Origin of the sequence: Psychromonas hadalis ATCC BAA-638 (genome assembly GCF_000420245.1) — a bacterium.
GTDB lineage: Bacteria > Pseudomonadota > Gammaproteobacteria > Enterobacterales > Psychromonadaceae > Psychromonas > Psychromonas hadalis.
Genome location: NZ_ATUO01000007.1, coordinates 1 through 44,141 on the forward strand (window position 1 = coordinate 1; position 44,141 = coordinate 44,141).

62 protein-coding genes, 1 other RNA gene and 1 pseudogene are annotated in these 44,141 nt (G+C 40.1%); 46 read left to right on the plus strand and 18 right to left on the minus strand.

All coding sequences use genetic code 11. From position 1 onward, the window contains the following. The 6 genes and pseudogenes from G322_RS25005 to G322_RS0101665 all read right to left on the minus strand — a co-directional run. The coding region (locus G322_RS25005) for a transposase (protein WP_483826387.1) at window positions 1–129 on the minus strand (129 nt) is incomplete at its 3' end. 11 nt (window positions 130–140) lie between these two features. Beyond that, window positions 141–461, minus strand: a complete 321-nt coding sequence (locus G322_RS0101645; RefSeq protein ID WP_022940070.1) for a hypothetical protein — start codon at window positions 459–461, stop codon at window positions 141–143. A 75-nt stretch (window positions 462–536) separates the two neighbouring features. After that, window positions 537–740 carry a hypothetical protein gene (locus G322_RS0101650; protein ID WP_022940071.1) on the minus strand — a complete coding sequence of 68 codons (204 nt, stop codon included), beginning with the start codon at window positions 738–740 and terminating at the stop codon, window positions 537–539. Window positions 741–952: 212 nt separating this feature from the next. Next, entirely contained in the window at window positions 953–1,444 is a 492-nt protein-coding gene (locus tag G322_RS0101655) for a vWA domain-containing protein (protein WP_022940072.1), read from the minus strand. A 490-nt stretch (window positions 1,445–1,934) separates the two neighbouring features. Then, window positions 1,935–3,190: pseudogene (locus tag G322_RS21605) on the minus strand (integrase domain-containing protein). Between the two features lie 296 nt (window positions 3,191–3,486). Then, window positions 3,487–4,470, minus strand: coding sequence for a phage integrase (locus G322_RS0101665; RefSeq protein WP_022940073.1), 984 nt, complete (start codon window positions 4,468–4,470; stop codon window positions 3,487–3,489). 181 nt (window positions 4,471–4,651) lie between these two features. On the opposite strand from G322_RS0101665, the gene G322_RS23645 reads away from it, so the two are divergent. Both G322_RS23645 and G322_RS23195 read left to right on the plus strand, forming a co-directional pair. Beyond that, on the plus strand, window positions 4,652–4,825 hold the full coding sequence (locus G322_RS23645) for a hypothetical protein (RefSeq protein ID WP_022940074.1): 174 nt from the start codon (window positions 4,652–4,654) through the stop codon (window positions 4,823–4,825). A gap of 385 nt (window positions 4,826–5,210) precedes the next feature. Beyond that, window positions 5,211–5,378: a hypothetical protein gene (locus G322_RS23195; protein WP_022940076.1), complete on the plus strand. Its 168-nt coding sequence runs from the start codon at window positions 5,211–5,213 to the stop codon at window positions 5,376–5,378. A gap of 205 nt (window positions 5,379–5,583) precedes the next feature. Here G322_RS23195 and G322_RS0101690 read toward each other — a convergent pair whose 3' ends face one another. The 7 genes from G322_RS0101690 to G322_RS0101720 are packed head-to-tail and all read right to left on the minus strand — an operon-like array spanning window position 5,584 to window position 9,105. Continuing rightward, window positions 5,584–5,937 (minus strand): hypothetical protein, encoded by a 354-nt coding sequence (locus tag G322_RS0101690; protein ID WP_022940077.1) that lies wholly within the window; start codon window positions 5,935–5,937, stop codon window positions 5,584–5,586. Next, window positions 5,937–6,182, minus strand: a complete 246-nt coding sequence (locus G322_RS0101695; protein WP_022940078.1) for a hypothetical protein — start codon at window positions 6,180–6,182, stop codon at window positions 5,937–5,939. Before G322_RS0101695 ends, G322_RS0101690 begins: the two co-directional genes overlap by 1 nt. 1 nt (window position 6,183) lies before the next feature. Further along, on the minus strand, window positions 6,184–7,083 hold the full coding sequence (locus G322_RS19690) for an LAPAL motif-containing putative phage structural protein (protein ID WP_022940079.1): 900 nt from the start codon (window positions 7,081–7,083) through the stop codon (window positions 6,184–6,186). 22 nt (window positions 7,084–7,105) lie between these two features. Beyond that, on the minus strand, window positions 7,106–7,555 hold the full coding sequence (locus G322_RS0101705) for a hypothetical protein (RefSeq protein WP_022940080.1): 450 nt from the start codon (window positions 7,553–7,555) through the stop codon (window positions 7,106–7,108). Window positions 7,556–7,611: 56 nt separating this feature from the next. Beyond that, complete coding sequence (locus G322_RS24475; protein WP_022940081.1) at window positions 7,612–7,734, minus strand: hypothetical protein; 123 nt, start codon at window positions 7,732–7,734, stop codon at window positions 7,612–7,614. After that, window positions 7,731–8,462: an endonuclease gene (locus G322_RS0101715; protein WP_022940082.1), complete on the minus strand. Its 732-nt coding sequence runs from the start codon at window positions 8,460–8,462 to the stop codon at window positions 7,731–7,733. Before G322_RS0101715 ends, G322_RS24475 begins: the two co-directional genes overlap by 4 nt. A 1-nt stretch (window position 8,463) precedes the next feature. Next, window positions 8,464–9,105 carry a LexA family protein gene (locus G322_RS0101720; RefSeq protein WP_022940083.1) on the minus strand — a complete coding sequence of 214 codons (642 nt, stop codon included), beginning with the start codon at window positions 9,103–9,105 and terminating at the stop codon, window positions 8,464–8,466. Between the two features lie 124 nt (window positions 9,106–9,229). On the opposite strand from G322_RS0101720, the gene G322_RS0101725 reads away from it, so the two are divergent. The 28 genes from G322_RS0101725 (at window position 9,230) to G322_RS0101865 (ending at window position 28,061) form a co-directional block, all read left to right on the plus strand. Beyond that, entirely contained in the window at window positions 9,230–9,436 is a 207-nt protein-coding gene (locus G322_RS0101725) for a Cro/CI family transcriptional regulator (RefSeq protein WP_022940084.1), read from the plus strand. Window positions 9,437–9,438: 2 nt separating this feature from the next. Continuing rightward, window positions 9,439–9,648: a hypothetical protein gene (locus G322_RS0101730; protein WP_022940085.1), complete on the plus strand. Its 210-nt coding sequence runs from the start codon at window positions 9,439–9,441 to the stop codon at window positions 9,646–9,648. Between the two features lie 93 nt (window positions 9,649–9,741). After that, complete coding sequence (locus G322_RS0101735) at window positions 9,742–10,272, plus strand: phage regulatory CII family protein (RefSeq protein ID WP_022940086.1); 531 nt, start codon at window positions 9,742–9,744, stop codon at window positions 10,270–10,272. 164 nt (window positions 10,273–10,436) lie between these two features. After that, complete coding sequence (locus G322_RS23650) at window positions 10,437–10,583, plus strand: hypothetical protein (RefSeq protein ID WP_022940088.1); 147 nt, start codon at window positions 10,437–10,439, stop codon at window positions 10,581–10,583. 65 nt (window positions 10,584–10,648) lie between these two features. Next, window positions 10,649–10,804, plus strand: coding sequence for a hypothetical protein (locus G322_RS23655; protein WP_022940089.1), 156 nt, complete (start codon window positions 10,649–10,651; stop codon window positions 10,802–10,804). 2 nt (window positions 10,805–10,806) lie between these two features. Further along, the gene (locus tag G322_RS0101755; RefSeq protein WP_022940090.1) at window positions 10,807–11,193 is read left to right on the plus strand and encodes a hypothetical protein; all 387 of its coding nucleotides are present in this window, start codon (window positions 10,807–10,809) and stop codon (window positions 11,191–11,193) included. Then, a complete protein-coding gene (locus tag G322_RS0101760; protein WP_022940091.1) occupies window positions 11,190–11,492 on the plus strand; it encodes a hypothetical protein in 303 nt (100 codons plus the stop codon). The genes G322_RS0101755 and G322_RS0101760 overlap by 4 nt, the downstream gene beginning before the upstream one ends. Continuing rightward, entirely contained in the window at window positions 11,492–12,022 is a 531-nt protein-coding gene (locus G322_RS0101765; protein ID WP_022940092.1) for a DNA methyltransferase, read from the plus strand. The genes G322_RS0101760 and G322_RS0101765 overlap by 1 nt, the downstream gene beginning before the upstream one ends. Window position 12,023: 1 nt before the next feature. Further along, a complete protein-coding gene (locus G322_RS0101770) occupies window positions 12,024–12,524 on the plus strand; it encodes a hypothetical protein (RefSeq protein WP_033421963.1) in 501 nt (166 codons plus the stop codon). Window positions 12,525–12,535: 11 nt separating this feature from the next. After that, a complete protein-coding gene (locus G322_RS19695) occupies window positions 12,536–15,010 on the plus strand; it encodes a replication endonuclease (RefSeq protein ID WP_169337455.1) in 2,475 nt (824 codons plus the stop codon). Next, window positions 15,007–15,234 (plus strand): hypothetical protein, encoded by a 228-nt coding sequence (locus tag G322_RS0101780; RefSeq protein ID WP_022940095.1) that lies wholly within the window; start codon window positions 15,007–15,009, stop codon window positions 15,232–15,234. The genes G322_RS19695 and G322_RS0101780 overlap by 4 nt, the downstream gene beginning before the upstream one ends. Window positions 15,235–15,610: 376 nt before the next feature. Then, window positions 15,611–16,159, plus strand: a complete 549-nt coding sequence (locus G322_RS22110) for a BRO-N domain-containing protein (RefSeq protein ID WP_022940097.1) — start codon at window positions 15,611–15,613, stop codon at window positions 16,157–16,159. A 104-nt stretch (window positions 16,160–16,263) separates the two neighbouring features. Continuing rightward, a complete protein-coding gene (locus G322_RS0101790; protein WP_022940098.1) occupies window positions 16,264–18,063 on the plus strand; it encodes an ATP-dependent nuclease in 1,800 nt (599 codons plus the stop codon). A 500-nt stretch (window positions 18,064–18,563) separates the two neighbouring features. Then, window positions 18,564–19,610, plus strand: a complete 1,047-nt coding sequence (locus tag G322_RS0101795; protein WP_022940100.1) for a DNA-methyltransferase — start codon at window positions 18,564–18,566, stop codon at window positions 19,608–19,610. 236 nt (window positions 19,611–19,846) lie between these two features. Beyond that, a complete protein-coding gene (locus G322_RS24715) occupies window positions 19,847–20,110 on the plus strand; it encodes an ogr/Delta-like zinc finger family protein (protein WP_022940101.1) in 264 nt (87 codons plus the stop codon). Between the two features lie 137 nt (window positions 20,111–20,247). Next, entirely contained in the window at window positions 20,248–21,402 is a 1,155-nt protein-coding gene (locus tag G322_RS0101805; RefSeq protein WP_022940102.1) for a DNA circularization N-terminal domain-containing protein, read from the plus strand. After that, window positions 21,395–22,327: a tail protein gene (locus tag G322_RS0101810; protein ID WP_022940103.1), complete on the plus strand. Its 933-nt coding sequence runs from the start codon at window positions 21,395–21,397 to the stop codon at window positions 22,325–22,327. The genes G322_RS0101805 and G322_RS0101810 overlap by 8 nt, the downstream gene beginning before the upstream one ends. After that, window positions 22,324–22,953, plus strand: coding sequence for a phage baseplate assembly protein V (locus G322_RS19705; protein ID WP_084683666.1), 630 nt, complete (start codon window positions 22,324–22,326; stop codon window positions 22,951–22,953). The genes G322_RS0101810 and G322_RS19705 overlap by 4 nt, the downstream gene beginning before the upstream one ends. Then, complete coding sequence (locus G322_RS0101820) at window positions 22,950–23,330, plus strand: phage GP46 family protein (RefSeq protein ID WP_022940105.1); 381 nt, start codon at window positions 22,950–22,952, stop codon at window positions 23,328–23,330. The genes G322_RS19705 and G322_RS0101820 overlap by 4 nt, the downstream gene beginning before the upstream one ends. Next, window positions 23,327–24,340: a baseplate J/gp47 family protein gene (locus tag G322_RS19710; RefSeq protein WP_022940106.1), complete on the plus strand. Its 1,014-nt coding sequence runs from the start codon at window positions 23,327–23,329 to the stop codon at window positions 24,338–24,340. The genes G322_RS0101820 and G322_RS19710 overlap by 4 nt, the downstream gene beginning before the upstream one ends. After that, entirely contained in the window at window positions 24,334–24,792 is a 459-nt protein-coding gene (locus G322_RS22115) for a hypothetical protein (protein ID WP_022940107.1), read from the plus strand. Before G322_RS19710 ends, G322_RS22115 begins: the two co-directional genes overlap by 7 nt. Beyond that, a complete protein-coding gene (locus G322_RS19720) occupies window positions 24,792–25,304 on the plus strand; it encodes a phage tail-collar fiber domain-containing protein (RefSeq protein WP_022940108.1) in 513 nt (170 codons plus the stop codon). The genes G322_RS22115 and G322_RS19720 overlap by 1 nt, the downstream gene beginning before the upstream one ends. Window positions 25,305–25,315: 11 nt before the next feature. Continuing rightward, complete coding sequence (locus G322_RS22120; protein ID WP_022940109.1) at window positions 25,316–26,341, plus strand: phage major tropism determinant; 1,026 nt, start codon at window positions 25,316–25,318, stop codon at window positions 26,339–26,341. A 9-nt stretch (window positions 26,342–26,350) separates the two neighbouring features. After that, the gene (locus G322_RS0101845) at window positions 26,351–26,587 is read left to right on the plus strand and encodes a hypothetical protein (RefSeq protein ID WP_022940110.1); all 237 of its coding nucleotides are present in this window, start codon (window positions 26,351–26,353) and stop codon (window positions 26,585–26,587) included. 149 nt (window positions 26,588–26,736) lie between these two features. After that, window positions 26,737–27,012 carry a hypothetical protein gene (locus G322_RS0101850; RefSeq protein WP_022940111.1) on the plus strand — a complete coding sequence of 92 codons (276 nt, stop codon included), beginning with the start codon at window positions 26,737–26,739 and terminating at the stop codon, window positions 27,010–27,012. Next, the gene (locus G322_RS0101855; protein ID WP_022940112.1) at window positions 27,012–27,404 is read left to right on the plus strand and encodes a M15 family metallopeptidase domain-containing protein; all 393 of its coding nucleotides are present in this window, start codon (window positions 27,012–27,014) and stop codon (window positions 27,402–27,404) included. The genes G322_RS0101850 and G322_RS0101855 overlap by 1 nt, the downstream gene beginning before the upstream one ends. Window positions 27,405–27,469: 65 nt before the next feature. Then, on the plus strand, window positions 27,470–27,628 hold the full coding sequence (locus G322_RS19730) for a hypothetical protein (protein WP_211217120.1): 159 nt from the start codon (window positions 27,470–27,472) through the stop codon (window positions 27,626–27,628). After that, on the plus strand, window positions 27,606–28,061 hold the full coding sequence (locus tag G322_RS0101865) for a hypothetical protein (RefSeq protein WP_022940114.1): 456 nt from the start codon (window positions 27,606–27,608) through the stop codon (window positions 28,059–28,061). Before G322_RS19730 ends, G322_RS0101865 begins: the two co-directional genes overlap by 23 nt. Window positions 28,062–28,216: 155 nt before the next feature. On the opposite strand, the gene G322_RS0101870 is transcribed toward G322_RS0101865, so the two are convergent. Both G322_RS0101870 and G322_RS0101875 read right to left on the minus strand, forming a co-directional pair. Then, window positions 28,217–29,179, minus strand: a complete 963-nt coding sequence (locus G322_RS0101870) for a phage portal protein (RefSeq protein ID WP_022940115.1) — start codon at window positions 29,177–29,179, stop codon at window positions 28,217–28,219. A gap of 5 nt (window positions 29,180–29,184) precedes the next feature. Next, on the minus strand, window positions 29,185–30,924 hold the full coding sequence (locus G322_RS0101875) for a terminase large subunit domain-containing protein (RefSeq protein ID WP_051143717.1): 1,740 nt from the start codon (window positions 30,922–30,924) through the stop codon (window positions 29,185–29,187). A 152-nt stretch (window positions 30,925–31,076) separates the two neighbouring features. Between G322_RS0101875 and G322_RS0101880 the strand changes: the two genes are divergently transcribed. The 11 genes from G322_RS0101880 to G322_RS24720 all read left to right on the plus strand — a co-directional run bounded on the left by G322_RS0101880 (window position 31,077) and on the right by G322_RS24720 (window position 37,394). Then, window positions 31,077–31,880, plus strand: coding sequence for a GPO family capsid scaffolding protein (locus tag G322_RS0101880; RefSeq protein WP_022940117.1), 804 nt, complete (start codon window positions 31,077–31,079; stop codon window positions 31,878–31,880). A gap of 42 nt (window positions 31,881–31,922) precedes the next feature. After that, a complete protein-coding gene (locus G322_RS0101885) occupies window positions 31,923–32,957 on the plus strand; it encodes a phage major capsid protein, P2 family (RefSeq protein WP_022940118.1) in 1,035 nt (344 codons plus the stop codon). A gap of 123 nt (window positions 32,958–33,080) precedes the next feature. Continuing rightward, on the plus strand, window positions 33,081–33,533 hold the full coding sequence (locus tag G322_RS0101890; protein WP_022940119.1) for a head completion/stabilization protein: 453 nt from the start codon (window positions 33,081–33,083) through the stop codon (window positions 33,531–33,533). Next, complete coding sequence (locus G322_RS19735) at window positions 33,533–34,006, plus strand: phage tail protein (RefSeq protein WP_022940120.1); 474 nt, start codon at window positions 33,533–33,535, stop codon at window positions 34,004–34,006. The genes G322_RS0101890 and G322_RS19735 overlap by 1 nt, the downstream gene beginning before the upstream one ends. Next, window positions 34,006–34,518, plus strand: coding sequence for a phage virion morphogenesis family protein (locus G322_RS0101900; RefSeq protein ID WP_022940121.1), 513 nt, complete (start codon window positions 34,006–34,008; stop codon window positions 34,516–34,518). Before G322_RS19735 ends, G322_RS0101900 begins: the two co-directional genes overlap by 1 nt. A gap of 2 nt (window positions 34,519–34,520) precedes the next feature. Beyond that, on the plus strand, window positions 34,521–34,691 hold the full coding sequence (locus G322_RS22555; protein WP_022940122.1) for a DUF2635 domain-containing protein: 171 nt from the start codon (window positions 34,521–34,523) through the stop codon (window positions 34,689–34,691). Then, on the plus strand, window positions 34,688–35,824 hold the full coding sequence (locus G322_RS0101910) for a phage tail sheath subtilisin-like domain-containing protein (protein ID WP_022940123.1): 1,137 nt from the start codon (window positions 34,688–34,690) through the stop codon (window positions 35,822–35,824). The genes G322_RS22555 and G322_RS0101910 overlap by 4 nt, the downstream gene beginning before the upstream one ends. Before the next feature lie 55 nt (window positions 35,825–35,879). Further along, a complete protein-coding gene (locus G322_RS0101915) occupies window positions 35,880–36,242 on the plus strand; it encodes a phage tail tube protein (protein ID WP_022940124.1) in 363 nt (120 codons plus the stop codon). A 9-nt stretch (window positions 36,243–36,251) separates the two neighbouring features. Further along, window positions 36,252–36,995 carry a phage terminase small subunit gene (locus G322_RS0101920; protein ID WP_022940125.1) on the plus strand — a complete coding sequence of 248 codons (744 nt, stop codon included), beginning with the start codon at window positions 36,252–36,254 and terminating at the stop codon, window positions 36,993–36,995. Further along, complete coding sequence (locus tag G322_RS0101925) at window positions 36,985–37,269, plus strand: phage tail assembly protein (protein WP_022940126.1); 285 nt, start codon at window positions 36,985–36,987, stop codon at window positions 37,267–37,269. Before G322_RS0101920 ends, G322_RS0101925 begins: the two co-directional genes overlap by 11 nt. 23 nt (window positions 37,270–37,292) lie before the next feature. After that, window positions 37,293–37,394 carry a GpE family phage tail protein gene (locus G322_RS24720; RefSeq protein ID WP_281166490.1) on the plus strand — a complete coding sequence of 34 codons (102 nt, stop codon included), beginning with the start codon at window positions 37,293–37,295 and terminating at the stop codon, window positions 37,392–37,394. 9 nt (window positions 37,395–37,403) lie between these two features. Here the strand turns inward: G322_RS24720 and G322_RS0101930 are convergent, their stop codons facing one another. Next, window positions 37,404–37,616 (minus strand): hypothetical protein, encoded by a 213-nt coding sequence (locus tag G322_RS0101930; RefSeq protein ID WP_022940127.1) that lies wholly within the window; start codon window positions 37,614–37,616, stop codon window positions 37,404–37,406. Window positions 37,617–37,683: 67 nt separating this feature from the next. Here G322_RS0101930 and G322_RS0101935 point away from each other — a divergent pair, with 67 nt between their 5' ends. Beyond that, complete coding sequence (locus G322_RS0101935) at window positions 37,684–39,672, plus strand: phage tail tape measure protein (protein ID WP_022940128.1); 1,989 nt, start codon at window positions 37,684–37,686, stop codon at window positions 39,670–39,672. Between the two features lie 59 nt (window positions 39,673–39,731). Further along, window positions 39,732–40,001 carry a hypothetical protein gene (locus G322_RS0101940; protein WP_022940129.1) on the plus strand — a complete coding sequence of 90 codons (270 nt, stop codon included), beginning with the start codon at window positions 39,732–39,734 and terminating at the stop codon, window positions 39,999–40,001. A gap of 143 nt (window positions 40,002–40,144) precedes the next feature. On the opposite strand, the gene ssrA is transcribed toward G322_RS0101940, so the two are convergent. Both ssrA and smpB read right to left on the minus strand, forming a co-directional pair. After that, window positions 40,145–40,498: a transfer-messenger RNA gene (ssrA, locus tag G322_RS22565) on the minus strand. A gap of 110 nt (window positions 40,499–40,608) precedes the next feature. Continuing rightward, window positions 40,609–41,094 (minus strand): SsrA-binding protein SmpB, encoded by a 486-nt coding sequence (smpB, locus tag G322_RS0101945; protein ID WP_022940130.1) that lies wholly within the window; start codon window positions 41,092–41,094, stop codon window positions 40,609–40,611. Window positions 41,095–41,185: 91 nt separating this feature from the next. Between smpB and G322_RS0101950 the strand changes: the two genes are divergently transcribed. From G322_RS0101950 to G322_RS0101960, 3 genes are all read left to right on the plus strand, one after another. Beyond that, complete coding sequence (locus G322_RS0101950; protein WP_022940131.1) at window positions 41,186–41,623, plus strand: SRPBCC family protein; 438 nt, start codon at window positions 41,186–41,188, stop codon at window positions 41,621–41,623. A 3-nt stretch (window positions 41,624–41,626) separates the two neighbouring features. Then, window positions 41,627–41,917: an RnfH family protein gene (locus G322_RS0101955; protein ID WP_022940132.1), complete on the plus strand. Its 291-nt coding sequence runs from the start codon at window positions 41,627–41,629 to the stop codon at window positions 41,915–41,917. A 375-nt stretch (window positions 41,918–42,292) separates the two neighbouring features. After that, on the plus strand, window positions 42,293–44,141 hold a 1,849-nt coding region (locus tag G322_RS0101960), incomplete at its 3' end, for a tandem-95 repeat protein (protein ID WP_028866351.1).

Genomic DNA, 44,141 nt, shown 5'->3' on the forward strand with positions numbered 1-44,141 from the left:
CCATGTACAAAGTGTTGATACACCAACACCTAAAGACGCTGCAATTTCTGTCAATGTAGTATTATCATTTCGATTAAGCGCCTTTTCTACTGCTTGTATTTTAAATGATGTTGAATAACTTCTCTTCATTATTATTACCTCTAATTAAATTTAGAGGCGACAACTATCCTGACACAGGGGGCAGTGCATAGTTCACACCCTCGACCCCGACCGGTGCATTTAGGACAACGAGTTGCATTTTTCGCTATCTCCTGTGCATATTTATCTAATTTATCTTTCTCACTCTGAAGAATATAATTTAACTGTTCAATTCTGTAACTATCTTCATACAATTCATCTAACTGATTTTGGATCTTAAGTTGCTCTTGCTTACTTCGCGTTGCTTCTGTTCCAAATCGTTTATATAACGATTTTATTTTTTTGTGTTGGGTAACTAAAGGTTTATTTAAAAGAATTTTCATAATAATGATGGCAACTACATCATCGTGAATAAAGCCTGCAGACTGGCATTGAATTTTTATCAGATTAAGTAATTTTTATTTACTGCAAGCATCATTATTGAGGTACATAGATTTGATTATTAACATACCCAGATCATGCTCGGTATTTGTTAAATCAAGCGTAGCAAAAAGCTCTTCTCGAGCTAAAGTATCATGATAATAACTGCCATGGCCAAAACTATTAATACCTGATGATTTCGCTTCGTAGCATTTAATATATAGCTCAACTGCTTTATTCATATCCAACCTTTTTACTTAATTTTATATTTCAGGTGCCTTGAGGCTAACAATCCCATTTTCTGCAACTATGATCTTGGTAAAACTGTCACAAAACCATGCAAAGAGCTTATCAATTTGATTAACATTTATAACTAAAGGCGCTATAGATGAGAATTTAGCCAGATCTTCATGCTCTTTACCAATATTTATAATAAAGACAATTAATTGCTTATCTAAACTATAGCGATGTAATTTTTTGCTGTTTCTTCACCATAATCATCGCCCAAACCATCTGTAACTAATATCAGCCAGGGACGTTTTACTTTTATATCGTTATTTTTTAGCTTGTGCTCGCGAGTGAGTAGCATATTAAACGCAACTTCCAACCCTTGCACCATTGCTAAATCTTTACCATAGGCTCCCAATAAAGGGATGGAATGAATATCTTGAACTGGTTTGAGGGAAGTAACCACTCGGCAATAATCCGCAGTCTGAATTAATGCCAATTCAAGGTTTTGTTTTGTTTCAATGTGTTCTTTAAGATTTAAAATGAACGTTTCAATGGCATCGTTAATTGCTTTTATTGATTGCCCTTGTGCTTCTTTATTTACTGCCACTACAATAGCGACAGGCAATATTCTATCCTGCGATAAGCGTTGTTTGGCTTGCGCTTGAGAATTTAATTCATTCACTATTTCGAAGCCCTGTAAAATAGATTTATTCACGGAAACGTCCTGTTAAATAAGTAAGTTGTTGATGATTATGTCGTGACTGTAAAATATATAAAGGATGTAATGCTCAAATTAAGTGTCTGAGAAATAATAATTGTGTGAAAGGTGCAATTGTTACTTCAAGCTATGAATGCGGTCATTTTATTACTGATAAGGGGATGGGCGGTATAGGTTAGCCATTATTGCAATATGACCTATACCAGTAATCCAAAAATATTTATAAACTAAGTGATAGCAAGGGCTGTAGCTATTTAAATAACTATTACTCTATTTATTATTATTTATATAAATAGTTGGTAAATAGGGCTGTAGCGCCTGTGGTTAAAGGGTTCGACCTGATTTGGTGCTGGTATAGGTCTGAAATAGACCTATACCAGCTGTAGCCCATGCTATTAAAGGGCTGCAGCATGGGTGGTAGTGCTGTCGATGGTTAGCTGTTTTGATAACCGCGAAATAGTAATGATTAACCCGCTTTAAATATGCATTAACTGTTTACTACTTTGAGTTCTTGAGTGCCTGTTAAGCTCATATTGCCTATCGATGCTTGCTCGATATGATCACTCCACCAACTCATCACTTTTTGTCGTCTTTCAATATATTCACTGCGGTTATATGCTTTTCTCGCTTCATTAGCATCAATATGTGAGAGGCATGATTCTATAACATCACCATCAAACCCTTGTTCATTTAATGTGGTACTCGCTAGCGCACGAAGACCATGCGCAACTAATCGACCTTTAAACCCATTCTGCCTATGGCTACATTGGCTGTTGATTCATTGGCGTGTTTGCGTGGGTTACGATCCGCTGGAAATAAAAATTCACGGTGGCCACTGATAGGTTTGATAAATGCAAGTAATGCGATGGTTTGATCGGTTAATGGAATGCTATGGGCACGATTCATTTTCATGCGTTCGGCGGGAATATTTCAAATTCTTGCTTCAACGTCGATCTCTTCCCATCTTGCGCCGGCAGATTCATTGGGTCTGCATATGGTATGTAACTGCCATTCAATTAAACAACGGGTAATTATTTTAATACTGGCGGTATTAAGGGCTGCCATTAATTCAGGTAACTCATTTGGTTTAAGGGTAGGCATGTGGTTTTTCTTCGGTACCTCAAATGCTTTGTTAATACCAGCAAGCGCGTTGCTACTAACAAGGCCTGTATTTACGGCAAAAACCATCACTTCATTAATCCGTTGGCATAATCGTCTTACTGTTTCTAGGCTACCTTTTGCACTAACAGGGCGGATCACATCAATAACTTTTGGTGCAGTTAATTTGTTTAATGGGATGTTTCCCAGCTTAGGGAATATATGCAGTTCAAGCGATCGCCATGTATCAATCGCATAGTTTTGACTTACTTTGGTCTTCTTTACTTCAAACCATTTTATAGCAGTATTTTGAAAGGTATTACTATTTGCTTCGTCTTCTAACTGCTCTTTTGAATCTTTTTCATGTTTAGGGTTTAAGCCTTTGGCTAGAAGCTCTCTTGCAGATGTTCTTAATTTTCTGGCTTCAGCTAAAGATATTGCCGGATAGAGACCAAAACTCATCGAGGTCATTTTTTTAGTGTAGGGGCACTTGAAGTTTAAGATCCAACTTTTAGTGCCGTTGGACGCTATTTTTATTTGTAAGCCATCACCATCAGAAAGCTTCTTGGCGATTAACTTACCATCTTTCAAAGTGGGCTTTGCTTGTTTAACTTCTGTATTGGTTAGGGGAGTAGTTCTAGCCATTATCTAGTACCGCCTTTTACTTAACTGATGTGGTACTAGATATAGTACTAGTTAAAATGCTGGATGTCAGCAATGCCCCTCGTACCCTACAGACATAAAAAAACCCGCAAAGTGAGTGGTAATCAGCTTTGCGGGTCTTAGTCGGTCCTTAACAGACCTATAGGTGGTGGAGATGGGGGGAGTCGAACCCTGCCACACCCCTTTAAATCAGTCACTTATCAGTACCTATGCAGGCTTGCAACGTCACCAAGTGCCATGTAACGCCATGTGATGCCACTAATGTGGACACAATATGGTCATTTATCCACGTCTGATAGCGGATTTAATCTAATCGCATCTTCTAAATGTGCAGGTGAAAAATGGGCGTATTTCATGGTGTCTGTAATGCTTGCATGACCGAGTATTTGTTGTAACACCAATATATTTCCCCCGTTCATCATAAAGTGACTCGCAAATGTATGCCTTAAAACGTGTGTTGACTGCCCTTTAGGGAGTCGAACCCCCGTCCGATTTACTGCCATTTTGAATGACTTAATACAGTTGCTAAATAGTCGGCCACTGTTTTGTGGTAATTCGTTATACAGCGATTCGCTGATGGGTACGGCTCTGCGTTTGTTACCCTTGGTATGAATAAAGGTAATGCGATAGGGCGATAATTGCGATCCCGTTAATGATTCAGCTTCACCCCAACGGCAACCCGTAGAGATACAAATCTTAGAGATAAGGTAAGCATCAAAGTTACGGCCTTTCTTTAATTCATCAAAAACTAAGGTGATCTCATCTGGTTTCAGAAAGCCCATCTCAGGCTGTTTATATTTTAATGCACGTAGTTCAGAGAGGGGGTTGCCATGTGTCCACTCGCCTAATCGCTTTAGTTCGTTAAAAAGAGCATTTAAGTAAGTCTGGTCATTGTTGGCAGTTTTGATAGAAACATCTTGAATACGCAGTTGTCGATATTTTGAAAAGTCGCTGGCGCTGATATTTTTAGCGATTGGATTACGCATCATTAATGACAGTGCTAATAGTTTGTTTTTACGTTTCTTACCATCGCTGAGTGCTTGGCCGTGCAAACTAAACCACAATTCAATCAGTTCATCTAATCGGCGGTTATCAACTTTCTCAGGTTGCCATGCCTTATCTTCCGATTTGGCTAATGTATATTGTACAAAACGTTTCGCTTCACCTTGAGTATCAAAACGCTTACGAACACGTGCGCCTTTCGTACCAGTAGGGCGAAAATCGACAAGATATGTTCCATTAGATTGTTTTTTTACTGACACTTGGCAAACACTCAAAAAGGGTTAATGGCGCTTTATGGTATCACATGGCACTTAATGACGTTATATAATCAAAGAGTGATTGCCTTTTGTGTTTAGGTTTCCTAAAATGGTCATATAAATATTTAAATATTTACTTATTTATAAAACACTTAAAATTTATTTGCGTTCAAAGGAGAAGGTAATGCAAAAAGTTAAATATACCTTACAAGCTAGCGTTGGTGGAGCAGGTCTTGGTCTTGCTATTTTAGGTGGATTATCATTTCTACCAGCCGTAAGTTTTTCTGAGGGTTTCGTTTTTGCTACAGCTGCAATTACATCACTGGGATTGGCTGTTTACACCCTTATCAAAGCGTAATGCTTTCGTTTCTATTTGATCCCCGAACAACAGAGCAACTGATTAAATTCTATTTTTCGTGGATTATTATCCTGTTTTTACTCCACATGTTATTCGACAAATTCAGTGAACATACCTCTGATCATAATTGGAAAAAGTTAAAAGACAAAATTAGCGAGTTATATACATCTGCATCAGTCGCTAGTTCTTTGTTGCTTGGCCTTATGATTTTACATGGATTTAAGAGTCACCCATTATTTGGAAATGACATCATCCTTATCCCGTTAATTTTAAGTGCACTTACGGGGATTATTGTTGGAATTGATTCCCTCATTCCCAAAGCGAAAAAATAGCCCACAACTTAGTGGGCTTTTTATTACCTTAAAACAATCAACAGGCATACATTATGCGAAAGGTATTCTACGGGCTTATTTTAATTACATCGTTAGTAACGGTAGGGTTGCAGTATGCCTACATACAAAAACTAGAAGGTGATGTTGCTTACCTTAAGGTATTGTATGAAAAGATTGAAAAGGAATTTAATGAGCTTAATTTACTTGGAAAAGATGTTTAATTAATTTGTAGGTAAAAAAGCATGGGTGTCCTGCCTTTTTTGTTGTTTGATAACGTTGAAAAAGAGTTTAATGAGCTTAAACTCCTTGGTAAAGAAACATAAGTCTACTCGTTAGACTTATATCCTTTGATCTGAATTATTCAATCTCAGCTTTCAGAGTATTCAGATATAAGCTATGGATGTCCTGCCTTTTTTACTGCCTTTTTTACTTATAAAGCTTAGATTTTGCGATTATTGCATCATCTAATTGAGCTTCTAATTTCGTTGTATCTAAACCATTACCTTTATGTTCTTCGATTTGTTGCCTTAAAAAAGAAATCGCTCTATCGACTTTATTGTTGACCGTTTTTTCTGCAATTGTTTCTCCATTAAAGTGTAGGAAAATCCAATAGCAAATAGTGACAGTACCACTTGCTATAATGGGAGACATTGCTGATAGAGCTTTTATTGAGTCAGCATCGAGTCCCATGAGGTTATATTGACACAGGCAGACTAAGATTGTTGAAACACCAGCTGCGGCACCTACTAACCCTTTATTATTTTCAGTTTTATTTGCCATCAGGAAATAATTCTCCCGTTGGAAGCAAGAATTGTATCAATCAGCTCTTTATTATTTTCAATATTCACTTTTTTAGTGACGGTTTTTCCTGAGGCTAGCTTAATTTCAAAGGTAATTGTTTTTGGTGGGAAAAATCTAACGACAAAAGCTTCCCCTAGCGCTGTAAATAAACGCCATATAAAAGGGAGTGTTAGAAGTATTCCTAGCAGAAGGAATAAATCTAAATATGCTTTTTCGTCTGTCATTTTATTCCTGAGATTGAGATTGCGTTACATTTCTTGTTACTTGGAGTATATACCTTTTATATGTCGTTTTTGATCCATGAAGCACTTTTTTTACTGTTCTTAATTTTACTGAGTATAAGTCAGATTTTGCGAATTGTAGCTGATTTTCATTAATCTTATTAATGAAAACGTTATCTTGCATTATGATTGGAACGATAGAGTTAGAAGAGTCTTGTAATTCAACTTTCCAGCCTGCATGTCCATCAAAGTTAATATTCGTAAACCGCACGGTTGTTTGGTCTTCAGTATCAAATACTTGATCAACAACATTAGAGCTAAGCGATTTGAAGTATTGAGTTTCATCATTTATAAATTTAAGGACTTCGTTGTCTTGCTCATCTTTAATGATGAATTTTGGATTAGTGGCCCCATCTAACGGCGCACTAATTACTTTATCAAGACTGTCTCGAAAAACTTTATTAACAATAAGGTCAGCGATATGGTGAGGAAGTTCCATCTTTGAATCATCATCTAAGTGAACGGTTGATATTCCACCGTCACCTTTTTCAATAAGCTTTACTTTTCTGGATTTGACTGCTTTTATTGCTCCAAATACCGTCGCGACTCCTGCTGCTACAGGGATAAGCCCTAGCGCAGAAAGTGGGTTGATACCCGTAGCGCTCAAGTAGGTAATAAATTCAACAACAAATGAACCTTCAGAATTGGCTTTAACTTCAACTTTCAAGTCAGCATCTTTGGCATTTATGTATGCATCAGCATCTTTGATCACGTTAGCCATATTACTAATTGCATTACCAAGCGTTAATGCATCAATCGTGTGATCACTTGTTTCATCTGTATCATAAGAAATTTTAAAAATGCGCTTGTTGTCATCTTGTGTTTGAGAAATTAAAGTTGTCATTATTGCCTCTAAAGTTAGTTAATTATTTACCCAAACTGTCAAACATTTCACCTGTAATTAATAGCTTTTGATTATCTAGCCTAAAGTATGACTTAGAGTCTTTTGTATTAATTAATTTTATAGAAACTTCAAGTGTTGCTGTCTTAGTATCTGCGGATAGAGTTGTAAAATATGCCGTTACTGTAGTGGAGTGTTTAGATGATTGGATGTAATAAACACCATCCCAATTACACTCGGTATTAAGCTTTTTATTGTTTTTGCTTTTAGACTTGGTTATCGTATTTGATGTTATAAGCTTATTGTTCAATGATATTGTGCAGTAGTTTTCATCACTTTCACCAAAGTAAATATCAGTCGTTGCTTGCCCGTTCAAGTTGCCATCAGTTACAAGCATTGTTTTTAATTCGCTAGATTGTACAAAAGATGAATACAAGGCAATTACTGGTGCGAAAATTAAGAAAAACTTTTTCATTAGTGGATCCTAAATAAAATTTCTACAGAGACTTCAAGCTAACTTCCCTTTGAAAATCACATTCTCTGGCCTGACCAAACTACTTCGCCGATGATTTGAAAATCTTCGGTTTTTAGTTCGGTGCGGGTGAGTTCCCATACGGGGTAGCTGGCAACATTTAAACCGTGTTTACTATTCATTGTGAGCACCTGTTATCAACAACCCTGTTTTTATTGCCCTGTAATTTAGCTATTCTTTTAGCTCGCTTACATTCCCATTTGCTTACTGGGTACATTTTATCCCACGCGTTCATTAGCTGTTTTTGCTGTTTGCTCATGCTGTACCGGTTATATGTTTCATCCATATAAAGATAAGTTCGAGCGATGCGACCTCTAGCTGAAACAGGAGGCTCTGCCTTTCGGTTGGCTATTTTCATTTCGCATGAGCCAAAGCTACTTTTTCCGCTAGGTAGCATTGTGAAATTGTAATTGCTTCTTAATGCGTTCACTGCGCCAATAGCGGGGTAAAGATTAAACATATCGGCTTGCATATAACGATATTCTTTATTTACCTTTTCAGCACAACGGCGACCCTTAAATGACTTCCCTTTACTATTTACACACTTCGCATCACCCTCACGCCACTCTTTGAATGTTCTACCAAAGTTTTCTGCAGGGACAACATGCTCCCATTCAACTTTTTTGGCGCGTTTAACATATTTAGTAGTAGCAAAACCATCAGGGGGAGAGATCTTCTTTTTAGAGTCAAAAGTTGCGTCACAGTACAGTGTAACTCTGTGATCATGGTAAACCTGTTTTTCTAAATTTTTTTTGGCGCGACTAAATGAATCATTTGTTTGATTCGACGCAAAGGCTAAACAGGTAAAAAAGAGTAGAAAAAAGGAGGTAAATAAATTCTTCATTGTCATATTAAAACAATCTCATCGCAGAAATAACCACACCGACGATGGTGCAGTTTCCGTTGATGGGGGTGATTGGGGTTGGCCAGTTGGGGTTGGCTGCTTGTAAAAACTTCTGACCATCTTCAACAATGAGCTGTTTAAAGGTGGCTTGGTTTTCATCTTCTAAACGAGCGACGATATATTTTCCGTCTGTGGCTTGTACTTCGGGGTCTACAAAAATCAATTCTCCCTCTGTGAATACGGGGTTCATGCTTTTGCCTACCACTTTGAGGATAAAGGTGCTTTTTGAGCATTTGACGGGGCAGGGGTAATAATCGGCTTCATGTATTGATGTTAGTGAAATATCTGACCAGTCGCCTGCTTGTACCCATGAAATTAACGGGAACGCACCTTGTGGTTTGAGGTAAACGGGTTCGACATTGTTATCCCATGCAACAGGCAAGGGTGAGCCTTGACCGTGTAAAAGCCAATCTGGATCACAATCTAGTGTTTTAGCTAATGCAATTAAACTCTCGCCTCTTGGGCGATTAACCGATTGCTCCCATTGGCTTATAGACACTCTAGATACTCCCGAAGCCTTTCCTAATTGGGCTTGGGTGAATCTGTTTTCTTTCCTGAGTTTTAAAATTCTATCGCCTAGCGTTTCCATGTCAGCAATCTTACATTGAATTAGTGAAAGCTACCTTACTTTTTTCATGTAAGTATATTGACAATGTAAGAGTTGAATTGTAATCTTACATTTAAGTAATGTTACTTACGTTTTGGTAAAGGCTATGAAAAAACAAGATGCAATTAAATATTTTGGTGGTGTGGGCAAAGTTGCCTCTGAGTTGGGTATTGCTCACAACGCTGTTTCCCAATGGGGCGAAGAAGTGCCAATCCGTCGCGCGTTTGAATTAGAGCGCATCACTAACGGTGCGTTAAAAGCGGACTTCACCGCACCTGTGCCTAAAAAACTTTCCGCTACGGCTAAGGGGTAGTTATGCACATGACCTTATCACTCGACGTTCCCATGCTCAGCATTGCTGAATATGCAAAACGCACGGGCATTAGCGTTGATTCGGTAAAAAAGCAGTGTGTCAAAGGGCAGTTGCCTTTTATTCAAACCGAACTCCGTGGCACACGTTATATCAACATGGTGCAACTCACACAGCGCTGTGCAGAAGCCAATGCTGATAAGGCTTGGAATTAACCATAAATAGCAACCCATTTTACAGTCGGTGTCAGCCAATGATGTAAAACAGGAAAACTATTACTTATCTTTTCAACATGTTGAGTATGACCAATGGAATGTCTTAATGAAACGGGCGGTTTTCGTGAGAACGCCCAACAAAAATACGATGACGCATGCAATGCGTTTTCAGCTTCACAAAATCTCGCACAAGTGGAACGTTTCACTGGTGTTAAAAAACTGAAAGACAAGTTAAACCCTAGCCAGAGCCACAAGCTTTCCGCCTTTGAATTGAAACTTATCACTAAAGCATCGGGTGACTACACGATAATTCATAGCATGTTGTTATCGCTCGATATGGTCGCGGTCAATGTTAACCGTGATGGCGATAAAATGACGTTAGTTCATCGCGCCTTAACCCACAGTAAAAACGCAGGCGACCTTGCCTCGCTCACCTTAGAAAACGGCGGTGAAATTCGTTTACCTCGCCGTAAAGCAAGGCAACTTTTAGACACAGTGAACGCAGGTATTGCCAACCTTGTTTTATTAGCCAACGACCTCGAAAACCGCACCAGTGGGGTGACTCCGTTCTTATCAATGGGCGTTGATTTTGTTGTTCAGAATGGTGGAGCGGGATTGATGTGATGAATAGTGAAAAATTCAAAGTTGATTATGCAATAAACCTTTACCGAAAATTACGCTGGTCTGGCTTAAATATAAATGATGCTTACACAGAGATTCGTCGTCACTTTAACTAATTAGGAAACATTAATAATGACAATGAAAAAAATAGATAGAAAAAAGCTTATGTGAAAATTATTAACTTAATGATAGCTGGAGATAACAAAGGCGCATTTGATGCAATGAGAAATTTATGCGGTGAAGACTCTGGTTTATTTGTTTTGAGTAGTTACGAAGAGGTAAGAAAAGCATTTGAAGAGAATAAAGAGAAGTGAAAACAGTGTGATAACCAGAGCTCGAACTCTGATTATCACGTACATAAATTAATAAGGAATCAATTATGTCCAAAGAGTATAGCACTGCTTTAAAACTAGGAGCAACCGCTCCGTTTGCATTAATTATGAAATTAACCAACAAGGAGCGTGGCGCGTTTGTCGATGCGGTATCCCCTACCTTGTTACCTGCACTTAAACGTGCGCTATTAAAAGGAGCTTAATAATGAATAAAACAGCCCAAAAAATGAAGTGCAACCGCCATCTATTACTCGTTGACCACGCTTTGCTCAGTGACAGTAGTGTTTTGCATCACGCCTTTAAACGTGATGAGGGTGCTCACTCTGTTTGTTCGATGGTGAGCGCGATAATGACATTAGCAATGTTAAGCAGTGATGTGTTGCATATCGAAGTTGCTTATTCCCCCCATTGTGCTGATTTAGACGTGAAAGTATTTAATGTCGACACTAATTATTTCGGCATTTATAAACCCCTTTTTCGCCGTTGCGTGCATTTAGACCAATCAACCAGTCTTGAATATTTAAAAGCGCTTGAAGATGAGCTGATTGAATTAGTTGGTAATGCCAAAGATAAATTAGTGGGGGCGGTATGAGTTATCACGCGGTCACCGCTGATGTGGCAAGCAGAAAGATTGCTGACATCCATGCCATCTTCGCTGAATGTAATGAAACCGTGGAAGGACGTTATCAACAGGAGTGGTCATCACTGCGCACGGTCGAACGTGAGGCATTTTGTAAAGTAGCTGGATTGAAAGTTCGCCATGTGAATATGTCATTACGTGAGATGGATATTAAAGAGCGTGAGCAATTGCTTATTGCCATCAAAAGCATGAGCCGTGTTTCTGCACTTTTTGCTGATGCCGATGTTGGACGCATTAAGGGGTTTAATTGATGAGTTCAACTAACGGAAAAACTATCCCTAAAGAGCTTTATCCAACCCCTGCTGTTGTGGTGGATGCGTTGATGAAGGTGATCACGTTTAGAGAGGGCGATAAATTTTTAGAACCTTGTTACGGAACGGGTGCAATCTTTAATAAAGTACCTTTGCCACGCATGACAAAAAGCCTTGCTGAATTGGCGTTTGGTATCGATTACTTAACGACTGAGTTTGAGCAGAAAGATGTGATCATCACTAATCCGCCTTTTTCACTCACTGAGCAGTTCCTTGAAAAAAGCCTTTCTGAATTAGCCCCTGATGGCACGTTAATTTACCTTCAACGCCTTAACTATTTAGGCTCTAAAAAGCGTGTGCCATTTTGGGCGCGCATTGGCTTTCCACATAAAACCCCTGTCATTGTTCCACGTCCTCGCTTTGTAGGTGGTGGCTCAGATAGCTGTGAATATGCGTGGTTTATTTGGGACTTTGGTAGTCGTGTTGCGCTACCACAAGGGTTGAGTCATTTGATTAGTGAGGGCAAATAATATGCAAAAGAATATTCATGAATTCACCCAAGTTATAAAAATTAAAGATAGATATTTTTGTAGATTTGGTAAGAAAAGTCGCGTCATGACCGCTCACAGCTTAACGGGTGCTACTACTTATCAAGAACACGAAGTGGTGGCTGTGTTTAAAAAACTGGTCGATTTGGGTAAGAAGCCTGTCGTTGTAACAATTGGTGAGGTTGATGATTCTTATCAATTTTATGGAAATGTTGAAGGGCTACATATTTTACTGTTGGAAAGTGACCTGAAGTTGATAGACAGTTTTTTATCTCAGGGTTTAACGCTTACAGATTGGCGTGAACATACCAAAGATTATTTAAAATATACTAAAGAAGTTGTATCACCGGCTGAAGAACAATCCGTGAACCCTTATCAGCACCAAGGGCTTATTCGTTCTGAAGTGTTTAAATTTCCGACCGATTTTAGCGTGATATTCAAGCTTCAACGACCGAATTGTTGGTGGGATGAGATCCCGTTTTGATGACTATGCAAATGGAACATGAAATCAAACGCACTCAAGCGGTTGATAGTAAATATCGTGAGCAACGAGATTACTTAAATGATCTGAATGATAAATTTAAGTATTACCGCGCAGAGCCCCAAAAGGCATTGCTGAATGAACAAGCTAACCAGCAATGGTTTATTGACAAAAAATGGGCTGTGACTGAATTAGTTGAAACGATGCCACGTGAATTGGCAACCTCAGTTTTTAAGCAGTATGTAAAGAAGTGGGAAAAATATGTACTTGCCAATGGCAGTGCGCGTAGTGCAAACATTTGGTTGCGTAAGCGTGTTGAGAAAACCCGTGTTGCCGTGAGCCGTTTTCCTGTACCGATTGATAACCTCTATTTTGAGTCTGGTCGAAAGGCGCAGGCTAATATTTGGTGTGATAAGTGCGTTCAGATTGTGACTGAGTGTGCTGAAAAGTCGATGAGCATTGCAGAAACAAAAGAGTTTGTGGTTGAAATTGCAAAGCAATGGGGCTTTGCTGTTAAAAAGTCTACTGAGCAGATTGAACGTCAATCACATGAGTGTGATGATGAATTTGAGCTACGTAAGGCAGATGAACTCGCATGGTTTGAGATGTTACGTTTACTAGATGAACAATGGTGGTTACGTAAGATAGATGTTGCGTTCCGACAGTATTATGAACATTGCCAGATTATCAATGGTCGTGTTCATCAAGGTTCTTCTCGCTATTTAAGCTGCCATGGTTTAACTGATTTCCGTGCGCGTAAAACTGCGTGTGAAATTGCGTTAAGCCAGATGCTGGTTGTGAACTCAGAAACGGGCGAAGAGATGGAGATGAGTGATGTTGTTAAAGCATCAATCGCTAATCCTGAGTTAAGACGTAATGAGTTAATGCTTCGCTTGCGTGGCTTTGAAAATATTGCTGATGAAAACGGTTTGATTGCTGGCTTTTATACGTTAACCGCTCCCTCTAAATTTCATGCTTACAACAAACGAAAAAATGGTAAAGGTGCGTATCTAAATAAAAATTATAAAGGTGCAAGCCCACGAACAACACAAACTTACTTGTGCGGTGTGTGGGCTAAGGCACGTGCAAAACTGAAACGATTAGATATTGAGATAATCGGCTTTCGTGTTTGCGAACCTCACCATGATGGAACCCCTCACTGGCATGCGCTATTTTTCTTTCATCCCGAAGATGAGCAGATTATCCGTTTTGTGCTTGCTGATTACTTTACCCAAGAAGACCGTTCTGAGTTAAATGTCAGTGATGATGAGTTTCAATTGTGGGGCAAGATAATTGGCGGTGATGATTCACAGGTTGATCTCTTTGATATCGAGAAAATCAGGGAGAGTGAAAACTTAATTAAAAATGTTGCTGAACGTATTAAAGCTCGTTTCCTCTATGAAAAAATTGATAAAGATAAGGGTTCTGCAACGGGCTACCTTGCCAAGTATATCGCTAAAAACATTGATGGCTTTAAGGTCGATGATGAAGAGGGGAAGCCTGCTAATAAATCCGCAGAGCTTGCTTGTGGTTGGTCGAGTACCTGGCGAATTAGGCAGTTTCAGCAGATAGGCGGTCCACCTGTTTCTGTTTGGCGTGAACTGCGCAGACTTGAGCAAGATAAAGAGGTGGCAGAAGCAAAGGCGAAAGCGAAAAAAGAGGGCGTGAAGTACGAACCTAAAATACGTTCGCTTATAGATATTCAATCTGAACATGATCCCGTTGAGATAGCACGTATTGCTGCCGATTTAGGCAATTGGTCAATGTATATCGAAGCAATGGGAGGGCTGTTTTGTAAGCGCGCAGGCTTCCCTGTGGGTGTTGTTTATAAGCAGGTTGAAAACGCTTATGGCGAATCAGTTAAGAAATTAAAGGCGGTGGGGTGTTCGTTTATCACCATGATTTCGAGAAGTGACGGCTGGTCGATAGTTAAGAAAAATGCAACGAAGGAGGGGTTTGACCCTAAAGCAAGCGCCAGCGCAGCACTTGGAGTTCTGTCACTAACTGTACGCGAACAGCAAATTATTAAGCAAGGTCGTCAATTAGGGGTATCAATTGATGGCCCTACCGCACGTATTTTAGATGCGGGTGGTAGCATTACCTTAAAAACTAGAGTGGTTAAAGGTGAAAAACGAGTTGAAAAGATGAAAATGGTGAAAACCTACCTTGATGTAGGTGGTGATCAGCTACAAATATGGGAAGAATCCGTTGATATTGATTCATTGCACCTTGAGTACATGATTAATGGTCAGCCAGATAAGAAAGGACGTGTTAATGATCTTCAAAAATTACGTGAGGCACTACGAGAGCGTAAGGGCAATATGCAGATTTTGTACCTTGATACTGGATGGCGTACAACCGTGATGGTAAAAAATAGTGTTGGAGCTGAAAGTGAGTTAACCACTGTGCAACGCTTAGAGGCTGTTCAGGCTTGGGCTGATGAAAATAAAGTTAGATTGATAAAAGCGAAACAGGGAGGGGTGTTTTGACAAATGATGATTTTAGTGAACATGTTAAAGGGTTAGATACTAACTCAGAAAAATATGATCAAGCAGAAAGAGAGTGGGTACAACGATTAAAGCGCACAGGTGTTACTCATGTTTCAAGTAAACCTTTTGGTGATCCTGAATTTCTTAAAAAGCATCGTGAGGATAATAAGTGGCGTGTTGAAGCTAAGTCTGCTCACAACACCTACGCCAACCGTAAAGGTTAATTGACAATGCGCCTAATTCGGGTTTATCCTAACAACGCACTTGCAAAATCAAGTGCCGGGATTAGTACACCGATAATTAACAGGCGCATAGTCGCCAGCGATAAATATTTTGAATGAAAACATCTTCAAAAATTTTAGTTGGTTTTTTTATGCGTGATGCACAGCTATACCTCCCTTTCGAGCGATTGACGAAAAGTGTCAATCCTCTATCGGGTAAATATTTTGAGCTTAAACTCAAAAATTTTTTATGGTGGGCTGGGCGAGGCGACTTCGGTCGGCCGTTCCTGTTACGGTAGTACTAACCTTGTTCAGTTCACCACCAGTTGCTTAGTACCGACTTGTGGTGATTATAAAAATCATTAACAGGAGGTCAATCATGACCAATCAATTATCGTTTCATAGCAAAACACTTACCCCAATTATTAAAGATGGCCAAACATGGCTAACCGCAAAGGACTTATCCTTAGCATTAGGTTACGCAACATCCGATGCAGTAACTAAAGTATTTAACCGTAATCAAGACGAATTTACAGCGGGTATGACCGAGACGCCCAATTTGGGCGTCTCGAGTAATTTGCGTTTGAATACTCGCATTTTTTCATTACGTGGTTGTCATCTTATCGCCATGTTCTCTCGAACAAAAGAAGCCAAAGCATTCCGCCATTGGGTATTGAACATCTTAGATAAAGAGATCCAACAACCCACACCTGAAAAGTTAGAAAATGAGTGTGTCAGTAAACACGGTTTTACCCGCGTACTGATGACATTCAAAAATGGCATGCTCACCGAAAGCACTCCCGTTCCTTTCACATCAGGCATCGTTTCATTTGAATCACCCGAAATACTCCAAGAAATGATCCGCGACACCATGCCTGGTTATGCGTTGGTTAACAAAGAAGAGCTAATTAAAGCGTTTGGTTTGTAATAGGGTGTAATAGTTATTAATTTCAAATTAACTAGACTCAATATTTATGATTATTAGACAGGATGATTCTGTCTAATAAGCTGTTAGATCACAAGGAGAGTTAAATGAAGCTTCATGAATTGGATATTGAAGGCTTTAGAAGAATTAAAAAAGCAAAAATTATCATGGGCGACGCGACATTTTTAATCGGTGCAAATAATGCTGGAAAAAGTTCTGCATTAAAGGCGATTGATTATCTTTTGTCAGATAAAAAACAACTTGACCAAAGAGATTTTTATTCTGAGATAGATGAGGAAACAGGAGAAACTAAAGTTGTGAATACCAAAGTGGTATTTGAGGCTGAATTTCGTAACCTACCTTTAAATTCGGAAGATTGGAGAGGCTTTAAAGGACGAATATTTCAATATGCTGAGCCTATTGAAGGAGATACTGGTCTAGCGATTTATTATCGGAAAACATTTGAAATAGGTAAAGATGTAATTGTTGAATTAAAAAGCCTGAAGCGCGAATTGAAAGATGAATTTAAAACTTGTAAAAATCCACAACAATTCATTGATGCTGGTTTAGATTCTGATCTCGTAGCGGAAATATTTTCCGGTTTAGATAAAAATATTTCTGCAAAAGACAAGATAAAACTTGAGGCGCTGGATGTCTGGAATATCCTTGCTGATGAAGAGTGGTTTGTAAATCCAGGTGGTATCCCTGGCAATGTACTCAGTAAACTACCTAGGTTTCTTTTGATACCTGCAGAATCGTCTTCTTATGAGATTAACGATATTAAAAATGGTGTTTTAGGTAAAACACTAAATGAACTGTTTGAAGATGTTAGATCTTCGTCCGTTCATTATAAAGAAGCTCAAATCCATTTGGATAAACTCGCGAAAGAACTTGATCCCAGCGATAAAGACTCTGAATTCGGAAAAATGATGAGTTCTTTAAATTCAGTATTGTCGAGTGTATTTCCTGACTCAAAAATACACGCTACAGCTGATTTAAGCGATCCCAATAAAGTACTTAAACCTTCATTTCAGATAGAAATGTCAAGTAACATAAGGACAACTGTTGAGTATCAAGGAACAGGAATGATTCGAGCAGCTGTTTTTGGACTGTTAAGATTTCGACAACAATGGCTAAACAAAAAGTCTGATAATGAGCAAAGAAGCTTAATTATTGGTTTTGAAGAACCGGAAATATATCTTCATCCAAGTGCTGCAAATCAATTGAGAGACACGATCTATGACCTGTCCGCTGATAATTCTCAAATTATAGCAACGACGCATTCTCCATATTTAATAGATATTTCACGTAAGCCTAAACAAGTGTTAAATCGGTTTCATTTTGATAACAAACATACAACAGTTTATCCGTTTTCAGTTTCGGAGGAATATAAAAAATTAGAAGGAGATGATAAGCAGCATGTAAAAATGTTGTTGAAATTAGATGATTATGTTTCAAGAGTGTTTTTTACTAAAAAGGTAATTATCGTTGAAGGTGATACTGAAGATATTGTTTTGCGTGAAGCTATTAGTCGCTTGCCTGAGGATATTAAGCGTAAAATTATGTCTAACTGTGAAGTAATTAAAGCTAGAGGTAAGGCATCTATTATTGGGTTAGTTAAATACTTGAACGCTTTAAATGTTAACTGTTTCGTCATACATGATCGTGACCAAGGTTGTGCCAATGCCGTAAAGTATAACCAACCTATTGTAGATGCAGTAGGCGACCCTGACAAAGTTATTATGCTCGAAGAATGTATGGAGGACATTTTGGGATATACGGCTCCATCTTCAGAAAAGCCATTTAAAGCATTTAAAAACACGCAAACGTGGGGGGAAACTTGGGATGATGTGCCAGAAAAATTAAGAACAGTACTTACTAAAGCCTTTTCTGAGTATATAAACTAGTTGTTATCTAACAAGAAAGGTAGGAAATCCAAAAAATAAACAGCCCACAAAACGTGGGCTTTTTTAATGGGGTTAAATAATCACAACAACGAAAGCTGAGACTTCAACGCTTCCTGCTGATTAGGTGCTAATGTTTTTAATAACTCAAAGGCCAACTGCGTTGATGTTTTAGCGGATGGACTAAGCGAATGACTGAAGCCAAGGCCATCTGTCAGGCTTACAGTTTGCTCGTATAAACCTTGAAACAACGATAGAAAGACATGGTGTGCAACGTGTTTCAACGATTGATGTTGAAGCTATTCCTTATAAGAAAAATATACAATAAGAATTTAACTACTGTTTTTATATACAGCTTGTGGCGTGAAATATATACTGGTTATGTTTTTGATGCCTTGAGTACCTGAGACCCATTTTTATGGAGAGGAAGCAACAAAAATACAAGCAAGCTACACCTGTAGCTTGCTTATTCCTGTATTCAAGGCTCTTTTAAAGGAGCTAAAATGCACGAACATATTATGAAAAATGGGCAATTAAGATTGGTTAATGCAGATTGTCTACAATATTTAAAAACACTTCCAGATAACCACGTAGATTTAATTTTAACAGACCCTCCATATTTTCAAGTTAAAGCTAATGCATGGGATAACCAGTGGCCAGATGTAGAAACATTTTTAGCATGGCTTGATGAAGTTCTTGTTGAATTTTGGCGCGTATTAAAGCCGTCGGGTAGCTTATATCTTTTTTGCGGTTCAAAATTATCAGCCGAAACAGAGATATTAATTAAAAGTCGTTTTAATGTGTTAAATCATATCGTCTGGGCTAAACCTTCAGGTATTTGGAAAAGAACGCATAAGCCATCGTTACGTTCATTTTTTCCCGCAACAGAAAGAATTATCTTTGCCGAACACTATGGTGCAGAAGGATTTGCAAAAGGAGCCTGTGGGTATGCAACAAAATGTAGCCAATTAAAAAAAGAGGTCTTTAAGCCACTGATTGATTACTTTAAAAATGCGCGCGAAGCACTGAATATATCAGCCAAAGACATTAACCAAGCGACAAACACCCAAATGTGTTCACATTGGTTTTCATCAAGCCAGTGGAAACTTCCCACAGAAAAACAATACAAACAGCTACAAAAATTGTTCTCGTTACGTAGTGATGAATTATCTCGAAGCCATGGAAGCCTTGTAAAAGAACGCTCTGAGCTACTTAATAAATATGAGCATTTGCTATTGGAGTACCAGGACTTAAAAAAACAATACGATGATTTAAGAAGGCCTTTTGGTGTAACAAGTGAAGTGCCTTATACGGATGTATGGTTATATCCTCCCGTCCAATATTACCCTGGCAAACACCCCTGTGAAAAACCTGCTGATTTACTTGATCATGTTATTTTAACAAGTAGTAAAGAAGGACAGTTGGTACTTGATGCTTTTATGGGATCAGGTTCTACAGGTAAGGCGTGTTTAAAATTAAATAGAAATTTCATCGGTATCGAGATGGAAGAACCTACGTTTAACAAAACGCTAATTGATTTAGAAAAATAAAAATGTAACAAAAGCCTACAAAATGTGGGCTTTTTCATTCCCTAAATTCCCCATCAAAACTAGAAGATATCCACCTCTGAACTGGTTATAATAACAACTGTTAATTTAATCAGTTCCGTTTCTCTTTTATTACCCGTTTCGGCACTGAAATTGATTTTATATCCCACCGTTAAATAACTGCTTTGATTCAATTTACTTTGAATTCGTTATTATTAATTTATGGAAAAGGAGGCTTTATGTTAATTCGTTGTCCGAGCTGTTTGTGTAAATCGAGAATCGCTGCATCTGAGCAATTATCCAATGAAACACGGCGCACTTATAATCAATGTTTGAACTTTAATTGTGGTGTTACGTTTACGCAATTAACCTCTTTAGAGAAGATCATAAGATCACCCTCGCAAGGATCACACCCGCCCGATAGTACGAAACAACCCGAATTATGCCTAAACCCTAATCAAATGGATCTTTTAGTGGGTGAGCCCATGCCCTGTATAGGTTAAGCGATAGTCATCTATACACAGTTTCGGCTTCGCTAATTTCCGAAAATGATTGATGGTGATTTCAGAGCACCGGGGGAGGGGTGCTGTTTTTATTGGATTTGAATGGTTGTGCAGTTATATGAATAGTGAGGCTTTTAATGTGGGAACGTAAGACGAAAAAAGCAAAGTGGAATGGCAAAGTGTTGCATATCCAAAGCACTACGCTTGATGGCGGTAAGCGTCTGTATGTTGCTGAAATGCCTTATCGAGATGATCCACATATTAAAGTGATGGGGGCTAAGTCTCGTAGCATTACTATTGAAGCGGTGTTTGTTGGAATTAACTCATTGGTTGATGCCAATGCGTTGATTGCTGAGTTGGAAAGCAAACCTGAAGGCAAGCTTGAGCATCCCTATTTGGGTGAACTGTCTTTAGTTTTTGATAGCTCATCGCAGAAGTTCACCACCAAGAAAGGGTTGGTTACTTTATCGTTGAAGTTTCTGCGCCAAGGTGCGCCTGTTGTACTGGCTCGACTCGATGAAAAAACGCCACCAGAATTGGTTAAGCGTGTGCTTGATGAAATAGATAAAGATCTCGAAAAGAAGATAACACAAGCCTCACCCGAACAGATTGATAGCATGAAGTTTGATTTTACGACTGTGCTGAATGCACTGCGTAACATCGCTAACCGCGCTACCTTATCGAGCTTTAAACTGGCGCGTTTACACAGAGAGATTGAAGATGCGTTCACTGCCATTGAGATGATAAGCAATGCACCCTCTGCTTATTCAGCCCATTTTTCAGCGATCATTAATAGCTTAAAAGGTGATTCTAATAGTGAGTCATCTATCAATAAATTGGTATCAACAATTAATCCTATTGCTGAATTCCCTCACTGTAATATTCACATCACTTTTGCCGTGGTGTTGCTAAGCAATGAGATGGCAACACTCAGCCATGTTGAGATTGTTGATGCGCAAACACTTTCTACGCAGTCACTAAGCAAGATGCAAAGCAATATCAACATCATTCAAATGCAGTTAAGCGCGCGTGTAAATGATGTCACAAAGTCTGCTACTTTTGAAAGTTTGGCGTTAGTTGATGCAGTAGAAGCTTTACATGCAAACGTTAACAAACAAGCCAATAAACTCACGCAATATCAGCAAACATTAAAAACGGTTGAGGTGGTCAGTGCGCGCCCACTGCTATGTATTGCTCAAAGTGAAGAGTGTGGTTTCAAAGCACTAACACGGTTAAACAGTATTAAGCACCCGTTGTTTGTTGTGGGTGAACTGCAGGTGGGCAATGTCTGAATTAACCCTGTTTATTAATGGTCAACAGATCCCTTTTAGCAAAGCTGATATTGCCTTTAGCACTGAGCAATTAGCACATAGCTTTTCTGCAACGGTTCCTGATCTTAATATTGATAGCCCACTGCCTGTGCAATTTAAGTTAGATGGAAAATTAATTTTTAATGGTCAGATTGATAGTGCCGGTGATGATGTGAATAGCAGTAGCGAGCAAACTGTTATTACAGGGCGTTCGCTTTCTGCCAACCTGATTGATAGCCGTATTAAATTAGATGCGATTTATAACCAACGCTTTGATCAACTGTTAAAACTCGTTGTGTCTGACTTCGGTTTGACTGTTCGCAGTGATACCGACGCATTACCAGAGATTCCCGAATTTCAAATAAATGCAGAATCCCCCCTGGCGAATCTTGCACAAATTGCCAAACAGCAAAACTTAATGATGATTGAAGACAACGGTGAAATTGTGATTCAACAGCCTGGGCAACATCATGAGCAGGGGATCATCTTAGAGGTGGGGAAAAACTGTGAAAGCTTGAGCATTAAACGCAATTTTGCTCAGCAGTTTTATCGCTATGAAATTCAAGGCGCTTGGGGTGAGGAGTCTTTTGCGGTAGTTAATGATGAGTCTGTGAACAAGTGCCGAATCAAAGTGATCATTGCCGATAAATTGCAATATACCGAGGCGTGCAAAACCCGAGCGTTATATGAAAAAAACCTAGCGATTGCCAAGGGGTTACATGCCAGCGTTAAAGTAGCAGGGCTTCATGCACTGTTAACGGGTCAAAGCCTGAATAAAACACTACGTGTTAAACATTACAGAAAAAAGTTTGATGAAACATTACTGATAAAAACAATCACACTCTCTGTGGATGATAAAAGTGAAAGCACTCGTGTTGAATTTTTTCGTCCTTTTGGAGTGCAATGATGTCTGAAGTTTTGATGAATCGCATTAAAAATATCTTTGGTACTGGCCTCGCAACCCGAGTAGAAACAGGCATTGTGCAGTTAAAACTTGCCACTGGCATTCTTAACGATCGCATCAAACGGGTGCATAACTACGGTTTTATGAGCAGGCCATTGCCTGGTGCAAAAGGTTATACGCTGTTTATCGGTGGTGATACATCACGTGGTATTGCTGTTTGTATTGAAGATGAACGTCATCAAATGGAACTTGCGCCTGGCGATGTTGCCATGCTCGATGACAAAGGCAATCTCATTCACTTTCACAGCGGTGGTATCAAGGTTATCACTAAGCAAACCTTTGATTTAACAGCCAGTAAAGATGTCAATATCAGTTGTAAAAATGCCACCATTGACGCCACTAAAACCACGATTAATAGCGAAACGGAAATCAACGGCAACACCACCATTAATGGCAATGCCAACATTACTGGCATTTGCGCGGTGGGTGGATTGGCTGCAATTGGTGGTGGGGCTGTTCCTGCAACGGGTGGCATGACCATGACGGGCGGTGATATTACCGCTGATGGTATTAGCTTTAAGTATCACTTCCACATTGAAACGGGTGAACAAACAGGATGGGCGCAATGAGTCATTTTCAATTAAGTGCATTAACAGAGCCTGTGAGTAGTGAAAATGGGCTAAAACATGCGGTATTACAAAGCCTGCTCAACTGGGAAAAAGCACAAAATAATGATCCGTTAGATGAGGACCAGGACAAACAAGGTTGGTGGGCAAGTGAGTTTGTACAAGCAGTGGGTTGCCGAGATTGGACACTAGCAAGAGCCAAGCAAACACCCGACACCCTAAACCGTGCCAAGCGTTATACCGAGCAAGCCTTGCAGTGGTTGATAGATGAGAAAGTGGCAACACAGATTGATGTTAATGTCAGTTTTAAGGGTGATCGTTTAAACCGAGTAATCGAGTTTACCCTTGTAGATAATAAAAAATATCAGGTGACAGTATGAGTAAAACGCCCAGTTTAGAAAGTTTAATATATCGAGCAAAAACAACATTAAAAAACAACACTGGGGTAGATAATCCTGCGATTAATGCCTTAGCTTGTGCGGTGGGAGGTGTTGCTTTTGGTCAGTATGCTTATGCCGATTATCTGTTTAAACAGATGCACCCTGAGACCTGTAATGAAGAGTGGTTATACCTGCATGCACAACGACTGAAAGTTGATCGCATCTCACAGTTTTTTGCGACAGGGACAATCAACTTTTTACAAACTAGTGGTGTTGTATCTATTCCGACTGACACTATAGTGAGAACTTCAGATAATAAAGAGTATAAAGTTACCACCGCTATCAACTCAGATATCTCTGTTCCTGTTAAAGCACTATTACCTAATGTGGAGGGTAATTTACCTTCAGGTGAAATACTCTATTTAGTGACAGCGGTAACTGGTTTACACCCTGAAAGTATCAGCAGTAATGAAATTAATGGTGGGGCTGATATAGAGAATGTGGAGCATTGGCGCGATCGAGTTGTTCAGGCATTTAATGAAAAACAGATCGTTGGTCGCTTAGTTGATTATGAGTTTTGGGCGAAATCTGCACATGCTAATGTTGATTATGCATGGGGCTTAGATAACACCCCATTATTGGGGCAAGTCACGGTGTATATTGGTCAACGAGAAAGTGATCCCCTAGTAGATGAACAAATCAGGGTCATTGTTCAAAATTATATTGATGCTAATCGTTTAGCAGGGTGTCATGTTTTTGCAACGTTGCCGACATTGAAGCCTGTTGCTATCGTTATTTCAGGCATTTCTGATCTTACCGTTCGCAAAAATATTGATATTGCGTTACAGCAATTTTTTAATAATCGACTAGATAATCGAAGCCCGATGATGGCCAATGAAATCTCAACCATTATTAGTGCAATCACCACTAACTTTACATTCAACTTTCCGAATAATACAACCACCTTTGCGGATAATGAGCTGTTAACTTTTGGTGGTGTCACATGGTGATAGAGCAACAACTTTACTCAAAAGATAACTTTAAACAAGCTATCTCCGCTTTGTTACCTACAGGGCAATATTGGCAGTATCAGCAAGGTGATGCGCTGGATGGAATATTGGAAGGGATGGGGGTTGAATTTAAAACAATTCATGACGAAACCAAGTTAGATTTTTTAGATGTGCCAGATAATAACAATACAGGTTGGAAGTTGTCTGATTACCAAACACTATTAAACACTAGTGAGGTGGTAGGCAATGTTTATGATGATAGCAGTACACCAAATTTAATCTATATCGACTTTAGCGCGGGTTATACGGTGGGTGACTTAATGAAAAAGTTAGATAGTTATCGGTTACCACATACTAATTTTTGTTGTACCTATACCCACCAAAAAACAATATATATAGCAGTGTGTAGGCAATCATTACATATTAATCGAAGAGTATTGAGGGCTGTTTAATGTCATTAATCATTACAGAAATTGGGCTTGAGAAAGCCATGCAAGCAGATGAGCAAGGCGTGAGCTTTAAAATTACTCATGTTGGGGTAGGGCTAAATGGTTATACACCCGATAAAAAAATGAGTGCATTACAAAATGAATTTAAACGCGTTGAAATCGCTGGAGGAACACAAGTAGCCGGTAATCAAATTCATTTAACTGCACTCTTTGATGGTGATGAAGAGATTAATGGCCGTGAACTTGGTTTTTATTTAAAAGACGGCACATTGTTTGCCATTGAGAGCCACCCGACGAATTTGCTTACTTATAAAAGTCCGAGTTCAAAAGTCATTGAAGCATTTGACTTGATTTTAGAGGGAGTCCCACCGAATAGTATTACTGTTGATAGTACCGGTGACTTAAGCCTGTATTACGCAGATACATTTGCGGTGATGGGAACAGCACAAATCAACAATATGCGCAGAACATTAAGCAATTTAGTACAACTTTCAGAATTAAAATTATTGCATTAGGAAAACTGATTATGAGTACAGAGCAAGATATACAAGATTTAGTAAAAGCTACAAATGCACTGACGTTAGTTGCTGAGGGCATAATTGCAAATGGTGGAGGGTACATTAATTTTGAGAAATCAATTTCAAATGATCCTGCATTTTCTAATGTAGTTAATGTGGTTTCACTAGCTTGCGATGTTGATGTTGATATTAGTGGGGTCACATGTAACTTTGCCAGTGGCGTAAACATAACTATGCCAGCGTTAACAGTCGGGACAGATTACGCGATTTATGCTACTGAAACTGAGTTAATAGCCAGCGCAAACTTCACGGTGCCAGATGGCTACACAGCCCAAAACTCGCGCAGAATAGGCGGTTTTCATTACGGAGATAACCGTATTTATCCGCGCTCATTTTGGGATCTGAAATTTAAACCTGAATGTAATGACCCACGCGGAATGGTGCGTACATTTCAAGGTTTTTGGGCTGATATTTATCTGCTTAATACCACGCCTGATTTATTGGGAACGTCAGCCTATAACGCACAAATAGCAGATGGTGCAAGCACTCCAAAAAAACCTGCTGTATTAGGCGGTGATGGAGTTAGTCAGTATGCTAACTTTACTCAGTATACCGCTACAAAAATAGCATATGCATATGGGAAAAGGTTGCCTGCACCCGCTGAGTTTTATGCGTTAGCGCTAGGGGCTGTTGGAGGTCATTCCGCTGGTGTAGATTCAATTAAAACTATTTTTGATGTTGATTCACGTAGTGATATTGATTGTGAGCAAGTGTCTGGCCATTTATATCAATTTGGTTGCTCAATGGCATCGTTTAACTCAGGCACTATAAGTTGGAAAACCCATGATCCAGAAGAAAATGCAAAGACTTACGTTCATGATTTAAAAGGCGTAATGTTTGGTGGGAATTGGAGTGATTACAATGGGGAATCTGGAACATCTGGCGCATCTTGCACGTACTGGATCAGTGTTATCCTACAGTCCCAGGAAAGTATGGGTGCTCGATGTATTTGTAACCATTATCAAGGTGTTTAGGAGAAAGTTATGCGCGGACAAACAAAAATAATCAACACGGTAACCGATAAACAAACAGCGGGTATTTCACAAGCTGATATCATCAAACAAGCAACAATCAACGTGCGTTATGACGATGCAATTTATCCAGATGACTACGACCACATGCAGATAAAAGAGGGTGATGAGGGATACATTGAGCCTATTTATCGCTTTGAAAAAGAAATTGACCAAGGCGTATTAGACCGATTTGAAATCACGTTATAGTTATTCTTAAATAAAAAGGGAGTAATTTCTATCTCTTTTTATTTCCCACTTTTATAACCATTTACTAAAATATCAACCCCTCGCAACATCTAATAAGCTCCGTTATCTTACTCATAGTAAAAGCAATTAACTAAAAAGTGAGATAACGGATGCCACCGCAAGACTCAGTAAAAACACAGCTCGCTATTCAGGCTCTGGAACAAGGGCAACAAGATAGCCGAAAAGTATTAGATAAAGTCTCTGACTCATTAGATGAGCTGATCAATATGCAAAAGTCTCATGAGGTTTTTCATGCAAAAGTAACAGGGAAATTGGACTCCTACAAAGAACGCATCAATAAAATAGAAACCAATCAAACGTGGGTGACCCGTTTAGTCGTGGCTGCCGTTGTTGTTAAAGTCCTTTCAATAGTATGGAGTATGTAATGCCCAAATATTCAACGCGTTCACAAACAAAATTAGCGCAGTGTCACCCATTGCTTCAACAGGTATTTAACCAGGTGATTAAAACAGTTGATAACACCATTATCGAAGGACATCGTCCTAAAGCCAAACAAAACAGCCTGTTTTCCGAGGGGAAGAGCCAGCTTAAATACCCCAAAGGTAAGCATAATTCACTCCCTTCATTGGCAGTGGATGCCGCGCCTTATCCCATTAATTGGAATGACCGAGAGCGTGCCACTTTGTTTGCAGGGTACGTTTTAGGTGTTGCTGCTGAAATGGGTATTAAATTGCGTTGGGGAGGTGACTGGAACATGAACTTTGAAACCAAAGATAACAATTTTGATGATCTCTGGCATTTTGAGTTGGTGTTATGACATGGGCGGAAGCGTTCAACAACTGGCGCATTTTTCCCAGGCTAATTGCATTTTTCATGGCGTATATGTGGTTGCAGTTTAACAGCTACTTTTTCTCTATACCGATGGCAGAGCAAGCGGAATGGGCGCTAGTGCAATATGGTGTTATCACCGCCACCTTTATTGGTTTTGCAAAATTCTACATGGAAACAGGAGGCAAACATGCCAATCACAATACTCCTTAGTTTGTTAACAGGAAAAGCTAAAAAGCCATTCATTATTATATTGCTCATTGGCGCGGTACTCACTGCATTAACCGCTGGTTACTTTTATGTAAAAGCGCAAGGTTATGAAAATGGCTATACCGTTGCAGAGCATAAATATCTACAAGAAAAACAGAAAGCGGTGATCAGTGCGATTAAACAGGTTAATCGCAAAAATCAAACCAATAGCGACATAGCCAAAGCCTACTGGCAAAACGAACTGGCTAAAAAACCCAAGATAGAAACCATAGAAAAAAGGATCATTGAATATGTTGAAGTTAATAATAGTGATGAGTGTTTGCTTAATGATGATGAGTTGTTCATCCTCACCGACCTTATCGATATTGCCAACGGAACTACAACCGCCCAAGCCGACCATCGACCAAGCCCTGTTGCAACCTTGCCAACCAATTAAAGCCCCGACCGCTAAACGTAGAAGTGGTCACCTGTTATGGAAAAAGCAGTTAATCTTAAATTATGGTGCATGTCGAGACAGACATAATGCACTGGTTGAAATTGTAAAAGGGGCTGATTAGCCCCTTTATTTGTATCGATGATAGTTAGATTTATCTATGCTTCAGCTACATTTAAATTTTCATACTCTTTCAGCTTGATCACCTCAAATCCTGCAAAATCATTTAGCTCTAATAAAATTTCACCAATCGGTTTGATCTCATTTTTATAGAACATTTTATCAACCTTGTTCAGGTCACCAACGGGGCTAAACCCTTCACGGACAATGCTCATTAGATCCAGTGGAATACGGTGAGCGGATAAAATATCCCCCGTGGTGACGTTCTTCATCTTGCTGAATTCATCTTTAGCATCTAACTGGCCAACAGGAATTAGCTCAGGTTTCTCGCCATCTTTGCCTTTACCGTTAATAAACATGTTTTTAAAGTTGCCTAACCCTTTGGCACTGTTTAGCTTGGCGATGATCTCCTTTTCCTGATCATCGGTTAAGTTGGGGTTATTCATGTAAAGCAAAAATCCAGAGTGTGCGCCATTGAGATAATACTTACGGCGGAACAAAGTAGCATCTTCGTTTAACCACACACTGCTCAGTGATGCAAAGTATTGCGGAATGCCGTAAATCTCTTGGGTTACGTCATACTCCATCAAATGGAATACTTGCCCCTCTTTGTAATCGATTGTTTGGCTTTCTGTTTTATAAGAGTAACAATCAACTTTCTCTCGTCTGCGCATATACATGGCAGGTAGGTGTTTAAAACTAATGTCACCCAGCCCATTAACGACTCTCAAAAGATAAGCATTACCAAAAACACCAAAGTCAAATAACCAACGGTTGCAATCACGTTTACTTAACTTGCCTTTGATTAACTCAAGGGTAGCACTGACCATATTACGTTTGGCATAAATAGCGGAGGAGTGCATTGCATTGGCGCGCAGTGTTTTGGCTAATCCCTCCAATGAAACGGGAGGCTCAAAGTAACCATCTACTAATGCGCTTTCTACATAGTCCATAATATCGGACTTTAATACCGACTGTGGCTCGCCAAATTCAATCATCATTTTTGTTAATCTCCCATCGACACGGTTGGTGTGACATCTTGGTGAATATTTATCCCCTCTAAACTCAGCAACTGCATAATCGCCATTGCTAAATCTGCGTGAGAGGTATCTTTTGTTCGTTGTGCGGTAAAAGTGGGTTGGTTGCTGTTTTTAGTGACACTGCGTTTTACCATCAAAAATGCGTGTACTACGTCATCCCACGTCACATCAAATTGCAAGCGACCTGCGCCAATCACCTCACGGGCTTTGTAGGTCATGTGTGCTTTGGTATTAATACTGTATTGAATCAGCGTAACCCGTGGAAAGAACACCTCGACCAATTCAGACACGGGGCCGCCGATGCCTGAAACATCCATGGCAATTTCAGTGACATTGTATTTGTCACAGAGCGCTTTTAACTCATCGGCTTGTCCTTGGTAACTGACCCCTGATAAACGCAATTTTTCAATCAATCGGAATGCACCACCTTTTCGTTTTGGTGGCAGGGCAACCACAACGGCCGCTTCATCACCTACGCCAGATGGGTCGTATCCAATCCAAACAGGCATGCGACCAACAGGACGAGGCGAATCCATCTCGACATCTTTCCAATCGCTGGCATCGACTTTGCAATTCATTAAATCTTTTACGTTGAAAGCGGATTGCGCATCATCCAAAAATACACAGCGCAGTAAGTTATCAAACACCTCTTTAAGCGGATATTTTTTGTGTAGTCTTTTCAGATTAAAGAAAGTTGCACCGCCCTCAATCGCATCATCCACGGTGATCATTTGGCGATAGATATCATCAACGCCCAATAGCCCGTCTTTTAATGCTTCATGACTGATATCAATATTGTCGGCTTTGTTGCCTGCCCATTTGGGATACGCTTCATGGCCAATGCTTGAGGGTGTAGAAAGATAGGTAGTGCGCCATTTATCGTGAATGGAAACGCCACCGATTAAATCATCAACTTGTTTAAATCTTGGTATCCAAAAAGCTTCATCAATATACAGATGACCGTTAAAGCCTTGACCTGTGCGCGCATTGGTAGAAAGAAAGTTTAAAATTGCACCGTTGCTCAGATGGATTTCGTCTTTACCGCGCAGGTCAACATCACCAATCTCTAAGGCAAACATGCGGATGTAGTTTTTGAATATTTCAGATTGCTTTTTAGACGCAGATAAAAAGACTTGGTTATCACCCGTCAACACCGCATCTTCAAAGGCTTCAAACGCAAATAGATAGGTTAAGCCGATTTGACGCGATTTAAGATAAAAACGCATCCAGTTTAGGGCAGGGTCGTTTTTAGTTTCAATTATTTTTAATTGGTATTTGAAGAACGTTTTGTTTTTGTACTCATCAAGCATCTCTTTAGTGATGCTTGAAATATCATTTTTTACTTTATTGTTTTTACGCCCTTTGTTGGTCCCATCTTTAGCATTGCCACCATGAAACACTTTTTTCGGATTACCCATATGAAACTTCAATAGCAAATCTAACTCTTTAAGTTGCCTGTCGGTTTTCTCATCAACCCATGTTAAATAAACAATACGCTGACGGGTAACTTGCTCAGGTGGTGCATCATCACGCAGAGCTTTCCAGCCAAATTTAGCAATCCAACTTTGTACCGTGCGGTCGGTGATGCGTATCTCTTGTGCTATTTCGTTGGCGGTTCGCTGGCACAGGTATAACCCCAACGCTTTTGTTTGTTGCGTTGTGTAAAGGATGTTTGTGTTTTCGAGTGGTGGGTTTAATTCTGGCATGTCGGCAGTATGCAAGCTCAGCCAACACACCGCGCTAAGCGTTTATTTTATATTCCCCCCCTAAAACCACAGTAGATATAAACAGTGTCAAAACCTAGTTAAAGTGAAACTCAATAAAAAGCGAACCCCATTCATTAGCTAGTAGGTGTTGTATGTTCAAAACTGATTTTATTTGTATTTTAACGGCAGGGCATACGGTAGATGGGCGTGAAATTGCACAAGAAATTTTAGACCAAATTGCTGAAACCTATAACCCTGAAACCTATAACGCACGCATTAATATTGATCACAGCTCATACAGTTCAAAACTGGGTAGCGTGTTAGCGGTAAAAGTTGACGGTAATAAATTATTAGCGCAACTCAAGCCGAATGATTTTTTCTTATACCTGATTCAGCAAGGGCAGTATCTACATACCTCTTGTGAAATTGTGATGGACTTTGCCAAAACAGGTAAAGCGTATTTAACAGGGTTAGCCGTCACGGATGAGCCTGCAAGTTTAGGTACGACTGAATTACATCTTTCAAATAAACAGTCTGGTACGCAATTATTTAATACCGATGATGGCATCACGCCACCCAAACCAACCCTGTTAAATAAATTACTTAATAAAAAGGACGATGAAATGAGCGATAAAGCGACGCTTGAGATGCTGTCTCAAATGCAAAAAACCAATGCAGAGCAAACAGTGGCATTAACTGAATTAGCGTCAGGCATGACTTTATTAACTGAAAAGTTAAGCGTTAAGCCTGAAACGGAAGAAAAGCCTGACGGTGATAAAAATGAAAGCGCTGAGCTTAAAGAAGTCAAAGAACAGCTTTCTACACTCGCTAGTAAATTTGAAACACAGGGTGAAGAGTTAACTGGCTTTAAAGAAACACTTTCAAAAATGACCGATGAACAAGATCGTGATGAAGCCACTGGTGGTGACAAAGATGATGAAGAAGAGATTCTTTAAGGTTCATTAACCCATAATTTTAATTAGCTAGAGAGTAAATAAATGGAAAATTTTACCCGTAAGCAGGTCAGTGCGTTAGAACTCGCAGTGGCTAAGCAGTTTGGTGCGGAAAACGTATCTCAAACATTCAGTATTACCCCCCAAAAAGCCCAGAAAATCATTGCTGCCGCACGACTAGAAAATAGCTTTCTAGGGCGCATTAACGTCATCATGGTGAGCAATCAGCAAGGTGAAGCGTTAGCACTTGATGCAACAGGCATGATTGCAGGGACAACGGATACCAGTTCAGAAGACCGTATTCCAAAAGACCCGCATTCAAAAGGTGGCACAAGTTACCACTGTCAGCAAATCAACTTTGATACGCTGATCAAGTACGTCACGCTAGATGCATGGGCGCACAACAAAAAATTCAAAAGCTTAGTGGCAGTGCAAACCCGTAAGCAGATTTCAACTAACCAGATCCAAATTGGTTTTTACGGTAAATCACGCGCGGCAACGTCTAACCCTGTTAATAACCCGAAAGGTCAAGATATTGCCATTGGTTGGCTTGAAAAACTGCGCACTCAAAATGCAGAAAACTGGCTAGATGAAGGTGAGACTGCAGGTGAAATTCGTATTGGTGAAAAAGGTGATTATATCAACCTTGATGCTGCCGTGAATGATACCAAACAGATGATTGATCCTGTTTATGAAGATGATGGCGATTTAGTTGCCATTATTGGTAGTGAACTGTTGGCCGCTGAAAAAGCGAAATTTTATGATCTGCATGGTAATACCCCGTCGGAAAAATCTAAAATTGAAGATCGTCAAATCATTGGAACTTATGGTGGTTTACCCGCCTTTAAAATTCCACACTTTCCAAGCCGTGGCATCTTAGTGACCTCGTTTAAGAACCTGTCTATCTACATTCAAAAAGACAGTGTTCGCCGGCGCATGGAAGATAACGCAAAACGTGATCGTTATGAAACATACCAATCACAAAACATGGATTACGTTATTGAAGAACTAGGCAAAGCAGCAGCGCTTAACTTTGAAAACGTAAAACTCAGCACAGACGGTGGCACGAATTGGGCGTAACACGGTAACAAACAACCTCCTAAAGGCTTGCGCCAGCTTATTGAAAAACGAGACTTGTCTCAGCTTATCAATAACCTAAGCGCAACGCCTTTTTCATCACTTTTTATAACATCAGGAAACATCATGGCCAGTTTAGTCGCAAATAAAGAGACAAGTTACAGCAGTGTATTACCTGCCACTGATTTCTACCCTGAATTAAAAATCTCAGAGTTTCAGGCTCTATTTCATTTTTTAGAAGATGAAACAGAAGCTGGTATTTTGCACTGTGCAAGCGTCGAACGTATTGCTATTCACCGTGAATTAAAAGTATTAACCACCCAATACACCGCGCTAAGCGCCTATTCGCAAACGCTATTTGATGACAATGTTTCAGCACTCACACTCTATAAGCAAGCCGTTTTTTGTAAAACCGCTTACGCATTAATTACTAACCGTTTAGCAACCGATGCAACCAAAGAGGCAGCTGGTCGCCAAGAGGCATTAATGCAACGCGCTGATAAGCAATTAACCAACTATCGCGCTGCTATTGTTTCACTCCTGCCAGACGTTTCTGGCTATACCTTTGAGATGGTCTAATGGAATATTTACAAAGCCTCACTAAGCACCTTATCAAAAATCTTGTAAAAAAAGATGATTTAGAAGCATGGGCGGAAGGTGGGGAGTTGATAGCAAGTTCTCATCAATCAGAAGATGGTTTTGAAACGCAATATACCTGCTGTTTTGAGATGTCTAATGTAGAGATTGAGCCTAAACGCCTGTTTATGTTGGTGCTGAGTTGGTTGAACAAAGTGAACCCTGAGCGCGATAGCCAAGGGCTTGCACGACCACAGTTTTTTAATGAGCCACTCGCCAAAGGGCGTTATGACTTGGGTATTAAAATCGAGTTTAGAGAGCAGTTTGATTTTACACCTGATCCACAGGGTGATTGGGAGGTAAACGGGGTATTGATGAGTCTTAAAAGTGACTTTGATAACCTGCTTGATGTTGACCAATGCGACACCCTTAAAATTGTTGATAGCCATACCCAAGATAATAGCCTGCAAAACTGATGGAGATTAAAACGCCTGAGCAGTTAGTTGCGCTACTTGAGCAAGTGACATTAACAGGTAAAGCCAAGCAGGAATTAAATCGCGTACTTGCAAACCATACCCGTCGATTTTTTAGAGGACAGATAAGCTCACAGCGTGATGTAGAGGGTAAAGCCTATAAGCCACGCCAAAGAGAAGTAAAAAAAATAGATAAAAACGGCAAGATAACGACCAAGCTAAAAATGTTTATGGGTATCAATAAAAACCTTAAAACAGAGGTATCAGCAGATAATTTTAGTGTTGGCTTAGCTGGCGGTGTTGGACGCATTGCCATGATACATAACGAAGGTGATGCGGTTAATTACAGCGTTAGAGTTGGCGGTTTTTTTAATAAAGAGTCACGTCAATGGGAAGGGGGAGACAAACGCACGGGTACTTACCAAATGCCCAAACGGACAATGGTAGGTTGGACACCTGAATTACAGCACAAACTCACCCAAATTATCTTTCAACATATGCAACCTAAGGGCTAGCAATGCAAACATTCAACATCAAACCAAAAGTGGCAGGGGAAAAGATATTAGATCCACTCTCGTTCACGCCACTTGAAGACAAAGGGGAAGTAAAACCTCGTAGTGAGTATTGGCTTCGTCGCATTTTAGACGGTGACGTTATTGAAATTAAAACAAAAGGTAAGAAATCATGAGTATTAGCTTTAATGAAGTACCGGCTAATGTACGCGTCCCCGGTGTTTACATCGAAATTGATAATAGCCTCGCGAACAGCGCCGAAGATTTACAGCGTGTATTGATTGTTGGTGCAAAAGGCTCGGATGGTGATACCGCTGAGAATACGGTGGTGTTAACTGTTAACCCTGATGCTGCTGCTAAACGTTTCGGCATTGATAGCCAGATTCACAAAATGGTCACTGCTTTTTATGAGCAAAATATTTCATTACCCATTTACGCAGTATCGGTATTGACCAACGATGTGGCCACTGCATTGGCATCAACAGGGGCAGACCAATATCATCATATTGTTTGTGCGTTTAACGATGAAACCAATGTACGTGCATTGGGTGATTTTTTACAAGCGCGTTACCACGCACTGCAACAAATTCCCGGCTTGGCTTATATCGCTAAAAAAGCGACCCATTCCGCATTGGTTGCCTATGGTGAGCTGTTTAATAACCCGTTTATCAGTGTGATGTCTGTAAATGGTTTAGGTGATGCTGCAAACAATGATTTAACCGAAGCGCAATTAGCGAGCGCATGGGCTGGGCAAATTGCAGGCAGTTTAGCCATTGACCCTTGTCGTCCCTTGAAAACCTTGCCGTTGAATAAGGTTTACAGCAAAGCCCCGATTGATTGGGATTATTCAGAGCGTAATTTACTGCTCTATTCAGGCATTGGCACATACAACACCAACAACGCCAAACAGGTGTTTATCGAAAGACCAATCACCACTTACAAAGAAAATGCAGCAGGCACAGCAGATGACAGTTATTTAGATATTACCGTCCCTGCCACGGCCATGTATTTTCGTCAAAAACAGCGATCACGTATTTTAAGCAAATACCCACGTTCAAAACTGGCAAAAGACGGCACCAAGTTTGCGCCTGGTCAAGCCGTGGTGACACCTGCAATTATCAAAGGTGAACTGTTGGCGCTATATCGAGAACTTGAACTTAAAGCGATTGTGCAAGATTTTGACGGTTACAAAGATAGCCTGATTGTTGAATTGGATGCTGATAACAAATCACGTATCAATATTTTAGACAGTCCGCAGTTTGTCAATGGCATGTTGATTTACGCGGGCAAAGTGCAGTTTCGTAAATAATTAAATTGGGTGGTTTTGCCACTCCATTATTCATTTAAAAAATAAGGAATATCGCATGGGAGTAATAACATCACGCTGTTTTATCGATGCAGGGAACCTTGGTCGATTACCCGGTAAAGAGGGGGCAACCCTTGGTTTTGGTAACCTCAAAAAAGAGGCTGTCATGGGTGATGAAGGTGTATTAGGTCACACTGAAATCTTTGAAGGTGCACCGTTTATCAAAGTCACCTTGGTTGATTCAGTAGCAAGTGATAAAGCTAAGTTGATTAAATTCGTTAGCCAAAACGTACTGTTAACCACCAATAACGGCCAACAATTCACACTCACCGATGCGTGGGTAGGAAATGTATTAGAGTTAAACGTCAAAGAAGGCACGATGGATGTTGAATTCTTTGGTACTGAGTTAATTCCGCAATAGGGGGAAAGCATGAGCCTTGCATTAAAACATAAACGTAAAATAATCGCACAACGTGAGCAACAAGCTAAGCAAGATAAAGCATCAGAAGTGGGCATTCAAATTGTAAGCCTACTATCTGGCAAAAGCTTATCAACGGAGCCCGTACCCACTGAACTGCAAAAACTTGAAAAACAGTTTAATGGTGATCTGGAAACACTGGGTATTTTAAAAGGCGATCAGCAACGTGACCCTTTGAAAAAAGATCTCATTGAAAAATATCGCCCACTGTGTGAATGGTACATGGCGAGTTTTCAAGACTGGGGGCATCTGCAAAGCCTTGCATGGTGGCTTGTTTGGCGTGTTGATACAGAAGCCTTTTGTGATGTCGAGCCCATGCTTTACAAGGGAGTGCAACGTGGTTTAACCGCGCCGACTAAGTTCCAAAGTGATTGGCAATCTTGGTACTGCGATCAAGTAAAAAACTATTATGCAGATATGCTAAAAGAAGAAAAAACACCACTGCCCATGATGATAAGCAAAGTGATTACCGATATTGTCAATGGTGATTTAGTGTTGCACGCACCCCTGAAAGCGAAACTGTTTGCCCTGTATGGCAAAGTGGCACTGTTGGGTGATGATCATAAAACGGCCGTTAAAGCCTTTGATAAAGCACTGGGTTTTGATGAGAAAGCAGGTGTCAAAAAACTACGTGAAAAAAGTGTAGCCATTTTAGAAGAGCAAAAAAATGAGCAGGGAGAAGATAATGGTGAATAAAATAACCAAAAAAGTGGAACTGATTAAACCGATTGACGTTGAAGAGGGCGAGCCAATCAAGAGTGTAGAGCTACGTGAACCACGTGCTGGTGAAATGCGTGGTTTATCGTTTACCAACATCATGCAGTTAGATGTTGATACCATGACCGTGTTAATCCCACGTATCAGTGACTTAACAGAGCGCCAAATGCTCAACCTCAGCCCTGTAAACATGACCCCTTTATTTACAGGTGTAGTCGGTTTTTTCGTGCATATCGACTCCCCGAGCGAATAGAGTCGATTTATGCTGATTTAGCGATCATCTTTCACTGGCAACCCAGCGAGATAGACAGATTAAGTTTAAGTGATTTGTTGTTATTTCGAGAAGAAGCTGAAAAACGCAGTAAAACAGAAGAATAATAAAAGGGGCTAATTAGCCTCTTTTTTTTGCTCATATTCTTGAACCAACCGCTCAGTATCAAGGCGCTCTAATCGCTGTTCCTGCGTTTCTGGTCGCTCCTTGCTGATGTAGTCAAGCCCATAAAGAAGTGCAATAACTACAGCAAAAGCAGGAAATGCAAAAGCAAGAATGATCATCAAACCAATAAAAACAGCATTAAAAAGCAGATGAAATAAACCCATGAAACACCTCGTTAATGACCAGAGCAATTAATAGTATAAAACAGAACATCGTAAAAAGGACAGCAACATGAAAATGAAACTTTCAGTCGTGTTGGGCATGATAGACAAAATCAGCGCGCCCACCAAAGGCATCGTGAGCCAGTTCGACCGATACAACAAGCAAATCAAAGCTGTAAAATCAAAACTAAAAGACAGCTCCGATGCAATGGCGATGATAAGCCAACAGAAAAAAATGCAAAAAAATCTCACGCTGACCAATGCCAAGTACAGCGCGACACAAGAAAAGTTAGATAAGATACGTGCCAAAATAAAAAAAGCAGGGGCGCCGACCGCTGCCTTAACGCTTGCATTTAAACAGCAACAGCTTTCCCTGCAAAAATTACAACAAGAGCAATCAGGCTATCGTGATGAATTGGGTAAAAATGGTCGCGCTCTAAAAAAAGCAGGGATTAACACCAAAAAATTAGGGTCTGAAAATGTCAGGCTTAGCCGTGAACATGACAAAAATGGTGCCTCTCTGGTAAAAATGACCAAACGTTATTCACGTTTACAAAAAGTATTAGGACCGCTTAATAAACTACACCGCTCTATTCGGATGCCAACCTTTGGACAAATGAAAGGCGCAGGCATGGGATTGTTAGGTATTGGTGCAACGGTTGGTGGTTTCATGAGTATTATTAACCGCACTGCAGGCGAGATGGATAAACTGGGTAAAACCGCTGCTAACCTAAAAATGCCTGTTGCCGACTTGCAAGCGATGCAAAGCCAAGCCGAACATGCAGGGGTGAGCGCTGAAACCATGAGTGGCTCACTGATACGTTTCACTAAACGCTTAGGTGTATTGCAAACAACAGGCTCAGGGGCATTGGGTTCATTTTTAAAACAGGGTAAAAACCCCGTTTTTAGAGAGTTAAAAAAAGCCAAAACAACCGAAGAAGCTTATCGGCACCTGCTCGACTCATTCTCCAAGCTGACCTCTCAGCAGGAGAAAATGGCCTTTGCTGATGCTGCCTTTGGTGATAGCGGTCGCAGAATGTTAATTATGCTCGAAGAGGGCACCGCGGGGCTCGACAATGCTAAGAAAGAGCTAAAAGAGATGGGGGCTATCACCCCAGAAGAAGATATTAAGCAAGCTGAAGCGTATAACGATGCGATGCAACGTATCGGTGAAGTGTTCAAAGGGTTGCAGTTTCAGGCATTAACCCCTGTGATGAAAGAGTTAACGGGTTTAATGGGCAGTTTCACCGATAAAATGAAAAATGCCGACTACAAAGAGGCCATATTAGAAAAAGTAAAAGAGGTGATAAAAGGAATATTTACAGGCATAAAATACCTTGGCAAAGCCCTCTATTTTGTATCGCAGAACCTGCCTGAACTACTCGCAGGGTTAGCGCTATTTAAAATTGCATTGATAGCAATAAATGCGTTATTAGTGATGAACCCAATCGGTTTGATTATTGCGGGCATTGCTGCCTTAACGGTTGGCATTGTTTACCTGCTTGCTAAAACAGGATTTTTAATGCCTGTATTAGAAGGTTTGTGGGAACTGTTTAAACGGATAGGGGCTATTGTGGGTGCGGTAGCGAGTGCCATCGCCTCCTTTTTTATCATGATAGGGAAAAGCATTTTAAGTCTAATGGATTTGATCCCCGATGCACTGTTACCAGACAGTTGGATTGATGGCATTAAGTCAGCTCAAAGTGGTTTAGATGAGTTAGGTGATTCAGTCGCCAATTTTGGTGACAAAAGTGCTAACTATGCTGTGAATGGTGAGTTTAAAGAGACGCATCTAAAAGCAGAGATAGTCAGACGTAAAATAGAGGATGCACAGCCAGCACCACAAACCTACCATGGTCGCGGTAAATCGTTAGCTTCAACACAAACAATGGGCTACGGAGGATACGGCGGTATGTTGCGAAACCAAGCAACTCAAAGTAAATCACTCGTTGAAGTACGCATTAAATCGGATAAACCTGTTGAGATAGCCAATGTGCAATCAGATAAACACACGGATATGATGATTGATACGGGTGATTTATTGGGTGATGGGTTTTAGATGAAGGGGCTGATTAGCCCCTTTATTTTTATTTAACGCGGAAATCTATTCTAAAAAGTATGGATGTTCTGTCTTTTTTTCTTGATCAAATCATCACCGAATTAGACGCTAGCCCATCCAATAAACGTTATTTAATCTCAGTTGACCACAATGGTCATGTTCTAGACAAGCAAGGTATAAGCGGTAAATCATTAGTAGATGCACAAGCCGCAAGATATTTACGCAGAGATGTTGCCCAAATGGCAAAACGAATGAGTGAACTCACCAGAAGAGTCGGCATATTAAGTGGTGATATGGGTTTAAATGAGATGAAAACAGGTATTCATTAAAATAACGGTGGACACAATGTGGTCACACTACAAAATACACCTAACAAATAAAGCATAAATCGAAGACATAAAAAAAGCCCTCAAGCCAGTTGGTAACAGGCTTGAGGGCTTTAGTCGGTTCTTAATGCTTTAGAACCTGTAGGTGGTGGAGATGGGGGGAGTCGAACCCCCGTCCGAAAAACCTACATCCTCGGTACTACATGCTTAGTCAGTCTTTTGGTTAACTCGTTGATCTCCGACAGACAGGATACCAAAAAGCGAGTCCGATACTATTTCGCGGTTCACCCTCGAACAAGGTTCCCTCGCTATCCAATGTAAATGACCTTCCGAATCCCTGCCCATGGGAAAAGCGTGGGTGGAAGGCTAGCTAGCCTAAGCTGCTAGAGAGTAGTTAGAGTCGTTTGCAACTATAACGTTGACGGCTTTTTACGAGGCCAGCCGTCACCTCGGCATGCACCTTGGGTTTCAAGAATCTCGTCGAGTCCTAAATCATCCCCACAGGTTATAACATTAGACACTTAGTATGACAGCGTCTAACGAAATAAGTTTAACAAAACATTGACCAACAAGATAGCGCTACCTTGCATCTTGTTGCTCAACTGCTTATTTATCGAACACTGTGTTTCATCATGCGCTCTTTTTGAACTTTCCATTCTCGGTCTTTTGCATCGGAACGTTTGTCGTGATCTTGTTTACCTTTTGCCAGTGCAAAGGAAATTTTAACCCACGCTTTTTTCCAATATAAAGAGATTGGGATAATTGAATAACCTTGACGCTCAACTTTACCCACGAGGTTATCGAGTTCACGGCGTTTCAATAGTAGTTTACGGTAACGGAGCGGATCACAAATTACATGTGATGACGCTGCAATTAAAGGAGGGAAAGTTGCGTTTAATAACCACGCTTCTCCATTTTTCAGGAAAATGTAGCTATCAGCGATATTTGCTTTACCCGCGCGTAACGATTTCACTTCCCAGCCTTGTAGTTCAAGACCCGCTTCAAAGCGATCTTCTAGGTGGTACTCGTGACTGGCACGTTTATTTCGTGCAATCGTATTTTCGTTGTTTTTAGTTTTTGATTTTTTCTTAGCCATAACCCTTATTGTAACCTTAAATAAATCAACATTGCTATTGAATTATTGGTTGATAGTGTAAACTATGCGTTTTTTATTTAAGAGTATGATAATGGCTGAAGTATCACGTAGTGCATTGCTCATGTATAGCGCAGATGAGATGTATAAACTGGTCAATGATGTAACTGCTTACCCTCATTTTTTGCCTGGTTGTGTGGATGCAAAAGTGTTAACACATGTTGATGATGTAATGAATGCATCGGTGACAGTTGCAAAAGCGGGTATTAAACAGGTGTTTACCACTGAAAATCGATTATCTGATGGGCGCTCTATTGAGATGAACCTGATTGATGGCCCTTTTAAACATCTCAGTGGCGGTTGGATTTTTATGCCCTTGGACAAACAAGCGTGTAAAGTGAGTTTAGATTTGAAATTTGAGTTTAGCAGTAAACTGGTTGAGTTGGCTTTTGGACGTATTTTTAATGAACTGGTAGGTTCAATGGTGAAGTCGTTTGCTGAGCGCGCTAAAGTTGTTTACGGAGTGAGGTAAGTTATGAGTGAGATGATTGAAATTGAAGTGGTGTATGGTTTGCCACATAAACAAGTTTTATTATCGTTACCCGTGCCAACGGGAAGTTGCATTGAAGAGTGTATTAAACTTTCTGGTATTGTGACTCATTTCCCTGAAATTATACCCAGTGAAGCAACAGTAGGTATATTTAGTCGGCCCGAGAAATTAGCATCTATTATCAAAGTGGGAGACCGCATTGAAATTTATCGACCATTAATTGCTGATCCAAAAGAAATGCGCAAGTTACGTGCTGCTAAAATGGCAAAAAAATGATTTGTTTTCCATTCACTATTTATAAAATCCGGTGTTCTTGTCGTTAAAATCACATATCCACGATAAATATCAAAATTTCATATTAAAATTGTTCGCTGTGAACTTGCCATATGTCCCCTACTAAAATTGTGCCTTTTGATGTCTGTAAGTTGTTGTTTTTAAGTTGTTTATCTGTTTTTTATTGGCTTTTAAAATACACTTGAAAATACCTTTGTTATGCTGTATTTTAGAACTTGCATTGTTAAATCTAGTACTTTTTTTAGATTGCATTTCCTCTGTGCATTGTCATATTAACCAATTGAAAATTATGTGTTTTTTTATTTTTTCGTTTTATTGAACCTAAAGATAACAGACAACATAAAAAGGACTGAAATCATGAGCGATAATATTAATAACAGTAAAGATCTATTAAATGAGCCACAACAAGACTCTGATATAGTAAAAAACTTAGATAATATTATTGATCCGATTGAGGTCGATGAGCAGGTGCTTGCTGAAATTGAAGCGATTCAAGCCGCTATTGAAGAAAATGAAGCGCCAATTGATGAGGTTGAAACCGCTGCTGGTGAAGAAGGTGATGGTGGTAGTTCATCTGCTGTTAACTTCACGCGTGATGGTGTTGAAACGCTCGTTAGTTCCGATTTTAAAACCGCAAGTTTTGCTTTTGATTCATCTTCTCCTGAATTTACCGATGCTAACAATTTACTTGTAAGTGAAACCGTGGATGTTACGGTCAATAATAATACGAATAAAGTGCCTACATTAAAAGTAGATAATGGTGCACTTGATGAAGACAGTGGCAGTGTGACGGTTAAATTTGATGCACAAGACAGTGATGGTACGATTATTTCAACAACTGCCACCGTCCTCGCCGATCAAGGCACGGTTATCGTTAATGACGATGGTACTTATACCTTTACCCCAGCAGAAAATTTCAATGGTGATGCTATTATCACTTTAGTGACCACGGATAATGATGGTGCAACGGCAACAACCACTTCCAAAGTAGTAGTGGGTGATGTTAATGATGGTCCAACCATTGTGGCCGACAATGGCACGATGTTAGAAGATGGTGCGCCAATCACAGTGAGTTTTACTGCGAAAGATGTTGATGGCACGATTGAATCAACCACCGCAACCGTACCTGCAGTTCAAGGTGAAGTGGTTGTTAATAACGACGGTACTTATACCTTTACCCCAGCAGAAAATTTCAATGGTGATGCAATTATCACTTTAGTGACCACGGATAATGACGGTGCAACTGCAACGATCACTTCAAAAGTTACCGTGGGAGATGTTAATGATGGGCCAACCATTGTGGCCGACAATGGCACAATGTTAGAAGATGGTGCGCCAATCACAGTGAGTTTTACTGCGAAAGATGTTGATGGCACGATTGAATCAACCACCGCAACCGTACCTGTAGTTCAAGGTGAAGTGGTTGTTAATAACGACGGTACTTATACCTTTACCCCAGCAGAAAATTTCAATGGTGATGCAATCATCACCTTAGTGACTACGGATGATGATGGTGCAACGGCAACGGCAACGTCTAAGGTATCCGTGGACGCTGTCACGGATGTGATGAGTGATGCCAGTGAGAGCATTACCGTGACGGAAGACATCGCAAAATCAGGCAATGTAATGAGTGTCACGGATGCTGACAGCGCAGAGCACTCGGTCACAACCTTTACAGTCGCCGGTGATACATCAGGTGGCGATAATGGAGATGGCGTTTATACGGCAGGCCAAACGGCAACGATTGTGGGTGTGGGTACATTTACCATTGCGAGCAACGGTGATTACACGTTTGATCCAGAAGATAACTACATCGGCGCTATTCCGGCTATCACGTACAACATGGTTGATGATAACGATGCATCTGATACAGATTCCTCGGTGCTTACACTGACGATGGACGCTATCACCGATGCTATCAGTGATGATAATGAAACACCGACGATCAACGAAGGTGAAGTGGCAACGGGTAATGTACTTGATAACACAAGCAATGTTGACGGCAGCAGCTCGGTTACCGAGTTTACTGTTGACAATCAAACGGTGAATGCCGGCGAGACAGTGACCATTGCGAATGTGGGTACACTAAGTATTGCCGTGAACGGTGCTTACACCTTTACGCCACTTGAAAACTACAACGGCAACATGCCACAGGCAAGCTACACGGTTCAAAATGACACGGATACAGCCGACACGGACAGCTCTA

Excerpts from the sequence above, each read along its gene's own strand:
- G322_RS0101645 (WP_022940070.1), bottom strand. The coding sequence starts at position 461 with ATGAAAATTCTTTTAAATAAACCTTTAGTTACCCAACACAAAAAAATA.
- G322_RS0101650 (WP_022940071.1), bottom strand. The coding sequence starts at position 740 with ATGAATAAAGCAGTTGAGCTATATATTAAATGCTACGAAGCGAAATCA.
- G322_RS23645 (WP_022940074.1), top strand. The coding sequence starts at position 4,652 with ATGCAAAAAGTTAAATATACCTTACAAGCTAGCGTTGGTGGAGCAGGT.
- G322_RS23195 (WP_022940076.1), top strand. The coding sequence starts at position 5,211 with ATGCGAAAGGTATTCTACGGGCTTATTTTAATTACATCGTTAGTAACG.
- G322_RS0101690 (WP_022940077.1), bottom strand. The coding sequence starts at position 5,937 with ATGGCAAATAAAACTGAAAATAATAAAGGGTTAGTAGGTGCCGCAGCT.
- G322_RS0101695 (WP_022940078.1), bottom strand. The coding sequence starts at position 6,182 with ATGACAGACGAAAAAGCATATTTAGATTTATTCCTTCTGCTAGGAATA.
- G322_RS19690 (WP_022940079.1), bottom strand. The coding sequence starts at position 7,083 with ATGACAACTTTAATTTCTCAAACACAAGATGACAACAAGCGCATTTTT.
- G322_RS0101705 (WP_022940080.1), bottom strand. The coding sequence starts at position 7,555 with ATGAAAAAGTTTTTCTTAATTTTCGCACCAGTAATTGCCTTGTATTCA.
- G322_RS24475 (WP_022940081.1), bottom strand. The coding sequence starts at position 7,734 with ATGAATAGTAAACACGGTTTAAATGTTGCCAGCTACCCCGTATGGGAA.
- G322_RS0101715 (WP_022940082.1), bottom strand. The coding sequence starts at position 8,462 with ATGACAATGAAGAATTTATTTACCTCCTTTTTTCTACTCTTTTTTACC.
- G322_RS0101720 (WP_022940083.1), bottom strand. The coding sequence starts at position 9,105 with ATGGAAACGCTAGGCGATAGAATTTTAAAACTCAGGAAAGAAAACAGA.
- G322_RS0101725 (WP_022940084.1), top strand. The coding sequence starts at position 9,230 with ATGAAAAAACAAGATGCAATTAAATATTTTGGTGGTGTGGGCAAAGTT.
- G322_RS0101730 (WP_022940085.1), top strand. The coding sequence starts at position 9,439 with ATGCACATGACCTTATCACTCGACGTTCCCATGCTCAGCATTGCTGAA.
- G322_RS0101735 (WP_022940086.1), top strand. The coding sequence starts at position 9,742 with ATGGAATGTCTTAATGAAACGGGCGGTTTTCGTGAGAACGCCCAACAA.
- G322_RS23655 (WP_022940089.1), top strand. The coding sequence starts at position 10,649 with ATGTCCAAAGAGTATAGCACTGCTTTAAAACTAGGAGCAACCGCTCCG.
- G322_RS0101755 (WP_022940090.1), top strand. The coding sequence starts at position 10,807 with ATGAATAAAACAGCCCAAAAAATGAAGTGCAACCGCCATCTATTACTC.
- G322_RS0101760 (WP_022940091.1), top strand. The coding sequence starts at position 11,190 with ATGAGTTATCACGCGGTCACCGCTGATGTGGCAAGCAGAAAGATTGCT.
- G322_RS0101765 (WP_022940092.1), top strand. The coding sequence starts at position 11,492 with ATGAGTTCAACTAACGGAAAAACTATCCCTAAAGAGCTTTATCCAACC.
- G322_RS0101770 (WP_033421963.1), top strand. The coding sequence starts at position 12,024 with ATGCAAAAGAATATTCATGAATTCACCCAAGTTATAAAAATTAAAGAT.
- G322_RS19695 (WP_169337455.1), top strand. The coding sequence starts at position 12,536 with ATGGAACATGAAATCAAACGCACTCAAGCGGTTGATAGTAAATATCGT.
- G322_RS22110 (WP_022940097.1), top strand. The coding sequence starts at position 15,611 with ATGACCAATCAATTATCGTTTCATAGCAAAACACTTACCCCAATTATT.
- G322_RS0101790 (WP_022940098.1), top strand. The coding sequence starts at position 16,264 with ATGAAGCTTCATGAATTGGATATTGAAGGCTTTAGAAGAATTAAAAAA.
- G322_RS0101795 (WP_022940100.1), top strand. The coding sequence starts at position 18,564 with ATGCACGAACATATTATGAAAAATGGGCAATTAAGATTGGTTAATGCA.
- G322_RS24715 (WP_022940101.1), top strand. The coding sequence starts at position 19,847 with ATGTTAATTCGTTGTCCGAGCTGTTTGTGTAAATCGAGAATCGCTGCA.
- G322_RS0101805 (WP_022940102.1), top strand. The coding sequence starts at position 20,248 with ATGTGGGAACGTAAGACGAAAAAAGCAAAGTGGAATGGCAAAGTGTTG.
- G322_RS0101810 (WP_022940103.1), top strand. The coding sequence starts at position 21,395 with ATGTCTGAATTAACCCTGTTTATTAATGGTCAACAGATCCCTTTTAGC.
- G322_RS19705 (WP_084683666.1), top strand. The coding sequence starts at position 22,324 with ATGATGTCTGAAGTTTTGATGAATCGCATTAAAAATATCTTTGGTACT.
- G322_RS0101820 (WP_022940105.1), top strand. The coding sequence starts at position 22,950 with ATGAGTCATTTTCAATTAAGTGCATTAACAGAGCCTGTGAGTAGTGAA.
- G322_RS19710 (WP_022940106.1), top strand. The coding sequence starts at position 23,327 with ATGAGTAAAACGCCCAGTTTAGAAAGTTTAATATATCGAGCAAAAACA.
- G322_RS22115 (WP_022940107.1), top strand. The coding sequence starts at position 24,334 with ATGGTGATAGAGCAACAACTTTACTCAAAAGATAACTTTAAACAAGCT.
- G322_RS19720 (WP_022940108.1), top strand. The coding sequence starts at position 24,792 with ATGTCATTAATCATTACAGAAATTGGGCTTGAGAAAGCCATGCAAGCA.
- G322_RS22120 (WP_022940109.1), top strand. The coding sequence starts at position 25,316 with ATGAGTACAGAGCAAGATATACAAGATTTAGTAAAAGCTACAAATGCA.
- G322_RS0101845 (WP_022940110.1), top strand. The coding sequence starts at position 26,351 with ATGCGCGGACAAACAAAAATAATCAACACGGTAACCGATAAACAAACA.
- G322_RS0101850 (WP_022940111.1), top strand. The coding sequence starts at position 26,737 with ATGCCACCGCAAGACTCAGTAAAAACACAGCTCGCTATTCAGGCTCTG.
- G322_RS0101855 (WP_022940112.1), top strand. The coding sequence starts at position 27,012 with ATGCCCAAATATTCAACGCGTTCACAAACAAAATTAGCGCAGTGTCAC.
- G322_RS19730 (WP_211217120.1), top strand. The coding sequence starts at position 27,470 with ATGTGGTTGCAGTTTAACAGCTACTTTTTCTCTATACCGATGGCAGAG.
- G322_RS0101865 (WP_022940114.1), top strand. The coding sequence starts at position 27,606 with ATGCCAATCACAATACTCCTTAGTTTGTTAACAGGAAAAGCTAAAAAG.
- G322_RS0101870 (WP_022940115.1), bottom strand. The coding sequence starts at position 29,179 with ATGATGATTGAATTTGGCGAGCCACAGTCGGTATTAAAGTCCGATATT.
- G322_RS0101875 (WP_051143717.1), bottom strand. The coding sequence starts at position 30,924 with ATGCCAGAATTAAACCCACCACTCGAAAACACAAACATCCTTTACACA.
- G322_RS0101880 (WP_022940117.1), top strand. The coding sequence starts at position 31,077 with ATGTTCAAAACTGATTTTATTTGTATTTTAACGGCAGGGCATACGGTA.
- G322_RS0101885 (WP_022940118.1), top strand. The coding sequence starts at position 31,923 with ATGGAAAATTTTACCCGTAAGCAGGTCAGTGCGTTAGAACTCGCAGTG.
- G322_RS0101890 (WP_022940119.1), top strand. The coding sequence starts at position 33,081 with ATGGCCAGTTTAGTCGCAAATAAAGAGACAAGTTACAGCAGTGTATTA.
- G322_RS19735 (WP_022940120.1), top strand. The coding sequence starts at position 33,533 with ATGGAATATTTACAAAGCCTCACTAAGCACCTTATCAAAAATCTTGTA.
- G322_RS0101900 (WP_022940121.1), top strand. The coding sequence starts at position 34,006 with ATGGAGATTAAAACGCCTGAGCAGTTAGTTGCGCTACTTGAGCAAGTG.
- G322_RS22555 (WP_022940122.1), top strand. The coding sequence starts at position 34,521 with ATGCAAACATTCAACATCAAACCAAAAGTGGCAGGGGAAAAGATATTA.
- G322_RS0101910 (WP_022940123.1), top strand. The coding sequence starts at position 34,688 with ATGAGTATTAGCTTTAATGAAGTACCGGCTAATGTACGCGTCCCCGGT.
- G322_RS0101915 (WP_022940124.1), top strand. The coding sequence starts at position 35,880 with ATGGGAGTAATAACATCACGCTGTTTTATCGATGCAGGGAACCTTGGT.
- G322_RS0101920 (WP_022940125.1), top strand. The coding sequence starts at position 36,252 with ATGAGCCTTGCATTAAAACATAAACGTAAAATAATCGCACAACGTGAG.
- G322_RS0101925 (WP_022940126.1), top strand. The coding sequence starts at position 36,985 with ATGGTGAATAAAATAACCAAAAAAGTGGAACTGATTAAACCGATTGAC.
- G322_RS0101930 (WP_022940127.1), bottom strand. The coding sequence starts at position 37,616 with ATGGGTTTATTTCATCTGCTTTTTAATGCTGTTTTTATTGGTTTGATG.
- G322_RS0101935 (WP_022940128.1), top strand. The coding sequence starts at position 37,684 with ATGAAAATGAAACTTTCAGTCGTGTTGGGCATGATAGACAAAATCAGC.
- G322_RS0101940 (WP_022940129.1), top strand. The coding sequence starts at position 39,732 with ATGGATGTTCTGTCTTTTTTTCTTGATCAAATCATCACCGAATTAGAC.
- smpB (WP_022940130.1), bottom strand. The coding sequence starts at position 41,094 with ATGGCTAAGAAAAAATCAAAAACTAAAAACAACGAAAATACGATTGCA.
- G322_RS0101950 (WP_022940131.1), top strand. The coding sequence starts at position 41,186 with ATGGCTGAAGTATCACGTAGTGCATTGCTCATGTATAGCGCAGATGAG.
- G322_RS0101955 (WP_022940132.1), top strand. The coding sequence starts at position 41,627 with ATGAGTGAGATGATTGAAATTGAAGTGGTGTATGGTTTGCCACATAAA.